The organism is Stenotrophomonas sp. MYb57 (genome assembly GCF_002966815.1).
GTDB classification, from domain to species: domain Bacteria; phylum Pseudomonadota; class Gammaproteobacteria; order Xanthomonadales; family Xanthomonadaceae; genus Stenotrophomonas; species Stenotrophomonas indicatrix.
On the sequence record NZ_CP023271.1, the window covers coordinates 171,498 to 226,699 of the forward strand.

The 55,202-nt window shown below is 66.4% G+C and carries 58 protein-coding genes and 1 riboswitch (1 of these 59 only partly in view); of the genes, 31 read left to right on the forward strand and 27 right to left on the reverse strand.

Annotated features, from left to right (window positions below):
* From CLM74_RS00710 to CLM74_RS00720, 3 genes are all read left to right on the forward strand, one after another.
* Positions 1–150, forward strand: partial view of a rhodanese-like domain-containing protein gene (locus CLM74_RS00710; RefSeq protein WP_025875933.1) — the 3' end only. The gene continues 288 nt to the left of window position 1, outside the view; only the last 150 of its 438 coding nucleotides appear in the window; the start codon falls outside the window, past its left edge; the stop codon is at positions 148–150.
* 99 nt (positions 151–249) lie between these two features.
* Complete coding sequence (gene secB / locus CLM74_RS00715) at positions 250–768, forward strand: protein-export chaperone SecB (RefSeq protein ID WP_025875931.1); 519 nt, start codon at positions 250–252, stop codon at positions 766–768.
* A 20-nt stretch (positions 769–788) separates the two neighbouring features.
* A complete protein-coding gene (locus CLM74_RS00720; RefSeq protein WP_025875929.1) occupies positions 789–1,814 on the forward strand; it encodes an NAD(P)H-dependent glycerol-3-phosphate dehydrogenase in 1,026 nt (341 codons plus the stop codon).
* A 94-nt stretch (positions 1,815–1,908) separates the two neighbouring features.
* On the opposite strand, the gene CLM74_RS00725 is transcribed toward CLM74_RS00720, so the two are convergent.
* Complete coding sequence (locus CLM74_RS00725) at positions 1,909–2,382, reverse strand: nuclear transport factor 2 family protein (RefSeq protein WP_105163233.1); 474 nt, start codon at positions 2,380–2,382, stop codon at positions 1,909–1,911.
* A 108-nt stretch (positions 2,383–2,490) separates the two neighbouring features.
* Between CLM74_RS00725 and CLM74_RS00730 the strand changes: the two genes are divergently transcribed.
* On the forward strand, positions 2,491–3,168 hold the full coding sequence (locus CLM74_RS00730; RefSeq protein ID WP_105163234.1) for a hypothetical protein: 678 nt from the start codon (positions 2,491–2,493) through the stop codon (positions 3,166–3,168).
* Between the two features lie 30 nt (positions 3,169–3,198).
* On the opposite strand, the gene CLM74_RS00735 is transcribed toward CLM74_RS00730, so the two are convergent.
* Positions 3,199–3,567: a hypothetical protein gene (locus CLM74_RS00735; protein ID WP_033832719.1), complete on the reverse strand. Its 369-nt coding sequence runs from the start codon at positions 3,565–3,567 to the stop codon at positions 3,199–3,201.
* A 467-nt stretch (positions 3,568–4,034) separates the two neighbouring features.
* The gene (locus CLM74_RS21610; RefSeq protein ID WP_199776064.1) at positions 4,035–4,247 is read right to left on the reverse strand and encodes a helix-turn-helix domain-containing protein; all 213 of its coding nucleotides are present in this window, start codon (positions 4,245–4,247) and stop codon (positions 4,035–4,037) included.
* A gap of 364 nt (positions 4,248–4,611) precedes the next feature.
* Between CLM74_RS21610 and CLM74_RS00745 the strand changes: the two genes are divergently transcribed.
* Complete coding sequence (locus CLM74_RS00745; RefSeq protein WP_025875920.1) at positions 4,612–5,055, forward strand: Rid family hydrolase; 444 nt, start codon at positions 4,612–4,614, stop codon at positions 5,053–5,055.
* Positions 5,056–5,148: 93 nt separating this feature from the next.
* On the opposite strand, the gene CLM74_RS00750 is transcribed toward CLM74_RS00745, so the two are convergent.
* The 3 genes from CLM74_RS00750 to CLM74_RS00760 all read right to left on the reverse strand — a co-directional run bounded on the left by CLM74_RS00750 (position 5,149) and on the right by CLM74_RS00760 (position 7,239).
* The gene (locus tag CLM74_RS00750) at positions 5,149–5,625 is read right to left on the reverse strand and encodes a nuclear transport factor 2 family protein (protein ID WP_025875918.1); all 477 of its coding nucleotides are present in this window, start codon (positions 5,623–5,625) and stop codon (positions 5,149–5,151) included.
* Positions 5,626–5,688: 63 nt separating this feature from the next.
* The gene (locus tag CLM74_RS00755) at positions 5,689–6,258 is read right to left on the reverse strand and encodes a TetR/AcrR family transcriptional regulator (RefSeq protein WP_099786282.1); all 570 of its coding nucleotides are present in this window, start codon (positions 6,256–6,258) and stop codon (positions 5,689–5,691) included.
* Between the two features lie 210 nt (positions 6,259–6,468).
* Positions 6,469–7,239 carry an SDR family oxidoreductase gene (locus CLM74_RS00760; protein ID WP_105163235.1) on the reverse strand — a complete coding sequence of 257 codons (771 nt, stop codon included), beginning with the start codon at positions 7,237–7,239 and terminating at the stop codon, positions 6,469–6,471.
* A gap of 79 nt (positions 7,240–7,318) precedes the next feature.
* Between CLM74_RS00760 and CLM74_RS00765 the strand changes: the two genes are divergently transcribed.
* The gene (locus CLM74_RS00765) at positions 7,319–8,242 is read left to right on the forward strand and encodes an AraC family transcriptional regulator (RefSeq protein WP_158684087.1); all 924 of its coding nucleotides are present in this window, start codon (positions 7,319–7,321) and stop codon (positions 8,240–8,242) included.
* A gap of 3 nt (positions 8,243–8,245) precedes the next feature.
* On the opposite strand, the gene CLM74_RS00770 is transcribed toward CLM74_RS00765, so the two are convergent.
* The 3 genes from CLM74_RS00770 to CLM74_RS00780 all read right to left on the reverse strand — a co-directional run bounded on the left by CLM74_RS00770 (position 8,246) and on the right by CLM74_RS00780 (position 10,063).
* Positions 8,246–9,190: an NAD-dependent epimerase/dehydratase family protein gene (locus tag CLM74_RS00770; RefSeq protein WP_199776065.1), complete on the reverse strand. Its 945-nt coding sequence runs from the start codon at positions 9,188–9,190 to the stop codon at positions 8,246–8,248.
* A gap of 70 nt (positions 9,191–9,260) precedes the next feature.
* Complete coding sequence (locus CLM74_RS00775; RefSeq protein ID WP_105163238.1) at positions 9,261–9,809, reverse strand: TetR/AcrR family transcriptional regulator; 549 nt, start codon at positions 9,807–9,809, stop codon at positions 9,261–9,263.
* Complete coding sequence (locus CLM74_RS00780) at positions 9,809–10,063, reverse strand: hypothetical protein (RefSeq protein WP_105163239.1); 255 nt, start codon at positions 10,061–10,063, stop codon at positions 9,809–9,811. The genes CLM74_RS00775 and CLM74_RS00780 overlap by 1 nt, the downstream gene beginning before the upstream one ends.
* Before the next feature lie 255 nt (positions 10,064–10,318).
* Between CLM74_RS00780 and CLM74_RS21420 the strand changes: the two genes are divergently transcribed.
* Positions 10,319–10,483: a hypothetical protein gene (locus CLM74_RS21420; RefSeq protein WP_158684088.1), complete on the forward strand. Its 165-nt coding sequence runs from the start codon at positions 10,319–10,321 to the stop codon at positions 10,481–10,483.
* Positions 10,484–10,687: 204 nt separating this feature from the next.
* Positions 10,688–11,884, forward strand: a complete 1,197-nt coding sequence (locus tag CLM74_RS00785; RefSeq protein ID WP_105163240.1) for an ATP-binding protein — start codon at positions 10,688–10,690, stop codon at positions 11,882–11,884.
* Positions 11,885–11,923: 39 nt separating this feature from the next.
* On the opposite strand, the gene CLM74_RS00790 is transcribed toward CLM74_RS00785, so the two are convergent.
* Both CLM74_RS00790 and CLM74_RS00795 read right to left on the reverse strand, forming a co-directional pair.
* Positions 11,924–12,622, reverse strand: a complete 699-nt coding sequence (locus CLM74_RS00790) for a hypothetical protein (RefSeq protein WP_025875899.1) — start codon at positions 12,620–12,622, stop codon at positions 11,924–11,926.
* Positions 12,623–12,778: 156 nt separating this feature from the next.
* A complete protein-coding gene (locus CLM74_RS00795; RefSeq protein ID WP_025875897.1) occupies positions 12,779–13,048 on the reverse strand; it encodes a hypothetical protein in 270 nt (89 codons plus the stop codon).
* 525 nt (positions 13,049–13,573) lie between these two features.
* Here CLM74_RS00795 and CLM74_RS00800 point away from each other — a divergent pair.
* From CLM74_RS00800 to CLM74_RS00830, 7 genes are all read left to right on the forward strand, one after another.
* The gene (locus CLM74_RS00800) at positions 13,574–14,146 is read left to right on the forward strand and encodes an Ax21 family protein (protein ID WP_025875896.1); all 573 of its coding nucleotides are present in this window, start codon (positions 13,574–13,576) and stop codon (positions 14,144–14,146) included.
* A 115-nt stretch (positions 14,147–14,261) separates the two neighbouring features.
* On the forward strand, positions 14,262–15,029 hold the full coding sequence (locus tag CLM74_RS00805; RefSeq protein WP_105163241.1) for a helix-turn-helix domain-containing protein: 768 nt from the start codon (positions 14,262–14,264) through the stop codon (positions 15,027–15,029).
* A gap of 69 nt (positions 15,030–15,098) precedes the next feature.
* Positions 15,099–15,467, forward strand: a complete 369-nt coding sequence (locus tag CLM74_RS00810) for a VOC family protein (RefSeq protein WP_105163242.1) — start codon at positions 15,099–15,101, stop codon at positions 15,465–15,467.
* A 24-nt stretch (positions 15,468–15,491) separates the two neighbouring features.
* Positions 15,492–15,818, forward strand: coding sequence for a hypothetical protein (locus CLM74_RS00815; protein ID WP_105163243.1), 327 nt, complete (start codon positions 15,492–15,494; stop codon positions 15,816–15,818).
* Between the two features lie 7 nt (positions 15,819–15,825).
* Positions 15,826–16,095: a hypothetical protein gene (locus CLM74_RS00820; protein WP_080150305.1), complete on the forward strand. Its 270-nt coding sequence runs from the start codon at positions 15,826–15,828 to the stop codon at positions 16,093–16,095.
* A 105-nt stretch (positions 16,096–16,200) separates the two neighbouring features.
* Positions 16,201–17,175: a Dyp-type peroxidase gene (locus CLM74_RS00825; RefSeq protein WP_105163244.1), complete on the forward strand. Its 975-nt coding sequence runs from the start codon at positions 16,201–16,203 to the stop codon at positions 17,173–17,175.
* A 160-nt stretch (positions 17,176–17,335) separates the two neighbouring features.
* Positions 17,336–17,752 carry a TonB C-terminal domain-containing protein gene (locus tag CLM74_RS00830; protein ID WP_105164912.1) on the forward strand — a complete coding sequence of 139 codons (417 nt, stop codon included), beginning with the start codon at positions 17,336–17,338 and terminating at the stop codon, positions 17,750–17,752.
* 108 nt (positions 17,753–17,860) lie between these two features.
* Here CLM74_RS00830 and pnuC read toward each other — a convergent pair whose 3' ends face one another.
* The 7 genes from pnuC to CLM74_RS00865 form a co-directional block, all read right to left on the reverse strand.
* Complete coding sequence (pnuC, locus tag CLM74_RS00835; RefSeq protein ID WP_051562400.1) at positions 17,861–18,385, reverse strand: nicotinamide riboside transporter PnuC; 525 nt, start codon at positions 18,383–18,385, stop codon at positions 17,861–17,863.
* A 56-nt stretch (positions 18,386–18,441) separates the two neighbouring features.
* Complete coding sequence (locus CLM74_RS00840) at positions 18,442–20,619, reverse strand: TonB-dependent siderophore receptor (RefSeq protein ID WP_105163245.1); 2,178 nt, start codon at positions 20,617–20,619, stop codon at positions 18,442–18,444.
* 70 nt (positions 20,620–20,689) lie between these two features.
* Positions 20,690–20,785, reverse strand: a riboswitch (TPP riboswitch).
* A 155-nt stretch (positions 20,786–20,940) separates the two neighbouring features.
* On the reverse strand, positions 20,941–22,068 hold the full coding sequence (locus CLM74_RS00845; RefSeq protein ID WP_105163246.1) for a phosphotransferase: 1,128 nt from the start codon (positions 22,066–22,068) through the stop codon (positions 20,941–20,943).
* A gap of 129 nt (positions 22,069–22,197) precedes the next feature.
* Positions 22,198–22,596, reverse strand: coding sequence for a glycine zipper 2TM domain-containing protein (locus CLM74_RS00850; protein WP_025875877.1), 399 nt, complete (start codon positions 22,594–22,596; stop codon positions 22,198–22,200).
* A 248-nt stretch (positions 22,597–22,844) separates the two neighbouring features.
* Positions 22,845–24,872, reverse strand: a complete 2,028-nt coding sequence (locus CLM74_RS00855; protein ID WP_105163247.1) for a peptidoglycan-binding protein — start codon at positions 24,870–24,872, stop codon at positions 22,845–22,847.
* A 107-nt stretch (positions 24,873–24,979) separates the two neighbouring features.
* Positions 24,980–25,915 (reverse strand): hypothetical protein, encoded by a 936-nt coding sequence (locus CLM74_RS00860; protein WP_189487045.1) that lies wholly within the window; start codon positions 25,913–25,915, stop codon positions 24,980–24,982.
* A 204-nt stretch (positions 25,916–26,119) separates the two neighbouring features.
* The gene (locus CLM74_RS00865) at positions 26,120–26,758 is read right to left on the reverse strand and encodes a response regulator transcription factor (RefSeq protein ID WP_025875871.1); all 639 of its coding nucleotides are present in this window, start codon (positions 26,756–26,758) and stop codon (positions 26,120–26,122) included.
* 75 nt (positions 26,759–26,833) lie between these two features.
* Here CLM74_RS00865 and CLM74_RS00870 point away from each other — a divergent pair, with 75 nt between their 5' ends.
* Entirely contained in the window at positions 26,834–30,442 is a 3,609-nt protein-coding gene (locus CLM74_RS00870) for a transporter substrate-binding domain-containing protein (RefSeq protein ID WP_105163248.1), read from the forward strand.
* Here the strand turns inward: CLM74_RS00870 and CLM74_RS00875 are convergent.
* A complete protein-coding gene (locus CLM74_RS00875) occupies positions 30,436–30,837 on the reverse strand; it encodes a c-type cytochrome (RefSeq protein WP_105163249.1) in 402 nt (133 codons plus the stop codon). The two genes, CLM74_RS00870 and CLM74_RS00875, sit on opposite strands and share 7 nt — an antisense overlap.
* A gap of 66 nt (positions 30,838–30,903) precedes the next feature.
* Entirely contained in the window at positions 30,904–32,580 is a 1,677-nt protein-coding gene (locus CLM74_RS00880; protein ID WP_025875865.1) for an electron transfer flavoprotein-ubiquinone oxidoreductase, read from the reverse strand.
* 307 nt (positions 32,581–32,887) lie between these two features.
* On the opposite strand from CLM74_RS00880, the gene CLM74_RS00885 reads away from it, so the two are divergent.
* Positions 32,888–34,051, forward strand: a complete 1,164-nt coding sequence (locus CLM74_RS00885; RefSeq protein ID WP_093820839.1) for an acyl-CoA dehydrogenase family protein — start codon at positions 32,888–32,890, stop codon at positions 34,049–34,051.
* A 242-nt stretch (positions 34,052–34,293) separates the two neighbouring features.
* Here CLM74_RS00885 and CLM74_RS00890 read toward each other — a convergent pair whose 3' ends face one another.
* The gene (locus CLM74_RS00890) at positions 34,294–34,773 is read right to left on the reverse strand and encodes a tRNA (cytidine(34)-2'-O)-methyltransferase (RefSeq protein ID WP_032978095.1); all 480 of its coding nucleotides are present in this window, start codon (positions 34,771–34,773) and stop codon (positions 34,294–34,296) included.
* A gap of 70 nt (positions 34,774–34,843) precedes the next feature.
* Positions 34,844–35,320 (reverse strand): hypothetical protein, encoded by a 477-nt coding sequence (locus CLM74_RS00895; protein WP_025875859.1) that lies wholly within the window; start codon positions 35,318–35,320, stop codon positions 34,844–34,846.
* Positions 35,321–35,725: 405 nt separating this feature from the next.
* Between CLM74_RS00895 and CLM74_RS00900 the strand changes: the two genes are divergently transcribed.
* The 4 genes from CLM74_RS00900 (at position 35,726) to CLM74_RS00915 (ending at position 41,223) form a co-directional block, all read left to right on the forward strand.
* Positions 35,726–38,575, forward strand: coding sequence for a pitrilysin family protein (locus CLM74_RS00900; protein WP_059063196.1), 2,850 nt, complete (start codon positions 35,726–35,728; stop codon positions 38,573–38,575).
* A gap of 195 nt (positions 38,576–38,770) precedes the next feature.
* Positions 38,771–39,088, forward strand: a complete 318-nt coding sequence (locus tag CLM74_RS00905; protein WP_105163250.1) for a DUF4156 domain-containing protein — start codon at positions 38,771–38,773, stop codon at positions 39,086–39,088.
* 102 nt (positions 39,089–39,190) lie between these two features.
* The gene (locus tag CLM74_RS00910; protein WP_025875853.1) at positions 39,191–40,207 is read left to right on the forward strand and encodes a 3-oxoacyl-ACP synthase III; all 1,017 of its coding nucleotides are present in this window, start codon (positions 39,191–39,193) and stop codon (positions 40,205–40,207) included.
* Positions 40,208–40,332: 125 nt separating this feature from the next.
* Positions 40,333–41,223, forward strand: a complete 891-nt coding sequence (locus CLM74_RS00915) for an alpha/beta fold hydrolase (protein WP_033832736.1) — start codon at positions 40,333–40,335, stop codon at positions 41,221–41,223.
* A 117-nt stretch (positions 41,224–41,340) separates the two neighbouring features.
* On the opposite strand, the gene CLM74_RS00920 is transcribed toward CLM74_RS00915, so the two are convergent.
* Entirely contained in the window at positions 41,341–41,766 is a 426-nt protein-coding gene (locus CLM74_RS00920; RefSeq protein WP_025875849.1) for a YkgJ family cysteine cluster protein, read from the reverse strand.
* Positions 41,767–41,868: 102 nt separating this feature from the next.
* On the opposite strand from CLM74_RS00920, the gene oleC reads away from it, so the two are divergent.
* The 3 genes from oleC (at position 41,869) to CLM74_RS00935 (ending at position 44,787) form a co-directional block, all read left to right on the forward strand.
* Entirely contained in the window at positions 41,869–43,527 is a 1,659-nt protein-coding gene (oleC, locus tag CLM74_RS00925; RefSeq protein ID WP_105163251.1) for an olefin beta-lactone synthetase, read from the forward strand.
* Complete coding sequence (oleD, locus tag CLM74_RS00930) at positions 43,524–44,510, forward strand: 2-alkyl-3-oxoalkanoate reductase (RefSeq protein ID WP_105163252.1); 987 nt, start codon at positions 43,524–43,526, stop codon at positions 44,508–44,510. Before oleC ends, oleD begins: the two co-directional genes overlap by 4 nt.
* Positions 44,511–44,631: 121 nt before the next feature.
* On the forward strand, positions 44,632–44,787 hold the full coding sequence (locus tag CLM74_RS00935; protein ID WP_025875842.1) for a DUF1328 domain-containing protein: 156 nt from the start codon (positions 44,632–44,634) through the stop codon (positions 44,785–44,787).
* An 85-nt stretch (positions 44,788–44,872) separates the two neighbouring features.
* On the opposite strand, the gene ddlA is transcribed toward CLM74_RS00935, so the two are convergent.
* The gene (gene ddlA / locus CLM74_RS00940; protein ID WP_105163253.1) at positions 44,873–45,970 is read right to left on the reverse strand and encodes a D-alanine--D-alanine ligase; all 1,098 of its coding nucleotides are present in this window, start codon (positions 45,968–45,970) and stop codon (positions 44,873–44,875) included.
* Positions 45,971–46,347: 377 nt separating this feature from the next.
* Here ddlA and CLM74_RS00950 point away from each other — a divergent pair, with 377 nt between their 5' ends.
* The 4 genes from CLM74_RS00950 (at position 46,348) to CLM74_RS00965 (ending at position 50,109) form a co-directional block, all read left to right on the forward strand.
* Positions 46,348–46,983: an SCP2 sterol-binding domain-containing protein gene (locus CLM74_RS00950; protein WP_025875838.1), complete on the forward strand. Its 636-nt coding sequence runs from the start codon at positions 46,348–46,350 to the stop codon at positions 46,981–46,983.
* Entirely contained in the window at positions 46,980–48,635 is a 1,656-nt protein-coding gene (ubiB, locus tag CLM74_RS00955; protein WP_105163254.1) for a ubiquinone biosynthesis regulatory protein kinase UbiB, read from the forward strand. The genes CLM74_RS00950 and ubiB overlap by 4 nt, the downstream gene beginning before the upstream one ends.
* Positions 48,635–49,219 carry a class I SAM-dependent methyltransferase gene (locus tag CLM74_RS00960; protein ID WP_189487047.1) on the forward strand — a complete coding sequence of 195 codons (585 nt, stop codon included), beginning with the start codon at positions 48,635–48,637 and terminating at the stop codon, positions 49,217–49,219. The genes ubiB and CLM74_RS00960 overlap by 1 nt, the downstream gene beginning before the upstream one ends.
* Before the next feature lie 146 nt (positions 49,220–49,365).
* Positions 49,366–50,109: a pseudouridine synthase gene (locus tag CLM74_RS00965; RefSeq protein ID WP_105163255.1), complete on the forward strand. Its 744-nt coding sequence runs from the start codon at positions 49,366–49,368 to the stop codon at positions 50,107–50,109.
* A 76-nt stretch (positions 50,110–50,185) separates the two neighbouring features.
* Here the strand turns inward: CLM74_RS00965 and CLM74_RS00970 are convergent, their stop codons facing one another.
* On the reverse strand, positions 50,186–50,704 hold the full coding sequence (locus CLM74_RS00970) for a DUF2059 domain-containing protein (protein ID WP_032978115.1): 519 nt from the start codon (positions 50,702–50,704) through the stop codon (positions 50,186–50,188).
* Positions 50,705–50,838: 134 nt separating this feature from the next.
* Between CLM74_RS00970 and arfB the strand changes: the two genes are divergently transcribed.
* From arfB to dcp, 3 genes are all read left to right on the forward strand, one after another.
* Positions 50,839–51,270, forward strand: a complete 432-nt coding sequence (arfB, locus tag CLM74_RS00975) for an alternative ribosome rescue aminoacyl-tRNA hydrolase ArfB (protein ID WP_025875829.1) — start codon at positions 50,839–50,841, stop codon at positions 51,268–51,270.
* Positions 51,271–51,274: 4 nt separating this feature from the next.
* Positions 51,275–51,877 (forward strand): lysophospholipid acyltransferase family protein, encoded by a 603-nt coding sequence (locus tag CLM74_RS00980; protein ID WP_025875827.1) that lies wholly within the window; start codon positions 51,275–51,277, stop codon positions 51,875–51,877.
* Positions 51,878–51,988: 111 nt separating this feature from the next.
* Entirely contained in the window at positions 51,989–54,145 is a 2,157-nt protein-coding gene (dcp, locus tag CLM74_RS00985; protein ID WP_025875824.1) for a peptidyl-dipeptidase Dcp, read from the forward strand.
* 125 nt (positions 54,146–54,270) lie between these two features.
* Here the strand turns inward: dcp and CLM74_RS00990 are convergent, their stop codons facing one another.
* Together CLM74_RS00990 and CLM74_RS00995 are read right to left on the reverse strand one after the other, a co-directional pair.
* Positions 54,271–54,717, reverse strand: a complete 447-nt coding sequence (locus tag CLM74_RS00990) for a hypothetical protein (protein ID WP_025875822.1) — start codon at positions 54,715–54,717, stop codon at positions 54,271–54,273.
* A 3-nt stretch (positions 54,718–54,720) separates the two neighbouring features.
* Complete coding sequence (locus CLM74_RS00995; RefSeq protein ID WP_032978120.1) at positions 54,721–55,122, reverse strand: hypothetical protein; 402 nt, start codon at positions 55,120–55,122, stop codon at positions 54,721–54,723.
* Positions 55,123–55,202 lie beyond the last annotated feature (80 nt).

Here is a 55,202-nt window from a genome sequence, read left to right on the forward strand (position 1 = left end):
CCGGTGGTGCTGGTGTGCCGCAGCGGCAACGCGTCCGAGACCGCCGCCAAGGCGCTGAAGAAGGCCGGCTTCGAGAAGGTCTTCGTGCTCGACGGCGGCATCCCCGCGTGGCAGCAGGCAGAACTGCCGCTGGTCAAGGGCCGCAACTGATAGCAGGCGGTGGCGGATGTGGCCTTGTTTGCGCCCTCCGCCGCCCCCATCGCAGTAATTCGACCATCGTTTTCATTGCATTCACTGGAGTTACTGGAAATGTCCGAAGAGACCACCAACGGCGCTGTCGCGCCGGTCGATGCCGCCACCGGCCCCGCGTTCACCGTCGAGAAGATCTACGTCAAGGACGTTTCCTTCGAGTCGCCGAATGCCCCGTCGATCTTCAACGACCAGGTGCAGCCGGAACTGCAGCTCAACCTGAACCAGCAGGTCCAGCGTCTGGGCGAGAATGCCTTTGAAGTCGTGCTGGCCGTGACCCTGACCTGCCAGGCCGGCGAGCGCACCGCGTACGTGGCCGAAGTGAAGCAGGCTGGCGTGTTCGGCCTGGTCGGCCTGGACCCGCAGTCGATCGACGTGCTGCTCGGCACCCAGTGCCCGAACATCCTGTTCCCGTACGTGCGTCAGCTGGTCAGCGACCTGATCCAGGCCGGCGGCTTCCCGCCGTTCTTCCTGCAGCCGATCAACTTCGAAGGCCTGTACGCAGAAACCCTGCGCCAGCGCCAGGAGCAGGGCGACGCACCGTCGCTGGCTGACTCCGAGCCGGCCGGCAACGCCTGATCCCGGCCGCGACGTCACGGATGAGCACTACCGCTGACAAGATTGCCGTACTCGGCGCCGGTTCCTGGGGAACCGCGCTGGCGACGCTGCTCGCCCGCCACGGTCGCCAGACCGTGCTGTGGGGGCGCGATGCCGCCGTGGTTGAGGCCATCGACCAGCGCCACGAGAATCCGCGTTACCTGCCGGGCATTCCGTTGCCGGAATCGCTGCGCGCCACCACCGACCTCGCGTCGGCGGTGGAAGGTGCCGCCTGGATCCTGGTGGTGACCCCGTCGCATGCATTCGGTGAAACCGTGCGCGCGCTGGCACCGCTGCGTCCGGCCGGTGCCGGTGTGGCCTGGGCCACCAAGGGCTTCGAGCCCGGCTCTGGCCGCTTCCTGCATGAAGTAGCGCGCGAAGTGCTGGGCGAGGACGTGCCGCTGGCCGTTGTCACCGGGCCGTCGTTCGCCAAGGAAGTCACCCTGGGCCTGCCGACCGCGATCACCGTGCACGGCGACGTGCCCGAGTTCGCGCAGACGGTGGCCGAGGCGATGCACGGTCCGGCGTTCCGCGCCTACACCGGCGACGACATGGTCGGTGCCGAGCTGGGCGGTGCGATGAAGAACGTGCTGGCCGTGGCCACCGGCGTCGCCGATGGCATGCAGCTGGGCCTGAACGCCCGTGCCGGCCTGATCACCCGTGGCCTCAACGAGATGCTGCGCCTGGCGGCAGCGATCGGCGCCAAGCCGGAAACGCTGATGGGCCTGGCGGGGCTGGGCGACCTGGTGCTGACCTGCACCGGCGACCTGTCGCGCAACCGCCGCCTGGGCCTGGCCCTGGGCCGCGGGCAGACGCTGCAGGACGCCATCCGCGAAATCGGTCAGGTGGTCGAGTCGGTGCAGACCGCAGACGAAGTGATGCGACAGGCGCGCCGTCATGGTATCGACCTGCCCATCTCCGACCGCGTGCGCGCCGTGCTGCATGGCGAGCAGACCCCGGAAGAAGGATTGCGTGCGCTGTTGGCACGCGAACAGAAGCCGGAGTATCCGGATACGCTGTTCAAGTGAATCGAAAACCCCGGCCCAGTGCCGGGGTTTTTTTTTGCGTGCGCGAAAGCCATCCACGCATGGCGTGGATCTACTGTGGAACCCGCAGCGCCCATCACCGCGACCGCGGCGGCGTGTTGGTGTTGTCCATGTCCGAAAAAATCATCCACGGCCCACCCGCCACGCGCTTCAACGTCAGCGTGAACTTCCCGGTATCGCCTGCGTTGCTGCCGTAGGTGTAGGCACCAATGATGTAACCGGTGGATTCCTCTGCGGCATAGGCCAGCGCACGCAGCCGCAACGGGCTGCTTCCCTGGCCGGCATACGCCGCCTCGATCGCCGCGCGCCCGCGCACGGGCGGCTGGTTGCTCTGCAGGATGAAACCGTCCTCGGCGAACAATCCCGCCAACGCCTTCGCATCACCGGCGCGCCACGCCTGTTCGTAATCGCGCAGCACGCGATCCAGCGCGGCGGGCAGGGGGACATCGGGTAGCGAGATGGATAAGGGCGCAGCGGGCTGTTGCGCAATCACAGGCACGGCCAGCAACAGGCCACTGAGAAGCATCGAGGCAAGTAGTGAACGGCGCATGCGTCTGCATCCTGGCAGTGATGGAAGGCGTGATTGCCAGAGTATCCACCTTGGCTGGCGGGTAGAATCACGCGGTCGCCGGCTGGGCGAATGGACACAGGACAGGGAATGACGTCTCGAATGATGGGAATGGCAGGGCTGGTCGCGTTGCTGGCTGCGTGCACGCAGGCACCGGCACCGGAAGCAGGCACCGCAGCTGCACCCGCCACTACTGCTGCGCCGACGGAAGCCCCAGCCGCCACGGCCACGGTGGTCGAGAACGCGCCTTCCGTCGAAGACGGCGTGGACCCGTCGGTGTGGGACAACGAAGGCGAGCCGGAAGGTGAGACCCCCGGCGCCGAACTCACCTGCGCAGACAATCCGCTGGCGACTTATTTCTTCACCCTGGTCGGCGGCAACACCGTGGACGACTGCGGCCGCAAGGACCCGAAGGTGCTGGCCGCGTTCGACGCCCTGATGAAGAACACTGCGGCGGCCGAATCGCCCGACAAGAACATCCCCTCCCTGCGCGAACGCCTGCTGAGCGGTCCCAGCGGGCTTGGCGAATTGATGGTGCTGCAGGGCGAGCCGTGGTGGCTCTACACGGCCTGTCAGGCGCACCAGTGCTCGACCACCGCGCTGGCGATGCTGTATTCGCCGACGCACTCGAAGATGGTCGGCCGCCTTACCACTCGCTGCAACGTGTGGTGGCTGGGCGAGCCGAACGCGGAGCAGCGCGCGCTGATCGAGCGCGAGCGGCCGGTGGACGAGGCGATGCTGAAGGAAGAAGGCGATTCCTGCGAATGACCGGCGGTAACGCCGGAAGATTCTCCGGCGTTACGCCTCAGGCCGCATCCGCGCGCTGACCTGCGCGGTCAGCGCCAGGCACGCCATCATCAAACCCTCCATCACCCGATCGCCCACGTATTCGTCGTCCGGTCCGTTCTGGCGGACGCGCTCGGCCGCCAGCAGCATTTCCAGCGCGATGCGCAGGCCAGCCAGTGCGCAGTCCGCATCGGCCAGCGCCATGCGGCGGCCGGGCATCTGATGACGCTCCGGCCACGGCTGGCCGTCGGCGGCTGCGCCTTTTCCAATCCGCGTCAGCGTGGCGATGAAAGCTCTGGGATCGATCGCAGATGCTTGTTCTGATGACGCATCGCCAGCTGCGCGATAGGGATGGGGGCGGGGGAATTCCGGTGCAGTCATGGCTGGGGCTCCGTGCAGGACAGACGGTAACCGCCACACAAAGGTGGCGGGCGGAGACGTGGCTCGAAAACCGGGCGCTTGTTGAAGCCGGCAGGCACAGGGCCTCCACGCTCCGCCCGCCATAGCCGGCAGACGGATTGCCAGCCGGCGTCACGCGGGGTGACGCCGGCTGGCAAGCGTAATCAAACAAGCGCACGGGTCTTCGAGGCCCGGCCATCCTTTTTCGATGGCCCGCCATCTGTACCTCTGTGGCTGCGCAACGCCAATCAGACAAGTTGCATTCAACGCTTGATGCAAGACGCTTTCGGCATTCTCCCACGCTGTTAAGCCACCCCAGACGCCGATGGCGCAAGGGCCTTAAGCGATAGAGGAATATGCGACATGGGTCGTGATTGCCAGCGTAGTGGGCTGACACCTCAGCGAGGCAATAACGACAGAACTCCGCGACGCGGCGATACAGCGTGGGGCTAGTCGAGCTCTATGAGAAAGCGCGTGGCCATGGCAGATGGCACCACAGACGCCCCGACCCGCTTCAGTTCAACCAGCCCATAGCCTTCCATCATCCGAAGGGTACGAGAAAGGCTTGGAACCTTGCGCCCGCAGTGCTCGGACAGTTCGGTGAGCGACCTGGGTTGAAGTTCGCGCAGCAGCCGCAACAGCCGGCGGTTCTCATCGCTCAATACTGCGGCCAGGGAAGACAGGGTGGAGAAGGCTATCGCCCCCTCCGTAACCTGCGGCGGTGCCGATCTGTCCTTTCGTTCTCCGCCGATGACACAACGTCGGAAGGTACTTTGGACTGGCGAACGGCACGTATCGGAATCTGTCATCGGTGCGGGATTGCATTGGGACCGATAGATCATGTCTGGCCGAGCACGCGCTGGATTGAACAAACGGCGCATGGATGGTGCAACCGAAGGCTGTGTCTGCTTCCGGCCAGCAGCCGCCGCACGAGGCTCACGATCACGCTTGCCTCACCCGTTCGGGGCAGGCGGGGACCCGAGCCTGCCGGCAGACTGGCGACCTTATCCTTGGAAGGACAACGCAATGAGCACCTCCAACCGGAAGACGGCCAGCTTCGGCGTGCCGTGGGAATCGGCCTATGGGTATGTACAGGCCGTGCGCGTGAACAATTCGATCTTCGTATCGGGCCAGCTCTCGCACACGCCGGAGGGACAGCTGGTGGCGCCGGCCGCTCTGGGCGCTGATGGAAAGCCTGCCAACTTCGACACCATGGAAGCGCAGATGAAGCGCACCTACGAGAACGCGCAGGTGTTGTTGGCCGAGCTGGGTGGATCGTTGGCGGATGTGGTTGAGGAAACCCTGTTTGTCATTGATGTGCCTGCGGCGTTCGCCGCCAGCAGCAAGGTCAGGCCTGCCGTCTATGGCCAGCCTGTTCCCCAGGTGGCCAGCAACCTCATCGGGGTTTCCGCGCTCGCCTTCCCCGAACAGTTGATCGAGATCGCGTTCCGCGCTGAAGTGCAGCCGTAGCCGGACCCTGAAGCGAAGGAGCACCCCGTGCTGACATGGAAAGCCCGCGGGCGCATTCACGCCCGCAGGCCTTCCTCACGTTGGCTCCGCAACTTACATGCCCAGGTCGGACAGCCCCGGGTGATCATCCGGGCGGCGCCCCAGTGGCCAGTGGAACTTGCGTTCGCTGTCCTTGATGGGCATATCGTTGATGCATGAGAAGCGGCGCTCCATCAGACCATCCGCGCCGAATTCCCAGTTCTCGTTTCCATAGGAGCGGAACCAGTTTCCAGAGTCGTCGCGCCATTCATAGGCGTAGCGCACGGCGATGCGGTTGCCGGTGAATGCCCACAACTCCTTGATCAGGCGGTACTCAAGCTCTTTCTTCCACTTTCGGGCAAGGAACTGCCGGGCTTCCTCGCGGCCGTTGGTGAACTCGGCGCGGTTTCGCCACTGGGTGTCGAGCGAATAGGCAAGCGCCACTTTGTCGGCATCGCGGGAATTCCAGCCATCTTCTGCCAAGCGAACCTTCTGGATCGCCGATTCGAGAGTGAACGGGGGAAGAGGGGGACGGGGTGCTTCTGCGGACACGGTGGGGCCTCCAATGGAAATGGATGAACGGGGTACTGCGGCGGGATTTCGGTTACTGCGGCGTTAGCGCGTGGCTTGCTTCAACAACACCTGCGCAACTTCCCTTGCGGTGTCTGCGGCGTCGTAGTCACCCATCACGCGCGATACGGTGATGGCGCCTTCCATCAGAAGCAGCAGCTGCTGCGCCAGAACGGCCGGCTGCGCGATGTTTAGTTGCCCGGTGAGCTCCAGCGTGTAATCGAGCAGTTTCTGCTTGTGATGCTTGGCGATCCTGCGGATCGGGTCGTGCGAATCGCCGACCTCACCTGCCGTGTTGATGAAGGCACAGCCGCGATAGCCCTCGGACTTGAACCAACCTTTGAGCACCGTGAACATGCCCAGGATGCGCGCTTCCGGGCTGCCGGCCTTGTCGCATTCCTGCCTGAACCAGTTGAGCCAGCGCACGTCCCGCGCGTTCAATGCGGCTGCGGCAACCTGGTCCTTGTTTTCAAAGTGTCGGTAAATGCTCTTGCGCGCAACGCCAGAGGTCTTCACCAGCAGATCCATGCCGGTCGCATGTATCCCGTTCTGGTAAATCAGCGCCTCCGCCGTGTCCAGGATCTTCAGTCGGGTGTCGGTCGTTGTCTTATCCATGGCGCCAAGGTAGAACGATCGTTCTACCTTGTCAACCAGCGATTACACATCAGCTCGGCGGCACAGTTGCCGAAGGCGACCTGCCAGGTAATCCGGACATTTCCAGAACCTGTAGCGCCCGGCCGGGTTGACGAATATCTGCTCGGATTGCATGCACACGCCAGCTTCCGCTTTCGGCCAGAAGCTGACATCGCGAGGCCCTCTAGTCGCTTACAGAAGCATTCCCCCTGAGGCCTCAATGCGCTGACCGGTAATCCAATGACTGCTTCCCGCCAGCAGGTTTGCCACGGCCATGCCGATGTCGTCGGGGCGACCCGTACGTCCCATCGCCGTGTGCTGTGCCACGTAGTGGTTCACGGCGGCATCGTCGCGCACTGCACCGCCGAAGAAGTCGGTCTCGGTGGCGCCAGGGGCTACGGCGTTGACCGCGATGCCCCTCGGTCCCAGCTCGAGCGCGAGATAGCGGGTGGCGGTTTCCAGTGCGCTCTTCATTGCTGCGTACACCAGGCTGCCCGCAGCCACGTGGCGGGTCAGGCTGGTGGAGATCTTGATGATGGCGCCGCCATCGGCCAGCTGCGGCGCCAGCAACTGGGTCAGCAGCAGTGGCGCTTTGAAATGCACGCGGTACAGCAGGTCGATGTCATCGCCGCGGATCTCACCGAACGCCGATGGTGCGTGCAGCCCTGCATTGTTCACCAGCTGTTGGAAGTGCGATGCACCCCAGCGCTGCAATTGTGCCCGCACAGCCGATGCGAAGGTCTCCAGTGATCCAACCGCATCCAGATCCAGCGGCAGCATCGCGGCGCGTACGCCATAGGCTTCGATCTGGCGCAGGGTTTCGGCGGCCTGAACCTGCTGATGCTGGTAGGTAATCATCACGTCGCTACCCTGCCTGGCCAAGTGGAGGGCAATGCTGCGGCCAATGCCGCGGCTGCCCCCGGTAACCAGGGCGATGGTGCGCGGGGTGTGTACGCTGTTCATGGTGGCTTTGTCTCGTGAAACGGAGCGTGACATGCTGCGCCCACGGTGCCGTCCGCACTTGCCCAATTGCACACGATCCTTGCCCGATTCCCCTGCTACCTGTGATCGCCAAGCCCCGCTGCGTGCATTAGCGCTGCAGGCGCAGGCGGTGCTGCGCGCACGCAGCCTGGACGCGGAGCCGCTGCTGGAACTTCTGCCCGGCGCTTGGCTGGCGCGTACAGGATCAACGCGCGCTCCGGCCCCGGCTCTGTACCGTCCCGCGGTGGCGGCGGTGCTACAGGGGGCCAAACAGGTATGGGTGGGCGATGCGGTGCTGGAATATCGCGCCGGCGATGCACTACTCACCCGTCAGCCCGTTCCCGCTCGCGGGATGGTGGCCCGGGGCAACCACCAGACGTATTTTCTGGGGCTGGTGGTGGAGTTGGACACCGTCTTGTTGCGACAGTTGCTGAGCCAGTTGGGCAACCCACCTACAGGCCAAGCGCCTCATCCTGCGCCATTCAGTGTGGTAGCGCTGGATTCACCCGTATTGAGCTGTCTGCTGCGTCTGCTGGAGCTGGCCCTCGACACGCCCGACGCACAGCGGCTGCTGTGGCCTGCCCTGCAGCGTGAGCTGCTGTTTCGTCTGTTGCAGGGTGAAGCAGGGCCAGCACTGCTGGCGATGGCCCAGCCATCTCCCTTGGCACGGCGCATGGCGGGCGCGATTCGCACCCTGCAACGCAGCTTCCGGCAACCGCTTGATGCGGCGGCGCTGGCCAGCCGTGCAGGCATGGGCAGCGCGCTGTTCTATCGGCATTTCCGTGCGGCAACGGGCCTGTCACCGCTGCAGTACCAGAAGCAGCTGCGCCTGATCGAGGCACGTCGCCTGCTGCAGCGGGGCGGCACCAGCATCTCCGCCACCGCGTTCGCCGTGGGCTACGAGAGCCCTTCTCAATTCAGCCGCGAGTTCAGTCGGCTGTTCGGCCACGCACCGCGCGAGGCTCTCCCACTGATCGCTCGATGAGTATCAGTCTTGCTCGGCCACTTGGCGCTGCAGCATCGCGATTCCGGCTTCCAGCGTAACCGCCGGACGATAGCGAAGCTCGCTGCGTGCACGGCTGTCATCCAGCGTGACCTCCACCGCTGAAGATGCGAACTCCTGGCGGGTCATTGGCGCACGCAGAGGCAGCCGCAGTCTGCGGAACAGGTCATCCAGTCCGATGAAAACGCGCAGCAGCGCACGCGGCACCTGTTTTTCAGGCGGTTGTACGCCATAAGCCAGCAACTGAGCGCCAATCAGACGGCGGAACGGCACGGGCGCACCATCGCAGATGTGGTAGACACGGCCGCCCGCACCACGCGTCAAGGCGCAGCAGACCGCTTCAGCCAAGTTGTCCACGTGGGTGGACGAGGTGAGGTAGTGCCCGCCGTCGATCCAGGCGAAGCGGCCGCTGCGTACGGCCTGCAGCAAGTAGGGCATAGCGGTCGTGTTGTCGCGGCCCCAGACAAATCTTGGTCGCAGCACCTTCACTGCGAAATGCGGTGTGGATAGCGCGATCGCCACCCGTTCTGCTTCAGCCTTGCTCGCGCCGTAGATGCCTGCTGCGCGCGCCGGATACTGATGGTCCTCGCGCGCCTGATGCAAAGGCGCACCGGTGGTCAGTGCCGATTCGCTGCTCAGCACGACGGCCACCGACACACCTGCAGTACGGGCGGCCGTCAGCACGTTGCGGGTGCCTTCCACGTTGGTCTGCCACTGGCTGGGTGAAGCATTTCGGTGGTCGGTGTCGGCGGCCGCGTGGATCAGCGCGGCGCAGCCCTCCATCGCCGCAGCGATGCCGGGGTCCAGCAGATCGCCGTGTACCGGCTGGGCGCCCAGCGCCTGTACCACCGCCGCCGCCTGGGGGCTGCGCACCAGCGCACGCACGTGGTGACCGTCTGCACACAGGCGGCGAATCAGATTGCGGCCCACGTAGCCGCTTCCTCCGGTCAGGAAGAGGGTGGAAGAACTCATCAGGGTTACCTCGGGGGAGAGAACGGGTTCAGCGCGGCGGCGTGTCGATCAACGCGCCAATGTCCTGCAGCAGCTGCTGCCGCTGCGTGGCCGGCCACTGCACGTAGTCCAGCGACTCCAGCAGCTTCATACCCTCCAGCGCGAGGTATGCCAGCAACGCGCTGCGTGGGTGCGTGGCCTGCTGCTGGATCTCGGCCAGGATCTGCGCCTGGTTGTGCTGGATGGGCGCGCGCAGCTGTGGATCCTGGGCCATGGCCGCGCACAGCGCCAAGGCCACCGGCTGGAATGCCTCGGGAAAGGGCTGGGCCGCTGCGGCAATACGACCGCGCAGCAGCGCATCCTGATTGAACCCCTTGGCCGCCTCGCGGTTGAAGGCGTTGTCGCGGGCCACCGCACGTTCGACCACGGCCTGGATGAGACCGGCCTTGGACTGGAAGTCGTAGACCACCGAGGCCTTGCTGACCCCGGCTTCGGCGGCCACCGCATCCAACGTCAGGCGCGCCGCGCCCATCTGGGCGACCACGCGCTCGGCAGCATCAAGGAGCTGCTGCGGATCAATACTTTTGCGACGGCCCATCACCGGATTCCATATTTAACCATCCGGTCGATTATAAATATGGGTGCGTTGATGTAAAGCCCTCTGGGCGGCCTACAGCGCGTCGTAGAGTGCGCCAGCGCCTGCTGCATCCACTGCTGGATGTTCGCTTCGCGCTGCCGGTGACGCGCTCGACCGGCGGCCGTCAGCTTCACCCGCACCTTGCGCCGGTCGTCGGCAGCCTGCCGCTTGTCCCCGTAGCCAGCACCTACAAGACCTTTCAGCAGCTGGGTCACGGCCGCAGTGGAGGTTTCGGTGCCCTCTGTCTTCAACCTGACGTGCGACTAGTCGCGGGTTGACGGCGTACCCGGGCCCGCCAACCGTCTGCAGGACCAGGCAAAGCTCAGCTCTACGCTTGCTGCCGATTACGAGCGGAACACTGATTTGACCCTCGGCGGAAGCTTCATCTACCAAGACGGGGGTTACATCCGCAATACGTTGAACCAAGCCAGGTTCAGCGCCGCTCGCCGGGAGTTCGGCGTCTATGGTCTATGCAGCATCAGCAGGAAGAGCAAGCTCCGCGTGAGCGTGGGCAACTGCTGCAGCAGGCGATCATTTCGGGGAACGCCTACTTCGACGAGAACGGCTCGACGGATATCGAGCGGCGCCGCAAGACGGCGCTGTTGTATCGGGCAACGCTGGAAATCAAGTTCTGAACGGTCATCGACGATCGGCGCGACCACGAGACTAAGGAGATGGCCTGACCTGCGCAATGTCTGCATTCGGACAGATCGGTCGTTCACCTCCCGCAGGGGGCCCGGGTGTCCGCCACGACCAAGCCTGAAAAGGCCGCAATCACCCTCGCATCAACCTACACAACGGTTCCATGGGATGATGCGGTGCCCACCGGACGAGCGACCATGCAGAAGCTGACGGACCCCAATCTGCTGGACGACATCGCCGAGATTGGTCGAATCCAGGCCGTGCCGCGAATCCTGGAGACCGTCGCCCACATCACGGGCTCACGATTCACGGCTATTGCCCGCGTGACCCAGACAACCTGGACCGCGTGCGCCACCTTCGACACCCTGGGGTTCGGGCTGGTTCCTGGCGGCCAACTGGTGCTTGAGACCACCATCTGTGACGAGATCAGGCAGTCGGAGACGTCAGTTGTATTTGCGCATGCAAGCGAGCACCCGATTTACTCCCAGCATCACACGCCACGGATCTACGGGCTTGAGAGCTATGCGTCCGTTCCCATCCATCGGCCAGACGGCAGCTTCTTCGGCACGCTCTGCGCGATTGATTCGACACCGGCCAATTTCGACGTAGCCCACGTCCAACGCTCCATGGAACTGCTGGCCGACCTGGTAGGAAGTTACCTCGACAAGGAAGATCGCCTTGTGCGAGCGGAATCTGCGCTCTCCGACGCGCATCGTGTCGCCGACCTGCGCGACCAGTTCATTGCCGTGCTGGGTCATGACCTGCGCAGTCCGCTGCAGGCCATCAGCATCGCCGCAGATTCGCTGGCATGTGAGGCGGGCACTGAGCGCCAGCAACGGATGCTCGCGCACATCACCTCCGGCGTTGCCAGAATGGACGGACTGATCAACGACGTGCTTGATTTCGCCAGGGGACGTCTGGGCGGCGGCATTCCCATCGCGCTGCAGCTGACAAGCACGCTGGAAGAAGACCTGAAACGGGTTGTGGAAGAGGTGGCAATCGCCACTGGTCGCCAGGACATCAAGGTCCACATAAAGATAGACGACGACGTGGTCTGCGACCCGAGCAGATTGGCACAGCTCCTGGCCAACCTGCTCACCAATGCAGCGGTACACGGAGAGCGCTCGTCCCCGATTACGCTGACCGTCCACTCCGAGCCGGAAATGCTCACGCTCGACGTACACAACGAGGGACACATTCCATCAGCGAGGTTGGACGCGATTTTCAGCCCATTCTCACGTGAAAAGAGTGAGCGTCCGCGGCCGGGTCTCGGCCTCGGCATCTACATTGCGTCGGAGATCGCGCGGTCCCATGGCGGCACGTTGGAGGTGGAGTCCAGTGCGGCCGCCGGCACCTTGTTCACGTTCAAGATGCCCAGGCTCGAGCTTCCGTAGCGGTCTGCCGCGACCACGTCCGCAGCCTTCAACCGGGTTTCATTTGCGGGCGTGTCGCGCGTCTTTTTCATCCACGTCCTTCGCAGACGCGCGACTCTGCGCGAACTCCGGGAACGTTTCTTCGATCGAGTCCTTGTCCGGCAGCACGTAGAACACGCCGCCCTTCTCGAACGTGGGATGCACGATCTGCTCGTAGAACCCGGGCGAGACATTGATGCAGCCGTGGGTGACACGGTTGTCGTCCGGCGTGGCCGATGCCAGTCGTTCGCTGCGCTTCTCTTTCGGGGTGCCCGGGGGAAGCGGGTGCATTGAAACGGCGGAATCGTAGTCCACCCACAGCACGCGTCCGGCGTCCTCGGACGGGCCATAGGCGCCAATGAAACGACCCGCCGGGGTGGTGCGGTCGTGGCCGGGAATCGCGCTCAGTGCGAGCTTGGCGACGCCGGGTGCCGAGTGATCGCCGATGGCCGAACCAAACAGCGCTGGCGCTGCGCCGCGCAGCTTGCCGTCACCGCCGAAGACCAGGACCTGCGCAGCCGCCTTGTCCATGATCGCGAACGGATAGCCCTGGTTGTCCTTGCTGGCCACGACCCAGCCGGCCAGTTCAATCACCGTATCGGACACTTCCTGGCCCTGCGGAAGTTCATCGGCGGCGGTCGCCGTTTCCGTGGGTGCGTCCTTGGCTTCCTTGGCGTTCCTGGCGCTGGCTGCGCCGGTTCCTGCCAGTGCCAGCGCGATGGCCAGCGTGGCCGATACGGCCCGGCGTGCAGGGAGTGAGTACGTACGAATGGGAAGGCTCCTTCGGATGACGACCGAGAGGCTGAAAGACACCAGTGGCCGGTGAAGGCCACTGGTGTCTGGTTCAAGCGTTCATCAAAGTAGGTGGGAGAGCGGTTACCCGCGCGGCTTGCGGCCGGGGACCCTTTCGAGCTGCTGCACGCGGCCTTCGATCTGATCCAGACGCTGGTTGGCCTGCTGTGCAGACTGGTTGGCCGATTCGGCGCTCTGTGCCGCGCCCTGCACCTTCACGTCGAGCTGGTCGAGACGCGAGTTGATCGTTGCAAATTCGTCTTTGTAGGTGGCGCAAGCACCGAGGCTTACGGTAGCAACGATGGCTACGGTGACGGCACGTGCCGCGTTGATTTGCTGCTTGGTCAGGAACATTCCACTCCCTCCTTCGTCTGGGGAGTCTGGAATATAGCGGCGTTTGTTCCCGCCGCTGCGAAGTGCTTTCAGCTGCAGTTGGAAGACGTGGATGGCCTGTGAAGGTCGCGCAATGAGCAATCCTTAACAAGCGGGAACAAGCGAGCTCTGCTGCATCGGTTGATGTCCTTGTGCCACTTCGATCTCTCCAATTCATCAGCCTGAAGCCGACTCATGTTGTTCCTCTCAATGGGCGCAGATGAGCGTGGCGCACAACATCGACGCGCGCACCGCGCTTCCGTGAGTGCAGTCCTCCCGTGCGATCAGTGACCGAAGCGGCTTGGCAGGTCGGCGTGCATCCAGCGAGCTACTACACGGCGCATCGAGAGTTCCCTGAACAGGAACCTCATTCATGTACCGGTCAGTTCAATATTCAGGGCCGATTTCATCAACAAACGGATAATTCACACCTGTCGAACGCCTCTCCTCCCTCCCCTCCCGAGGGGCGTTCGACGAAACCAAAATAATGAAAGGTGTATCCCGATGATCAAGAATTCGCTGCTTGCCCTGGGTCTGTTGGCCGCGCTGCCGTTCGCCGCATCGGCTGCCGATGGCCTGTCGTACAACTACGTTGAAGGCGGCTACGTGAACACCGATGCCAAGGGCGGCGACGCTGATGGCTGGGGCGTGAAGGGCTCGGTTGCCGTGCACCCGAACTTCCACATCTTCGGTGATTACAGCAAGCAGGAAACCGACACCTTCAAGAACGATGTCGACCAGTGGCGCATCGGTGCCGGCTACAACTACGGCATCGCACCGAACACCGACCTGGTGGCTCGTGTTGCATACCAGAAGTTCGACATGAAGCACGGCCTGGACTTCAACGGCTACTCCACTGAAGTGGGCGTGCGCACCGCGTTCAACCCGTACCTGGAAGGCTATGCGCTGGCCGGTTACGAGGATTACAGCAAGAAGCACGGCATCAACCCGGACGGCGAGTTCTACGGCCGTGTCGGCGCCACCGCCAAGTTCAACCAGAACTGGGGCCTGAGTGGCGAAGTGAAGCTGGCCAAGGCCGGCGACCGCGAGTGGTTCGTGGGCCCGCGCTTCAGCTGGTAACAAACGCCTGTCGTTAGTGCGTGTAACTGGCGTGTGATCTCTCTCCCACACGCCAGCGAAGCCCGGCCTCGTGCCGGGCTTCTCTTTTTCCGGCATCGCTTTGCCACAATGAAGCATGGGCGATCCCTCCACTCCCGCTGGCACCGGCTCGGCCTACCAGGAACGCCTGGCGCCTGCGCCGCTGCGTGGCCAGTTCGGCCAGCTCTGGCAGAGCCAGTTGCCCGCTGATGCCAGTGGCAACATCACCGTGCTGCCCGATGGATGCGTGGACATTCTCTGGCGTGATGGTGCGCTGTTCGTGGTGGGGCCGGACCGTACCGCCGCACACCCGCAACTGGCCCCCGGGGCACAGGTGCTGGGCGCGCGGTTCCGGCCAGGCCAGGCATCGGCTGCGCTCGGCATCGACTTGTCCGGCATCGTCGGCCAAGCCGTGCCCCTGATCGAATTCAATGCCCGCTGGGCGACTCAGGCTGCGGCCTGGATCGGTCACGCCGCGCCCGACCAGCGCCTGCAGCGCCTGGCTGACAGCCTGCAGAGGAACATGCCGGCGGCCGTGCTGGACGAACACACACGCCGCGCGCATGCGCTGTTCGCGCACGCTGCCAGAGGCGATGCCAGCATCGACGCACTCGCCGCACAACTGGCCATGAGCCCGCGCACCCTGCGTCGCTTCAGCCAGACGCAGTTCGGTTACGGAGCAAAGTCGCTGGAGCGGATCCTGCGTCTGCAGCGGTTCCTGCGCTGCAGCCAGACCCAACCCGCGCACAGTCTGGCGATGCTGGCCGTGGAGGCCGGCTATGCCGACCAGGCCCACCTCAGCCGCGACGCCCGCGAGCTTGCCGGCCTGACGGCAAGCGCGCTGCGCCAGCAGTGGGGACGTTGATGGCCGTTTCGTTCAAGACCCGGGCCCGACCCTGACCGATGCTGGGCGCTTCAACCACGGAGCCGCACCATGAGCCACGCAGACACCACCTCTGCCGAACGCCGCATCGACAACATCGAATTCAACGTCGCCGACATCGCCCGCAGCAAGCAGTTCTATGGGCAGGTCTTCGGCTGGTCCTTCACCGACTACGGCCCGTCCTATGCCGAGTTCGATGACGGCCGCCTCAAAGGTGGCTTTGTCGCCGACCAGGCAGTGACGCCCTCAGGAGGCGCGCTGGTCATCGTGTACTGCGTGGACCTTGCCGACGCGCAGCAGCGCATCCTCGCAGCGGGCGGCGAGATCGTGCAGGCCGTGTTTGCCTTTCCCGGCGGCCGTCGCTTCCATTTCCGCGATCTGGACGGGTACGTGCTGGCGGTGTGGAGCGACGCCAGCTGATCCGTCTGCCTCTACAATCCGCCAATGGAAACGCACATCGATGCCTATGTGAGGCAGGCCGACGGCAACTGCATCAAGGTGATGCTGTTCAATGGCCGCTCGCGGGCCTCGCTGCAGGCGCTGGGCTTCACCGCTGGCGATGAAAACACCCTCACCCTGCCGGTCCCCGACGATGCAGCCAAGGCCGCCGTCTTCCTCCGCCTGCGTGATCTCGGCGTCGCCTTCTCGGCGGGCAGGGAGTGGTGCCCGGCCGACGTGTTCGAGCATCTCCGCGATGGCGGTGTGCTGGAGGGACCCTACCTCCGGGTTGCGTGGCGCACGCCTCGACAGTTCACCGTGACCACGGCGTAGCCACAGCATGGACGTGATCGAGATCGATGGAGCGAATCTGCTGCGCGATGCTGCGGACGGCTGGCAGCTGCAGGTGTCCGTGGTCTCGCAGGACCGCACGCGGCTGGCCTGCATCCTTCGTGTCGGGCAGCGCTTTCGCGTCGAGCGGTTCCTGCGCGGACACATGCGGCCGCAGTGGCACGGGGAGTGGTGGGTGCAGCAGCCACAGCACTCAATCACCGACAGCGGGCAGCAGGCACAGGTGCTTGCCGACGAGTGGCTGGCGCCCGTCGGCTGACCACCGCGAACTGAGAACCGCTCCGTCGCCGGCAAGGTCGTTCCGCTATGATCGCCCGCACATCGCCGCAGGCGATGTGCCCGCCTCAAGCCAGCAGGAACCATCGTGAACGCCCAGCCCGCACCCATCACCGCCCTCAACCACACGCTCGACAACGAGCCGCAGCAGATCACCGCGCCGCTGACCCATTCGGCTGCGTTCCTGGTGCTGACGGTGAAGGACGATGCGGCGTCGCTGGCGAAAGTACGCGAGGTGCTGGCCAGCACCGATGACCTGATCAAGAACACCGCCATCCGCGAGATCGAGCGCACCTTCACCTGCAACGTGGCCATCGGCCACCGCGTGTGGGCGCCGCTGGTGGGCAGTACGCCGCCGCGCGAGTTGAAGCCGTTCCAGGAAGTGAAGGGTGCGACCCACACGGCGGTCTCCACGCCGGGCGACCTGCTGTACCACATCCGTGCACGCACGATGGATCTGATCGTGGCCTTCGAGCGCAACCTGATGATGGCCTTCGGCGATGCGGTGGACGCGGTGGATGACGTGGCCGGTTTCCGCTACTTCGACGGCCGCGACCTGCTCGATTTCGTCGACGGCACGGCCAACCCCGAAGGCCTGTCACTGCCGGAGGCGACTATCGTCGGCGACGAGGACCCCGACCATGCCGGTGGCAGCTACGTGGTGGTGCAGAAGTACCTGCACAACCTCGATGCCTGGCGCGCGCAGAAGACCGAAGCGCAGGAAGCGATCATCGGCCGCACCAAGCACGACAACATCGAGCTGGACGACGCGCCGGCCGACGCGCAGAAGTCGCACAAGACGCTGTGCACCATCGAGGATGGCGACGGCGAGCACGAGATCCTGCGCGACAACATGCCCTTCGCCAATCCGGGGCGTGGCGAGTACGGCACCTACTTCATCGGCTACACGCGCCGGCTGTGGGTGATCGAGAAGATGCTGGAGCGGATGTTCATCGGCAATCCCGCGCCGCTGCACGACCGCATCCTCGATTTCTCCACCGCGACCACCGGCGTCACCTTCTTTGCGCCCTCGCGCAAGGTGCTGTCCGACCTGGGCGACTGATCACGCCGGGTGGGGCAGCCAGGTAGATCCACGCCATGCGTGGATGGATCAACCGGTTGCCCGGAACAGCCACGCATGGCGTGGCTCTACTGCGCCGCCATCTGCCTGTCATCTACGGCGCCGACCATGACGCGTTGGGATGGACGTGGAGACGTGGGTGATGGCTTCTGCAGGCAACAAGCGCACCTCGCGCCGTGGCTGGCGCCCGTTGGCATGGTTGCTGGGCCTGTTGGCGCTGGGGAGCGCCAGCGTGTCCGCACAGGACGCGCCTGCGCATTGGATGGCCTATGCCGCCTCCGTCAGCGGCGAGTTGCAGCAGCGTCTGCAGCAGGAGCAGGATCCGCACGCGCAGCGCCTGCTGGCCTGGCTGCAGGAGCATCCCGATGCGCCGGCGCCGTTGGTGGTGAGCGTGTGGGTCGCCGGCGATGGCGCCATCTCGAAACTGGAATTCGACAGCCTGGGTGATGCACAGGTCGATGCCGATCTGCGTGCGGCGCTGCAGGCCACGCCGTTGCCGGCGGCGCCGCCGAAGGACATGCGACAGCCACTGCGATTGGGGCTGACCCTTACCCAGTAGATCCACGCCATGCGTGGATGCCGGGCATCGGTAGACGCCAACCTTGGTTGGCGCTCACCTGCCGACCAAGGTCGGCATCTACCAAACGCAGCCACGCATGGCGTGGCTCTACTGCGCAGGTACTGCCTGCGGCTCGCGCGCGGCGGCGCGCCACGCCCGCAGCCCGAACAATGCCAGGCCCAGGAAGAACACGTACAACGCAGCAGTCACGTGCAGCGATTTGAACAGATACGCGCCCACGTAGACCACGTCCACCACGATCCACACCCACCAGCAGGCCGTGTGCCGGCGTGCCTGCCACCATTGCCCGACCAGGCTCAGTGCAGTCAGCATCGCGTCCAGCCACGGCAACGCTGCATCGGTGAAGGTGTGCATGCCGGCGCCAAGCGCCACGCCGCCACACAGGCCGATGGCCAGGTCGCGCAGCAGCTTGCCGCGCGCCAACGGCACGATGCGGATGCTGCCTTCATCGGCGGCGTGCTGGCGCCAGTTGATCCAGCCGTAGACCAGGAAACCACCAAAGGCAACCTGCAGCAGCGTGTCCGAGTACAGCTTGGCTTCGGCGAACACTGCGCCGTACAGCGCGACCGACAGCAGGCCGACCGGCCACGCGGCCAGCCGTCGCTTTGCCATCAACCACACCCCGAGGATGCTGAAGAGCGCGGCAGTCCACTCGAGCGCGACGCCGCTCACAGCGCGAACGTCACCGACAGGCGCGCCTGTCGCGGCGCACCCGGGAACAGGTAGTAGTCACCGCCGCTGCTGCCGGTGTCGCGCCAGTAGAAGCGGTTGAACAGGTTGTCCACCGACAGGTTCCAGCTGACCGCACGGTCGTGCAGGCGGTGCTGGAAGCGCAGGCCGGCGTCGAACACCGAGTAGTCCGGTGCGCGCACACCGCCGTCGGCGCGGGCCACGTTGGAGGAGGCATAGCGCCAGCCACCGGTCACATCCAGGCCTTCAACGAACGGCAGCGCGTAGGCCAGGTGCACGCTGGCGCGCACCTTGGGCACGTTCACCAGCTGATGGCCTTCATAGGCCGGGGTGCCGGTGTCGCGTGCGCGCGCCTGCAGCACGCTGGCGCTGGCGACGATCTGCAGCGCGTCGGTCAGCTGGCCGTTGGCGGTCAGTTCCAGGCCGGTATGGGTCTGCTGACCCTCTTCGACGAAGGTGTAGCCGACATCGCTGCCGTCGGGCTTTGCGTACTGGTAGGGCTGGGAGGTGCGGAACACGGCCGCGCCCAGGGTGAGGGCGTCCACCGGCACGTACTTCACGCCCACTTCCAGCTGCCGCGACTGCATCGACGGCAGGAAGGTATCGGCGTTGGACGTCCAGAACGGTGCTTCCTGGCCCAGCGAAATGCCGCGCACGTAGCTGGCGTAGGCGTTGAGCTGGTCGGTGGCCTTCCACACCAGCGCGGTCTGCGGCAGGAAGCGCGACAGGCGGCTGTGGCGCTGCGGCGTGCCGCGCTTGTCGTAGGCGCGCTCGTCCAGGCGCACGAAGCGGCCGCCGGCCAGCCACTGCCAGTCATCGCCGAAGCTCATCCGGTCCAGCGCGAAGAACGCGGTCTGCCGGCTGTCCAGGCGCCGTGCCGATGCACCCGGCATCTTCGGCGAGGGCTCGAACACCGGCACCTGCACGTCGTGGATGTTGCTGGTGCCGACGTACTCGTTGACGCTCGGGCGCTTGTCGATGGTGCGGCGGAAGTAGTCGGCGCCGATGCTCAGCTGGTGGCCGACGCTGCCGGTCTCGAAACTGCCGCGCAGTTCGGCACGGGCCTGCTGGTTGCGGCGGGTGTCATCCGGGCTGCGGTAGTCGTAGATGTCGTAGTCGCCGTTGGGGGCGAAATAGTTGCCCGGCACGCTGCCGTCTGCGCACCCTGCGGTGTAGTAGCAGCCGTAGGCGAAGGCGACGTTGTCATCGATCACCGAGCGGCTGTGGCCGACCGAGACGCGCGACTGCCACGCATCGTTGAAGTCATAGGTGTGCAGCGCGGTGATGTTGGTGCTGGCAATGTCCACCGGCCGCTGCCACGGCTGGTAGCCGAGCAGGCGTTCGCGGTCGACGCCGCGCGGCAGGTCGCGCGCGCCCAGCAGCTGGAAGCCGGACACCGAGCGCTGCGCGCTGGTCTGGTAGTTGGCATCCACTTCCAGCTTGCCGCGTTCGCCGATCAGCCAGTCGGTGGCCAGCGAATAGAAGTTGCGGCGACCGTCGGCATGCTCGACGTAGGAATCACTGGCATCCCAGGCCGCGTTCAGACGCACGCCGAAGCGCGGGGTCAGCCAGTGGCCGACATCCACGGCGGCATAGCGCGAGCCTTCCGAATCGGTGCCCAGGGTGACCGTGCGCACTTCCGCCGGGCGCTTGCCCACGTAGTTGATGATGCCGCCGGGCGCCATCACGCCAGCCGCCAGGCCGGCTTCGCCCTTGAGGATCTGCACTTCCTGGATGTTCTCCAGTGCCAGGCGCTGCTCGCCGGCGATGGACATGCCGTTGAAGCGGTAGCCGGTGGCCGCATCCAGCGCGAAGCCGCGGATGGCGATGTTCTGGTAGTAGCCCACCGGCGCATAGGCATCGCCCAGCGAGGCATCATTGCTGGCCAGCTCGGACAGCGAACGCACCTGGCGGCGGTCGAGGTAGTCGCGCTCCAGCACATTCACCGAGGCGGGGGTGTCCTTCCACGAGCCGCCGCCGAAGGCGTTGACGCGCGAGGTGTCGGCCTTCGGTTTACCGGCCTGCACGCGCACCGCCGCCAGTTCGGTGGGCGAGGAGGGCGCATCAGCAGCGTCGGTGCCTGCCTCGCTGGCGTACAGCGGCAGGGCGGCGCAGAGGGCGAGGGCGAGCAGGGTGGGGCGCAGGCAGCGGTTCATTCGATTCGTCTTCAGACAACAAGGGAGACGAAGCGACGGCGCGCAGGTGCACCGGCCCATGACGGGGGTGTGGCTGCGGCTCAAAGCTCCCTACGCCGGTGCAAACCGGATCAGGTTCCAAGGGACTCTCTCAGCCTGGCAGATCCAGGCACCCCCGCTTCAGGTGACCATTTCACTACAAATGGTACGGATTTGCGAGCTACCGCCCTTCAGCCGGGGTCAGATTCCTTTCCAGCGGAAAGGGATCTGACCCCGGCCGAGTGCATCATCGACGCATGGCGTCGGTCTACTGAGTACCCCGGGTGTTTGGTGGCTCGCGGCTCACGCGGCGGCGTGCAGGGCCGCCAGCAGGGCCTGGCCGGGGGCCGTGGCGAACCACGCCGGATGCCCGAGCATGAACGGCTGCCAGGCCACATCGGCGTTCGCGGTCGATCCGGTGACGCCCTCGAAATACTCCACTTCGGACAGAGCGAAGTCGAAATGCACCATCGGCAGCAGGTCGGCCAGCAGGTGCACGCGGGTGGGCGACAGCGGCAGTTCCTGGCGATAGCCGTCCAGCAGGGCCAGGGCGATGTCGATGCGAACAGCATCGGTGCCGCGCTCCAGCTGCAGCCAGGCCACCGCGTTGCGTTCGATCGCGGTGGCCAGGTCGAACAGCGCGCTGGTGGGCGAGGCCAGGCCGAAATCGAGCACCGTGGCAATCGTGCCGTCGTCGTTCCACAGCAGGTTGGAGACGTGCCAGTCGTTGTGCGCCCACAGCCGCGGTTCGTCCTGCAGGCGCGCGGCCAGGCCGTGGTGCCACGGCAGCACATCGCGGCGCAGCTGTTCTTCCCAGGGAATGCGCGCCAGGTAGCGGGCCAACCCGGGGCGGTTGCCGAGGTCGGCCTTCAGCGCGGCGATCGGGTCATCGGCGCGGATCAGGTCGTCGCGTGCCACCAGCAGATGGGTACTGCGCTGCGGGGCGTGGTAGCTGGCGGCCGCGCGGTGCAGCGTGGCCAGCACGCGCCCTGCCTCGTGGGCCTGGGCAATGTCGGTCAGTGGTGACCATGACGGCAGTTCGCGATACAGGTCCTTGCCGGCGCCCACCGCATGCAGTTCGTAGGTCCACGGGCCGTGTTCGAGTGCGGTGCGGCCGTCGTTGCTGGCCAGCACCTGCACCACCGGCATGCCGGCAGTTGCCAGATGCGCGATGAAACGGTGTTCTTCTTCCAGGCGTCCAGCGCTGCGCACACTGTGGTGGTGGCGCTTGATGAAGACCGGACCGCCGGTGCCGTCGACGATGGCCGCGGCCGACAACGGGCGCGGGCTGTGCCAGCGCAGCGTGCTGTCCGCGCCCAGCTGCGGAAAGTGGCCACGCAGCCAGGTGATCTCCTGCGCGTCGATCGCCGGCCAGTCGGCGACGACCTCGTCGTTGTTGAGGCCCTGCACGCGATGGGGGGAAGAAGTCATGCCACGGCCGCTGGTGAGTAGAGGAACATCCAAGGCTGCGCATTCAACGCCATGGACGCCGCAGACGCAAACGGGCGGGTCATCGACCCGCCCGTCAGGGACGCCACGTGCGGCCTGTGGCCGGCGCGCTTACCAGCCGCGATGACGGCCGCGGTCGTGGTAGTAGCGGTTGTCATGGCGCTCGCGCTGCCAGCGACGGTCATCGCGGCGGTCGTAGCCATAGCCGCGGTTGTAGCCACGGTCATAACGGCGATCGTAGCGACGGTCATAGCGCCCGTCGTAGCGTCGATCATGGCGGTCGGAGGTGGTCAGGTTGCCGATGGCGCCGCCGGCAACCGCGCCGCCGACGGTGGCAGCCGGGTCGCCGTTGGAGATCAGGTGACCCGCCACGCCGCCGACGACGGCACCGACCACGGTGCGCTTGTCCTTCCTCGACATCGCGCTGGCATCACTGACCACGGCCACGCCGGCAAGAAGTGCCAGGGCCATCGCCAGACCACGGAAGCTGAGTGCGGAAGTGCTGAGCATGTTGGGTTCTCCTGTGAGGTGCATGCCACGGTGGGCAGGGAGGGCGCTGGGCGCCCCGGCTGCCGTAGGGACCACGCTGGTGCCCGGACATTGCCGGAACATTGCGCGCGATCCCCGTGCGGCTTGCGCATTCATCTAGCGTCAGGCGGCATGAAGCGAGGCTGAAAGCGCGGCGGCCGCTCAGCTGCCAGAAAGGAAAAGGGCCGCAGTACGCGGCCCTTCCCCTGGCTTCCCCTGCCTGGCCTGGCTCAGTGGCCCATGGCGCGCTGGGCCTGCTTCACCTGCTCCTGCTGGGCGTCCTGCTGCTGCAGGACATTCGGTGCACCGTGCACCGCACCACTGCTGAGTGCCATGCTCTGCTCGCTGGCCGCACGGGTGTCCACCGCCGCGCGGCAGGCAGCCGGGTCACCGGCGGTGCCCTGTACGGCAAACATGCGCTCGCCGTTGGTGCTGGGCACCACCGAATCGATGCGCTGCATGCCGCTGGCCTGCGCTTCCTTGGTCAGTGCAGCGGCGGCGGCCTCCAGTGCATGGCGGTCCTTGAAGGTGCCTGCCGGCAGGCCTTCCATGCCCTTCACGGCCTGGTTGTACATCGGGTTCTGCGGATGGCGCTCGTCATTGAGCAGCGGGCGCTCGCGCGCGTCCTTGATCGCAGCCAGCGTCTTCGGGCCGATGATGCCGTCCACTGCCAGACCGTTGTCCTTCTGCAGCTGGCGCACGGCAGCCTCGGTGTTGCGACCGAACTTCCCATCTTCGACCAGCGGCTTGCCGTCGGCACCCACATACCCCAGGTGGCCCAGCTGTTCCTGCGCCCTGCGCACATCCTCGCCGTGCGCACCCTGCTTATGTACTTCGTTGCTGGCCTGCGGCTTTTCCTGCGGGGACGGCTTCGGCTCGGCTGCGCCCTTGGCCTGCGCCTGCTCATGCGCCTGGCTGCGGTTTTCCAGCAGGTCGCGTGCCTGGTGCAGCGGATCGGAGGCGAACAGCTTCCAGTTGGGGTGGTCCTTTACCTGCTTGAGGTAATCCTCCACCGGCATGGTATGCACGCCCAGCTTGCCGGTGGACTGGCTGATCAGCAGCTTGTCGGTGTTCGGGTCTCGCACCACCATCACGATGTGGTCGATGCCGTTCCAGTGCTCGTGCTTGGTCTTGGCCGTATCCAGGCCGATCACCATGCCTTCCTTCAGCGCACCCGGCTTGAGGATGTCGTCGCGCTTGAGCAGCACGCCGGAGTCCTTGTAGGCGTCATGCACGATACCGCCGGAGCCGGCGAAGCCCAGCTTGATCTTGTCGGCGTCGGCGAACACCGCATGGCCGGCCTTCTGGTTGATCTCATCCTGGGTCTTGTTGAGCATCGTGCCGACCCAGCCGGAGCAGTCGATGTAGCCTTGCTCGACGTTCTTGCCGGTGACACCCTTGCCACGGTAGTACTGGCTGGATTCGATGTTGATCGCGTACTTGACGTTGTCGTACTTCACGCCGGCGTTGTAGGCCGCATCCAGCGAAATGCCGGGAGCATCGGGCTTGGCGGCAGCAGCCGTGGCGGTGGCGCCGATGGCTGCGGCACCGGCGGCGACGGCGGCCTGCGCGGCGGGGGTCACGGTCTGCGTCGGTGCGGCCTGCACCGGCGCCGGACGCGCCTGGGCCTCGGTGATCGGCGTGATGTTCTTTTCCGGGATGCTGATCGCGTCGTACTTGCGGTCGTAGTACTGGGCGAAGGTGCTGGCCAGGTCACGATCATTCATCGTGCGCATCTCCGCGCGCGTATGCCCGGTCAGCGCTTCGACGTCACTGCCGATCTGGCCCATGATGCGCGGGCGCATGTTGATCGGATCGCCGTGGCCGTCGCGCACCACGCCGAACGTGCCGGTGGCGATCGCGGTCTGGATCGAACCGTAGCCGGCGGCACCCTGCTGGTGTGCCAGATACAGGTCAAGGCCGCTCGGCTTGTCATCACCGGACAGGTAGGGATGGCCGGTGCGGTCATGGCGCTTTTCCATGTCCACCAGGTTGCGTTTGAACATCTCCGCTGCCGCTTCGGTATTGCGGGTCGGGTCGTACTCGTGGCCGGTCAGGCCGTACTGCTTGGCCGACGACGGCAGGAACTGGAACAGGCCCTTGGCATCGGTCTTGTCGTTGTGCGCGCGCTCGTTGAAGCGGCCACCGGTCTCGATGTGGGCAAAGCGCAGGAAGTCCTCGCTGGCGATGCCCTTGCGCTGTGCAACCTGCTCGATGATGTCGAGAACTTCCTTTTTGCTGTAGTCACGTTGTGCCATGACACTTCCTCTGGGGTTGATGGAGCGGCCTTTGCCGCGATACGCCAACCGGACTCATCCGTGAGTCTTCAACATGTCGGTCAACAGGTGCTGCGGGGTGGTGCGTCTTACTTTTCGACGTAGGCCTTGCGGGCGGCGTCGTAGTGGTACTGGCGCGCGTCGGCCGCACCCAGCGCACGGGTCTGGCCCGGGCCGGAAATGGTGGTGCCGGTGGCGGTGACGGTGATGGTGGGCAGGTCGCTGCCGGCGACGGCGCTGAAGGCCAGTGCGCCCCGGTTGCTGACGCACGGCATCACCTGGCCCTCGTCGCAGGCGGCTGAATTGTCTTCGCCGGTGATCACCGTGCCCGCGCTGGCCCAGACCTGGCCGTCTTCGGACTTCTCATAGTCCGGGTTGAATACCAGCACGGTGTAGCTTTCGATGCTGGTACCGGTAGCGAAGGTGCTGGTCGGCACCGCCAGCACCAGCTTGCCGGCCGGAGTGCGGTATTCCAGCGGCTTGCGCTTGCTGTCGATGTCCGGCGCGGTGCCATAGGCGCCGACGGTACCGATCCACGGTTCGGCGCCCTTGAACACCCAGGGACGATCCGGCTTGTCGCCGGTCAGGGTGAAGGTGGCCTCGGTCAGGGTGACCTGGCTGTCCGGACCGGCTTCGTCTTCGCCGGGCTTGCCGTACTTCTGCGGTGTGTTCCAGGCAAAGCCGGTGTAATAGCGGGTGCCGGCCAGTTCGAAGGCATGGCCGAACCAGAAGGTGGCGACACTGCCATTGGCTACTTCATACGAAACGGCGCCATCGCCGTCGACGTCGTAGATGAAATACAGCACGCTGCCGGCATCGGGGGGCGTGGCGGTGGCCTTGGTGGCGGGTGTGGCGGAGCTCTGCATCGGGGCAACATCCTGTCGTGGCGCGGTGGCGCCCTGTGGTGACGCGGTCGAAGGCGAGGGGGTGCAGGCACTGGCAAGCAGCGCAACGAGCAGGCCGGCGAACGTCGCACACAGGCGTGGGCGGACACGGGCCAAGCGGGATTCCGGAAGGATCTTCATGCACCTCTCCATGGTTTGCGGGCGTCGGGCAGGAAGGCCAACGCAGAACACGCCCCGCCCTCGATGAGGGGGAACGTCGTGATGAGCCGGTCGATTCCTTCGACCTCGCATAGGAAAACCCATCGACGCGGATGATGGCACAGATGCGACGGCGATCACAGGGGGCAGGGAGGAGCCTCCCGCCAGAGAACTGCGAACGGTGTCTCAGATCCTGCCGTCGCGCAGGTAGTCGAACAGCTCCGCGTCGCCCTTCAGCCCGAGCTTGAGCATGGCGTCACCCTTCTGGCGGCTGATGGTGCTGACGCTCTTGTGCAGCTGCAGCGAGATTTCCTTGACCGTCATGCCGGTGCCGAGCAGCCGCAGCACCTCCACTTCGCGCGGCGACAACGGCTTGCCGTCACCCTCGCGCATGCGCCAGCTGCCGGCTTCCTCCACCCGCTCGCGCAGGCTGCGGCTGATGTAGGACTGGCCGCGATAGACCGCCTGGATCGCCTGCGGCAGTTCATCCATCGACGAACTCTTGTCGACCAGACCGAGCACGCCGCTGTCGAGCACCATGCGCAGGATCGCCAGGTTGTTGGAGACGCTGAGCATGAGCACCGGCAGGTCGGGATGGCGGCGGCGGATCATGCCGATCATGGCGAAGCCATCGGCCTGCGGGCTGCCAGGCATCGAGTAGTCGGTGACCAGCAGGTCGCAGGGCTGGGTCGTCAGCAGGGTCATCAGCGCCTGGGCGTTGTCGGCCTCGCCAACGACGCGGCCAACGCCGCTGGATTCGATGACGGCGCGGGTACCGATGCGGACCACGGGGTGATCGTCTGCGATGATGATGCGCAAGGTCATGCTCTAGTATGGCCACCGGCACGCCGGACCGCGACCGTCGCGGTCCCTGGCAGGACTTCCAGGAGATCGTTGCAGATGCGCAGCTGGGCGGCTCGTGGACTGATCCTGTTGACGACCCTGCTGGCGCTGCCGGCGCTGGCCCAGCCTGCGTCCACGCCGGGGCCGTTGCCGCTCAGCCCCCTGCAGCGCGAGTACCTGGCCGCACATCCTGTTGTCGTTGTTGGACAGTATGACAGTGGCTGGCCTCCTTTTGAGTCGATCCAGGACGGGAAGCAGGTGGGCCTCGGCCCGGACTACCTGACGCTTTCGGCCCGGCAGCTTGGCCTGAAGGTGGAGACGCGCCGTTTTGCGGACTGGCCCTCCGTGCTGGATGCGGCATGTCGCGGCGAAATCGACGTGGTGATGAACATCGCGCTCAGCGCCGAGCGTACCCGTTGCATGGTCTATACCGCCGCCTATGCCGAAGCACCGCTGGCCATGGTCGGACGTCCTCAGGACCTGCGTGCTTCGGAGGCACCTGATCTGGATGGCCTGCGCGTTGTGGTCGAGCAGGACTTCATGACCGGACCGCAGGTGCGTGCGCGGTTCCCAAGGGCACGACAACTTGTCGCAGACAACACGCTGACGGCCTTGCGTATGGTCAGAGACGACAAAGCCGACATTTTCATCGGCAATGCCTACGTGGCGACGGAACTGATCGCCGCCAACGGGTTGAAGGGTGTGGCGTTGCTGCGGCCCAGCGATCTGCCCCCGGAGCAGTTGCATTTCGGTGTGCCCAACAGCAAACAGCCGTTGTCCGAAGCACTGGACCTGGCGCTTGCCGCCGTCAGCGAAGCGCAGCGTGACGCCCTCGCGCAGCGCTGGCTGCCACCGCCGCAGTGGTCGGCGTCGGCGCAGCTGGCATTGAGCCAGGCCGAGAAACGCGTGCTGCAGCAACCCTTGAAGATCGGCTTTGCGCCCAACGCCGCGCCGCTGTCGTTTGCCGACAGGACTGGCAAGCCCAGTGGCCTGACCAACGAATACCTGCAGCGCCTGCTGCAGGCCGGCGCCAACCTGCAGGTTGAAAACAGCCATGACTGGTATGAGGTGCGCGAGAAGGCGCGTCGCGGAGAACTGCAGGCGGTGATCGGCATTCCTGCCGATTCGAACTATCTCGGGCCGGAATGGGTGTTCAGCCAGCCCTTCATCACCGTTCCCAATGTGATTGTCACCCGCACTGACAGTCCGTCGATGCTGGGTTTGTCGGACCTGGACGGCAAGCGCGTGCTGTTGTCCGATCCCGAGCGCATCCGTGGCTACGTGCAGCATCAGGCACCGTCGGTGAAGATCGTCGCCGCGCGCAGCGCCGAGCAGGCCCTGCAACGCTTGGCCGATGGCGAGGCCGATGCCTACGTGGGCAACCTGGCGCTGGTCGACCAGCTGCTGCGCAACCGCTTCCCGGGGCGCCTGCAACTGGCCGCGCCAGCCGGGTTCAACGACCAGCTGGCGCTGGCGGTGGAGCGTCGCCATGCGGCATTGGCCACCACCTTCGACCGCCTGCTGCTGCAGATGGGGCCGCGCCGGCGCGAGGCCCTGCGCGGCGATTGGTTGTCGGTGGAATACCGCGATGGAGTGGACTGGCGCACCCTGCTGCGCTGGGGCCTTCCCCTGCTGCTGGTGCTGACCACTGCTGTGGCAATGCATGGGCTGGGGCACTGGCGGTTGCGCCGCGAAGTGGCTGGCCGTCGCGAGCTGGAGCAGCGCCTGGCCGAGGTGACCGACAACCTGCCTGCCATCGTCTACCAGGCCCGCCGCGAAGCGGACGGCACCCTGAGCTTCCCCTTCATTGCCGGCGATGTGCAGTCGATGTTCGGCATCAGCCGGCAGCAGGCGGAGTCGGACGGGCAGGCGCTGCTGGCATGCATCGATGCCGACGACCGCGAAAAGGTGCTGCGTGCGATGGAGCTGGCGGCGCGCAATTTCGCCCCGCTGTCCTTCGAGTTCCGTATCCACCGCGACGGAAGCGCGCCCTGCTGGGTGCGCAGCCAGGCGCACCCGTATTCAACCGAAGCGGGTGCGGTGACCTGGAGTGGTTACTGGGTGGACGTGAGCCAGGCGCGCGCGCAGGCCGACGCGCTGGCCGCGGCGATGGTCGAAGCCGAGCAGGCTGCAGCAGCGAAATCGCGCTTCCTGGCCACCATGAGCCATGAAATCCGCACACCGATGAGCGGTGTGCTGGGCATGCTGGAAGTGCTGGCGCATTCGCCGCTGGACGCCGAACAGCAACGCATCCTCGGCGTGATCGAAGACTCGGCGCAGATGCTGCGGCAGATCCTGGACGACATCCTCGACTATTCGCGGATGGAAGCGGGCGCGCTGCGCCTGGAGCCGGTGCCGCTGCCGGTGCGGCCACTGCTGGAGGGTGTGCATCGACTGTTGTTGCCGCAGGCCACGGCGCGTGGCCTGGATCTGCAGCTGGACATCGACGAACAGCTGGCACAGGCCCATGAGGTGGACGGCGTGCGCCTGCGCCAGATCGTGTTCAACCTGCTCAGCAATGCCATCAAGTTCACCGTGAAGGGCTCGGTGCGACTGCAGCTGGAAGTGTTGGGGCCTACTGCCGAGGATGGCAGCCAGCAGCTGCGCCTGAGCGTCACCGACACCGGCATCGGCATCGCGCCGGAGCAGCTGCCGACCCTGTTCGAACCCTTCACCCAGGCCGGCGCGTACATCCAGCGCGACCATGGGGGCACCGGGCTGGGCCTGAGCATCTGCCGGCGCCTGGTGCAGAAGATGGACGGCGAACTGAAGCTGGAAAGCACGCTGGGCGAAGGAACGCGGGTTGACGTGCTGCTGTCGCTGGTGGAGGCGCGCAGCGAGGATGTGATCGCGCTGCAGGCCGAGCACCAGCAGATCGCGCTGCTGCCCCCTGATCTGCGCCAGGCACGGGTGATGATCATTGAAGACCATCCCACCAACCAGGCGATGATGGCCTGGCGCCTGCAGCAGCTGGGCGTGCCGCATGTGCTGGTCGATGACGGGCAGCAGGCATTGGACCGGCTGGCGGAGGAATCCTTCGATCTGGTCATCACCGACTGCCGCATGCCGGTGCTGGATGGATTTGGTTTCACCCGCCTGCTGCGCGAGCGCGAGGGGCGCAACGGCCAGCCGCGGATGCCGGTGCTGGCGCTGACCGCCAGCGTGCTTGACGATGACGCACGCCGCTGCCGCGAAGCCGGCATGGACGACGTGCTGGCCAAGCCGTTGTCGCTGGCGACGCTGCGGCAGGCACTGCTGCGCTGGTTGCCGCGCGCCGAGGGTGCTGAAGATGACCAGGCCGCGGTGGACAGCGACGATGAGCCCGAGGGCGACGAGGGGCTACCCGACCTGGCGACCCTGCAACGGCGCTTCGGTTCGCGCGAGATCGCCCGGCAGCTGCACGACAGCCTGGTCAAGGCCAGCAACGAGGACATCGCGGCCCTGCAGCGCGCGCTGCACGAAGGCGATCGGGTGACGGCCGCGCTGCACCTGCATCGGCAGGCCGGTGCGCTGGGGGCGGTGGGTGCACGCGGCCTGGCCGATCGCGCCAACGCGCTGGTGGAACGGTTGCAGGCCGCGGGCGATGCAGAGGTCGCATCGGCGGTTGCCGACGCCGGGCAGTTCGTGGCGCATCTGCAGCACCAGCTGCAGCGCCTGGCTCACTGAGCCGCGTGCTCCTGCAGGTAAGCGATCACCAGCGCGCGACGCTCGGCGCTCGGGAAGGCGTTGTACATGCGCGTGCCGGGTACCAGATGGGTGGGCGACTGCAGGAAGGTGTCCAGGGTCTGCGCACTCCACACGAAGTCGGCATGGCGCATGCCCTGCGAGTATCCGTAGTCGGGCAGGCTGCCCGCACGACGGCCGATCACCCCATGCAGGTTGGGACCGAAGCGGTGGATGCCGCCGGCATTGACGGTATGGCAGCCCGCGCACAGTTCGAACGCGCGCTGCATCGCCTGCTGGCGCGCCTGTTCGGGCGTGCTGGGCGCAGCGGGCGGGCGCTGGCACGCACTGGCGAGCAGGATCGTGGCAACAGCGGGAAGCAGGCGAAGGGCACGCATGGGCGAGCAGGATAACGGGCGCACGCGCCGTGGGGCTGCGACCGGCCGTCGCAGCCCCATCGCCGGTCACATGCCGGAGTAGTTCGGTCCGCCGCCGCCCTGCGGGGTCACCCAGACGATGTTCTGGGTCGGATCCTTGATGTCGCAGGTCTTGCAGTGCACGCAGTTCTGCGCGTTGATCTGCAGCCGCGCATCGTTGCCGTCGCCGACGAACTCGTACACGCCCGCCGGGCAGTAGCGCGCTTCCGGACCGGCGTACTCGGCCAGGTTCACCTTCACCGGGATGCTCGCATCCTTCAGCGTCAGGTGGCTGGGCTGGTTCTCGTCGTGGTTGGTGCTGCTGAGGAACACCGAGCTGAGGCGGTCGAAGGTCAGCACGCCATCGGGCTTGGGATAGGCAATGCGCGTGTGCTTGGATGCCGGCTCCAGGCAGGCGTGGTCCGGGATGCTGTGGCGCAGGGTCCACGGCGGGTTGCGCACGCCCAGCTTCGGCAGCAGCCACTGCTCGATGCCGGTCATCAGCGTGGCCACGGTCTGGCCCTTCTTGAACCACTGCTTGAAGTTCTTGGACAGCTTCAGTTCGTCGTGCAGCCAGCTGGTTTCAAAGGCGGCCGGGTAGGCGCTGAGCTCATCGTGCTGGCGATCGGCCACCAGCGCATCGAAGGCGGCATCGGCGCACAGCATGCCGGTCTTGATCGCAGCGTGGCTGCCCTTGATGCGGCTGACGTTGAGGTAGCCGGCTTCGCAGCCGACCAGGGCGCCGCCGGGGAACACGGTCTTGGGCAGCGACATCAGGCCGCCCGCAGTGATCGCACGCGCGCCGTAGCCGATGCGGGTGCCGCCTTCCAGATGCTTGCGGATCGACGGATGGGTCTTGAAGCGCTGGAATTCCTCGAACGGGCTCAGCCAGGGGTTCTTGTAGTCCAGGCCGACCACGTAGCCGATGGCGACCTTGCCGCCGTCGGCGTGGTACAGGAAGGCACCGCCGTAGGTGTCGGTATCCAGCGGCCAGCCGGCGGCGTGCACCACCAGGCCCGGCTCATGCTTGGCCGGGTCGATCTGCCACAGTTCCTTGATGCCGATGCCGTAGGCCTGCGGATCCTTGCCTTCGTCCAGCTTGAAACGGCTGATCAGCTGACGGCCGAGGTGGCCGCGCGCGCCTTCGGCGAACACCGTGTACTTCGCATGCAGGGCCATGCCGCGCTCGAAGGCCGGACCGATCGTGCCGTCCTTTTCGATGCCCATGTCGCCGGTAGCCACGCCGATCACCGCGCCGTCATCGCCGTACAGCACTTCGGCGGCGGCGAAGCCGGGGAAGATCGCCACTTCCAGCGCCTCGGCCTGCTGCGCCAGCCAGCGGGTGACCTCGCCCAGGCTGATGATGTAGTTGCCTTCGTTGTGGAAGCACTCGGGCAACAGCGCGTGCGGGGTGGTGCGCGCGCCGGTCTCGCTGAGGAACAGGAACTCGTCGCGGGTGACCTTCTGCTTCAGCGGTGCGCCGCGCTCGGCCCAGTCCGGGAACAGTTCGGTCAGCGCGCGCGGGTCCATCACCGCGCCGGACAGCACGTGCGCGCCGGGTTCGGAGCCCTTCTCCAGCACGCATACCGACAGTTCGCGGCCGGCGTCGATCGCACGTTGGCGCAGGCGGATCGCGGTGGCCAGGCCGGCCGGGCCGGCACCGACGACGACCACGTCGAATTCCATGACTTCACGCGGGGGCAGGGCGTTGGCTTCAGCACTCATCGATTGCATGACTCGTGGGTAGTGCCGGCATCGGGGCCACCGGCGGTTGCCTGGGAATCGCGCGTGCAGCCACGGGCGAAACGGTTGTTTGAATGTGTCAGGGTACCGGGACGGGCGTGATCGAGCTAGATCGCCGATGTTCACATCGCAATTGCTGCAATGCAGCGTAATGCGCGTGGTCTGGCAGGTGCCAACCTTGGTGGGCGTGAGCGGAAACACCAGCGCCGACCAGGGTCGGCCTCTACCCGCACACCAACTCCGCCCGGATGGCCGACAATGGCGGCAGTCCCGACTGCGTGTGAGTGCCATGGCTTTGGATCCGTACGACCTGTTCGATGTCCGTTCCCTGCTCAGCGAGGAAGAGCGCGCGGTACAGGAGAGCGTGGCCCGCTTCACCAACGAGCGCGTGCTGCCGATCATCGGTGATGCCTTCGACCAGGCACGGTTCCCGTCGGAACTGGTGCCGGAGATCGCCGCGCTTGGGCTGCTCGGCGCCACGCTGCCGGCCGAGTACGGCGGCGGCGACCTTGGCGCGGTCAGTTACGGGCTGATCTGTCAGGAGCTGGAGCGGGGTGATTCGGGCCTGCGCAGCTTCGTGTCGGTGCAGAGCTCGCTGTGCATGTACCCGATCTTTGCTTACGGCAGCGAAGAACAGCGCCGGCAATGGTTGCCGGCGATGGCGCGCGGCGAATTGATCGGCTGTTTCGGCCTGACCGAGGCACATGGTGGTTCCGACCCGGCCAGCATGAAGACCCGCGCGGTGCGCGATGGCAGCGACTGGCGCATCAACGGCAGCAAGATGTGGATCACCAGCGGGCCGGTGGCCGACCTGGCCATCGTCTGGGCACAGACCGAAGACGGCATCCAGGGCTTCGTGCTGGAGAAGGGCATGCCCGGCTTCACCACGCAGGAGATCAAGCACAAGATGAGCCTGCGCGCGTCGCTGACCGGCGCGCTGTTCTTCGACGACGTGCGCGTACCCGACAGCCACCGACTGCCGAACGTGAAGGGGCTGAAGGGGCCGCTGGGCTGCTTGACCCAGGCGCGTTTCGGCATCAGCTGGGGCCCGATCGGCTCGGCCATCGCCTGCCTGGATGAAGCGCTGGGGTATGCCAAGGAGCGCGTGCTGTTCGGCCGTCCGTTGGCGGCCACGCAGAGCGCGCAGATCAAGCTGGCCGACATGGCCCGGCGCATCACCATGGCGCAGCTGCTGGCGTTGCAGCTCGGCCGACTGAAGGAAGCCGGGCAGGTGCAACCGCAGCAGGTCAGCCTGGCCAAGTGGAACAACTGCCGCATGGCGATCGACATCGCCCGCGAATGCCGCGACCTGCTGGGCGGCGCCGGCATCACCACCGAGCACGTGGCGATCCGCCATGCGCTGAACCTGGAATCGGTGATCACCTATGAAGGCACCGAGACCGTGCACCAGCTGGTGATCGGACGTGAGCTGACCGGGATCAACGCGTTCTGAGCGGGGCGGGGAACAGCCATCCACGCATGGCGTGGATCTACTGAGCGGCTGTTGGGGCCGCCTTGAAGCGAGCCGAGGGGCGCAGGGTACCGGTGCGCAGCACCGGCTCGCGGATGGCGGCGCGTTTCTTTGGTTACTTTCTTGATGGCGCACATCCATGTGCGCCACCCTACGGGCCGGCTACGCCGTTCCGCGCTGCTCCTGCAGCGCGGTGCGCGAGCAAAGAAAGTGACAAACGCGAACTACGCCCCGCCGGCAAACCCATGCTGGCGCCACGCCTCGTACATCACCACCGCAACGGTGTTGGACAGGTTGAGGCTACGGTTGTCCGGCCGCATCGGCAGGCGCAGCCGGCGACCATCGGGCAGGGCATCAAGCACGTCCTGCGGCAGGCCACGACTTTCCGGGCCGAACAGGAAGGCATCACCGTCGTCGAACGCCACGCTGTCATAGCGGACGCTGGCACGCGTACTCAGGGCGAACAACCGCTTCGGTGCGATCCGCGCCAGCGCAGTGTCCAGGTCCGGATGCACCTGCAGGCGCGAGTACTCGTGGTAGTCCAGGCCGGCGCGCTTGAGCTGCTTGTCTTCCAGTGCGAAGCCGAGCGGCTCGACCAGGTGCAGCTGCGCGCCGGTGTTGGCGCAGAGCCGGATCACATTGCCCGTGTTGGGCGGGATTTCCGGTTGGAACAGGATCACGTGGAACTGGGGCGCGGCATTCATCGGCGCAGTGTACCTGCGACGGCGGCCGCCTTTACGACGCACGCCCCGCGCGGGGCAGGGCGGACGTCGCTTACGGGCGCAGCAGGACCTGGGCGGTTTCGGCAGCGAAGGCCTGCAGCTGGGCGGCGCTCGGACGCACCTGCAGGGCCGGCAGGTTGACGATCACCTGGTTGGCGACGCTGGTGGCGGCCGCTGCCAGGGTGGCGGCGTAGCGCTGGGCTTCCTGCTCGGCAGCCAGGGCGACCCGCTGCTCCAGGCTCGGGCGCACTTCAACCGAGGCCAGGGTGGTGATCGGCAGCGCGGCGGCGACCGGGCTGGCGATGAAGCCGTCGCGCTCGGCCAGCTGGTCGACGCTGGGGCGCACTTCGACAGTGGCCAGGGTCGGGATGCCGCTGGCCTGTTCCCAGGCCTGCTGGACCAGCTGGTCGGCGGCCGGGCGGACCTGCACGGTGGACAGGGTCTTGATGGATTCGGAGGCCTGCACCGACGAAACAACCGCGGTGCCGGCGATCAGGGCGATGGCGATGGCAATGGTCTTGGCGTTCATGACGGGGCCTGTTTAGTGTTGGTGATCAGTGGTGTGGTAGTAAGGTAGAACACCAGTTCTGGGGATGCAAGCGGAATTTTCGATTTCCTGCTTTTGTTCAGTCTTCAGTCAGCTTTCGTCTGAAGCCCTTCCTGGCGCAGGAAGTACAAAGCAATCCCCGTGCCAACTTTTAGTCGTTGATTCATAAGGGTTTTATGACTCACCGAAAGTGTCCGCAGGGCGGACACCTGTCCATTCGGGGGGCTGCGGACACTGTCCGGACGTGAATCACCGCCGTTCGTGACCCGGGAACGGCCAATCACAAAGGCCGAGGGGGCCGATCACCCCCAGTGACTGGTGGCCGATACCGGTGGCCGCACGCCCGCGCTAGGATCGGGATTCACCTTCGTGACCAAGGACCCGGATATGTCGCTCACCCTGCGCCCGCGCGCCGCGCTGCTCGCTGTTGCTCTCAGTACTGCTCTCGGCACGCTCGCGCCGACCTACGCGCTGGCGGCCAAGCCGGCCGCGACCAGCAAGGTCGATATCCCGTTCGAGCAGTTCACCCTGCCCAACGGCCTGCGCGTGGTGGTGCATACCGATCGCAAGGCACCAATCGTCGCGGTCAACATCTGGTACCACGTCGGCAGCAAGGACGAGCCCGCCGGTCGCACCGGCTTCGCGCATCTGTTTGAACACCTGATGTTCCAGAGCAGCGAGAACCACGACGGCGAGTACTTCGAACCCTTCAAGCAGGTGGGTGCGACCGGCCAGAACGGCACCACCAATACCGACCGCACCAACTATTTCGAGAACGTGCCGACCACCGCGCTGGACATGGCGCTGTGGATGGAATCGGACCGCATGGGCCATCTGGTTGGCGCGATCGACCAGGCTGCGCTCGACGAACAGCGTGGCGTGGTGCAGAACGAGAAGCGCCAGGGCGAGAACCAGCCCTATGGCCAGGTGTGGGAACAGCTCAACCGCGCGCTGTATCCGGTGGGCCACCCGTACCACCACAGCGTGATCGGCTCGATGAACGATCTCAACGCCGCCTCGCTGGACGACGTCAAGACCTGGTTCCGCACCTGGTACGGCCCGAACAACGCGGTACTGGTGCTGGCCGGTGACATCGACCTGGCCACCGCCAAGGAAAAGGCCGCCAAGTACTTCGGCAGCATCCCGGCCGGCCCGACCATGGCGCAGCCGAAGGTGGATGTGGCCAAGCGGCCGGCCGACACCCGCGAGGTGATGACCGACAAGGTGCCGCAGGCACGCATCTACCGCGCCTGGAACGTGGCGCAGGTAGGCACCACCGACGTCGACCAGCTGCAGCTGCTGGCCTATGTGCTCGGCGGCGCCAAGTCCTCGCGCCTGAGCCAGCGCCTGCAGCACCAGGACAAGCTGGTGGACAACATCAGCGCCGGCGCCTATGCCTCGCAGCTCGGTTCCAACTTCATGGTGATGGCGACGGTGAAGCAGGGCCAGGATCCGGCCAAGGTCGAAAAGATCATCGATGAGGAAATCGAGCGCCTGCTCAAGGATGGCCCGACCGCCGAAGAACTGGCACGCGCCAAGACCGGCTCGCGCGCGGCGTTCATCCGCGGCATCGAGCGCATCGGCGGCTTCGGTGGCAAGGCCGATGCGCTGGCCGAGTGCACGGTCTACACCGGCGACCCGGGCTGCTTCCGCACCTCGCTGGCCAACATCGACAAGGCCACCGCTGCCGACCTCAAGCGCCTGGGCGCGCAGTGGCTGGACAAGGGCAGCCACACCCTGGTGGTCGAGCCGGGTGAACGCGTGGCGCTGAAGGAAGACCCCTCGCAGGCGCCGAAGCCGTTCAACGTGCCGGCGGTCGACAGCAGGTACAGCACCCTGCCCGAGCAGGTGGACCGCAAGGCGGGCGTGCCGCAGACCCGCGAGTTCCCGCAGCTGAAGTTCCCGGCCCTGCAGCGCGCCACGCTGAAGAACGGCACCCAGGTGGTGCTGGCCGAGCGCCACGAGATTCCGGTGGTGCAGTTCAGCTACCAGTTCCCGGGCGGCTTCACCGCTGACCAGGGCCGCAAGCCGGGCACCGCCAACTTCACCATGAGCCTGATGACCGAAGGCGCCGGCAAGCTCGGCTCGCTGGCCTTCGCCGATGCAGCCGATGCGCTGGGTGCGGATCTCGATGCGTCCGCAGGCCTGGATTCGGTGGATGTGGAACTGTCCGCGCTGAAGGAGAACCTGGTGCCGTCGCTGGCGCTGTATGCCAGCCTGCTGCGCGAGCCGCGCTTCGAGCAGAGCGAGATCGACCGGGTCAAGGCGACCTGGATCGCCGGCATCCAGCAGGAGAAGGTCAACCCGGGTGCGGTAGCGATGCGCGTGCTGCCGCCGCTGCTGTACGGCAAGGGCCACCCGTACGCGATCCCGTTCACCGGCAGCGGTGACGAAGCGGCGATCAGCAGCCTGGGCCGCGAGGACCTGGTCGACTTCCACCGCGACTGGCTGCGCCCGCAGGACGGCACCCTGATCGTGGTGGGCGATACCACCCTGGCCGAGATCGTGCCGCTGCTGGACAAGCAGCTGGGCGACTGGAAGGCCACCGGTGATGCGCCGACGATCAAGGCCACCACCGCCGTGGCGCTGCCGAAGAGCCCGCGCGTGTTCCTGATCGACCAGCCGGGCGCGGTGCAGGCCAACCTGTTCGCCGGCCAGGTCGTGCCGCCGTCCAGCGACGCCAGCTCGACCCGCTTCGACATCGCCAACGGCGTGATCGGTGGTGACTTCACTTCGCGCCTGAACATGAACCTGCGCGAGGACAAGCACTGGTCCTACGGTGCCCGCACCAGCGCCAGCAACACCGTGGGCCAGCGCCCGTGGATGGCGATGGCACCGGTGCAGATCGACAAGACCGGCCCGGCCATGGCGGAAATGCGCAAGGAGATCGCCGAGTTCGCCAACGGCAGCAAGCCGGCGACCGACGCGGAAGTGGCGCGCATCCGCAACATCCAGACCCTGAGCCTGCCTGGCGCCTACGAGACCGCCAGCGCGGTGGCCGCGACCATCGGCACGATCGTGCAGTTCAAGCGTCCGGACGACTACGTGCTGCGCCGCAAGGCCGAGATCGAAGCGATGACCCCGGCACAGGTGCAGCAGGCGGCAGCGGAGATCAAGCCGCAGGCGCTGACCTGGGTGGTGGTGGGTGACCTCAAGCAGACCGAAGCGGCCGTGCGCGCCTTGAACCTGGGCGAAGTGACCGTGATCGATGCCGAAGGCAACCCGGTCAAGAAGTAAGGGATGTGCCTGCCCGCTCCGGCGGGCAGGCACCTGCGGGTAGCGCCGGGCCGTGCCCGGCGAGCCCGCAGCGCGGCATCTGGACGCCTTCGAAGAACCGCCGGGCATGGCCCGGCGCTACCGCAGCCTTCTTCGGCTATCCCTGATTCAGACGGTTCAGGCACACTCCTGACATTCCCTTCCAGGATCCTGCCCATGCGCGTTCTGCTGCTGTCGTCCCTGTTGCTCACCGTCACCGCCTGCACCTGGGTGCCGATCGAACCGGCCGGCAAGGCGACCCGCGTGCTGCCGGCAGGCTCGGTACCGGCCGGCTGCATCTCCAAGGGCGAAGTAGTGGTGACCGTGAAGAGCAAGGTCGGCTTCTACAACCGCAACCCGCTGCGCGTGCAGGAAGAGCTGGAAACCCTGGCCCGCAACGAGGCCCCGACCACCGGCGCCAACGCCGTGCAGGCCGCTGCGGCCCCTGCCGATGGCAGCCAGCGCTTTGCCGCCTTCCAGTGCCCGCCGCGCTGAATCCTTCACCATACGGCCAAGGCTGAATTCGTAAAGATGCGGTGAAGGCCCGGGGGGTTATAGAATAGCGCCCCCTTTGCCTGAGCCTTGGCGCTAACCTCGATGCTCTTCAAGAATGTCTCGATTGCCGGCCTGGCTCACGTTGATGCGCCGCACACGCTGACGACCAAGGAAATCAACGAACGCCTGCAGCCGACGCTGGATCGCCTTGGTATCCGTACCGACGTCCTCGGCGACATCGCCGGCATCCACGCGCGCCGCCTGTGGGACAACGGTGTCCTGGCGTCCGATGCGGCCACCATGGCTGGCCGCAAGGCGCTGGAAGACGCAGGCATCGATGCGACGCAGGTGGGCCTGTTGATCAACACCTCGGTCAGCCGTGACTACCTGGAGCCGTCCACCGCTTCCATCGTGTCCGGCAACCTCGGTGTCAGCGACGAGTGCATGACCTTCGACGTCGCCAATGCCTGCCTGGCCTTCATCAACGGCATGGACATCGCTGCGCGCATGCTTGAGCGCGGTGAGATCGACTATGCGCTGGTGGTCGATGGCGAGACCGCCAACCTGGTGTACGAAAAGACCCTGGAGCGGATGACCGCGCCGGACGTCACCGCCGACGACTTCCGCAACGAGCTGGCGGCGCTGACCACCGGTTCCGGTGCAGCCGCGATGGTGATGGCCCGTTCGGAGCTGGTGCCCGACGCGCCGCGCTACAAGGGTGGCGTGACCCGCTCGGCCACCGAGTGGAACCAGCTGTGCCTGGGCAACCTGGACCGCATGGTCACCGACACCCGCATGCTGCTGATCGAGGGCATCAAGCTGGCCCAGAAGACCTTCACCGCCGCCAAGATCGCACTGGGCTGGGCCGTGGAAGAGCTGGACCAGTTCGTCATCCACCAGGTCAGCCAGCCGCACACCGCGGCGTTCATCAAGAATTTCGGCATCGACCCGAAGAAGGTCATGACCATCTTCGGCGAGCACGGCAACATCGGTCCGGCCTCGGTGCCGATCGTGCTGAGCAAGCTCAAGCAGCTGGGCAAGCTGAAGAAGGGCGACCGCATCGCGCTTCTGGGCATCGGCTCGGGCCTGAACTGCTCGATGGCTGAAGTGGTCTGGTAAAAAAGTCACCGCTGACCTGCTGCGCGCCGTCCGCACCTGCCAGCCAATCGCTCGCGACGGACAGCGATGAGTTTTCCAAGTGTCCAAGGGCCGGTTCTACCGGCCCTTTCTACAGGTGCGATCCGATGTCCCAGCTTCCCGGTTACCCCGCCCACCCGCAGCGTTTCGAGGTCCGCCCCGGCCTGTCGATGAACTATCTCGACGAAGGCCCGCGCGATGGCGAAGTGGTGGTGATGGTGCACGGCAACCCGTCGTGGAGCTATTACTGGCGCACGCTGGTGGCCGGCCTGTCGGACAGGTACCGCTGCATCGTGCCGGACCATATCGGCATGGGCCTGTCGGACAAGCCTGACGACAGCCGCTACGAGTACACGCTGCAGTCGCGGGTGGATGATCTGGATGCGCTGCTGAAGCATCTGGGCATCACCGGCCCGGTGACGCTGGCCGTGCACGACTGGGGCGGCATGATCGGTTTCGGCTGGGCGCTGTCGCACCACGACCAGGTCAAGCGCCTGGTGGTGCTCAACACCGCCGCGTTCCCGATGCCGGCGGCCAAGAAGATGCCGTGGCAGATCGCGCTGGGCCGGCACTGGAAGATCGGCGAGTGGATCATCCGCACCTTCAATGCGTTCTCCTCCGGTGCCTCGTGGCTGGGCGTGGAGCGGAAGATGCCGGCCGATGTGCGCCGCGCCTACGTGTCGCCGTACAACAGCTACGCCAACCGAATCAGCACCATCCGCTTCATGCAGGACATTCCGCTGTCGCCGGCCGACAAGGCGTGGTCACTGCTGGAGCGCGCCGGCAAGGCGCTGCCGTCGTTCGCCGATCGTCCGGCCTTCCTCGGCTGGGGCCTGCGTGATTTCGTGTTCGACCACCACTTCCTGAAGGGCTTCCAGGCGGCGTTGCCGAAGGCGCAGGTGCATGCCTTCGAGGATGCCGGCCACTACGTGCTGGAAGACAAGCATGAAGTGCTGGTGCCGGAGATCCGGGCGTTCCTGGACGCGAACCCGATCTGAAGAGTGTGCCGACCAACGGTCGGCACCCACCGGGAGAGTGAACGGGTGGGTGCCGACCGTTGGTCGGCACGCCTGGGGAAGGGATGGGTGGGTGCCGACCGTTGGTCGGCACGCCCGTCACGCGGCAATCGGCGCCTGTGGCGAGGGGCTGTTGCCGTTGTCGTCCGGGTGGTCGTCGTCGTTGTCCGCACCGTCGCGCCAGCGCCAGTCGGCCAGGGTCAGAGGATCCAGCCCATAGGCGATGCGGGCCTTGTCGCACTGCGGGCTGGCCTTGCCGTACTCCCACGATGCATCCACCTCGCGGCACACGCTGGGGCGGTTGGGGTGGATCGTGCAGCGGGAATAGACGCCGATCTGCGCGTCCAGCGCCACGCAGCGCACCGGCTTGGAATGGGTGCCGCGCATGCACAGGCGGTGCGGGTCGAGCACCTCGGTGAGCTGGTGCGGCACGCCGCCGGGGGTGACCTCGTCCGATTCCATCCAGTGGAAGGCCACGCGGTACTGGGTGCAGCAGGCGCCGCAGGTCATGCAGGGATGTTGCATGGGCAAGCCGCCTCGGGCGGCATCGGGAAAGGGACGAGGATGCGGATTTTCCACGCTGGCGGCCGCCGCGCAAGAAATTCCGTAAGCGGCGACAATGAACGGATGAACCGATCCTGCAACATCGCCGCGCGGCTGCCCGAGCTGGCGCGTGAACGCCCCGACCAGATCGCCATCCGCTGCCCCGGGCGCCGCGGCGCCGGCAACGGCATGGCGGCCTACGACGTGACCCTGGATTACCGCCAGCTGGACGCCCGCAGCGATGCGATGGCGGCCGGCCTGGCCGGTTACGGCATCGGCCGCGGGGTTCGCACGGTGGTGATGGTGCGGCCGTCGCCGGAGTTCTTCCTGTTGATGTTCGCCCTGTTCAAGCTGGGCGCGGTGCCGGTGCTGGTCGATCCGGGCATCGACAAGCGCGCGCTGAAGCAGTGCCTGGACGAGGCACAGCCGCAGGCCTTCATCGGCATCCCGCTGGCCCACGTGGCGCGGCTGGCGCTGCGCTGGGCGCCTTCGGCGACCCGTCTGGTCACGGTCGGCCGCCGCCTGGGCTGGGGCGGTACCACGCTGGCCGCGCTGGAGCGTGCCGGCGCCAACAGCGGCCCGATGCTGGCCGACACCGATGGCGAGGACACGGCGGCGATCCTGTTCACCAGCGGCTCCACCGGCGTGCCCAAGGGCGTGGTCTACCGCCACCGCCACTTCGTCGGCCAGATCGAGCTGCTGGGCAGCGCCTTCGGCATGGAGGCGGGCGGGGTGGACCTGCCGACCTTCCCGCCGTTTGCGCTGTTCGATCCGGCACTGGGCCTGACCTCGGTGATTCCGGACATGGACCCGACCCGGCCGGCCCAGGCCGACCCGGCGCGCCTGCATGACGCCATCCAGCGTTTCGGCGTGACCCAGCTGTTCGGCTCGCCCGCGCTGATGCGGGTGCTGGCGCGGCACGGGCGGCCGTTGCCGACGGTGACCCGGGTGACCTCGGCCGGTGCGCCGGTGCCGCCGGACGTGGTTGCCACCATCCGCAACCTGCTGCCGGCCGATGCCCAGTTCTGGACACCGTATGGCGCCACCGAGTGCCTGCCGGTGGCGGTGGTCGAGGGGCGCGAGCTGGAGCGTACGCGCGCGGCCACCGAGGGCGGTGCCGGCACCTGCGTCGGCAGCGTGGTCGCACCGAACGAGGTGCGCATCATCGCCATCGACGATGCGCCGCTGCCGGACTGGTCGCAGGCGCGCGTACTGGCCGTGGGCGAGATCGGTGAGATCACCGTGGCCGGGCCGACCGCCACCGACAGTTATTTCAACCGTCCGCAGGCGACGGCGGCGGCGAAGATCAGCGAAACCCTGGCCGATGGCAGCGTCCGCATCGTGCATCGCATGGGCGATGTCGGCTACTTCGATGCGCAGGGACGGCTGTGGTTCTGTGGCCGCAAGACCCATCGCGTGGAAACCGCCCACGGACCGCTGTACACCGAACAGGTCGAGCCGGTGTTCAACACCGTACCCGGCGTGGCACGCACTGCGCTGGTGGGTGTCGGCGCGGCCGGTGCGCAGGTGCCGGTGCTGTGCGTGGAGCTGCAGCGTGGCCAGTCCGACAGCCCTGCTCTGCGCGAGGCGCTGCATGCCACGGCCGCTGCGCGTCTGCCCGAGATGAAGCTGGAACACGTGCTGATGCATCCGGCGTTCCCCGTCGATATCCGTCACAACGCCAAGATCGGCCGCGAGAAGCTCGCCGTCTGGGCACGCGCCGAACTGGAGAAGCGCGCATGAAGATCCTGGTCACCGGTGGTGGTGGTTTCCTTGGCCAGGCGCTGTGCCGTGGCCTGGTCGAACGTGGCCACCAGGTGCTGGCATTCAACCGCAGCCACTACCCGGAACTGCAGGCGCTGGGCGTGGGCCAGATCCGCGGTGACCTGGCCGATCCGCAGGCGGTGCTGCATGCGGTGGCCGGCGTCGATGCGGTGTTCCACAACGGTGCCAAGGCGGGTGCGTGGGGCAGCTATGACAGCTACCACCAGGCCAACGTGGTCGGCACCGACAACGTCATCGCCGCCTGCCGTGCGCATGGCATCGGCAGGCTGGTCTACACCTCCACGCCCAGCGTGACCCACCGCGCCACGCACCCGGTGGAAGGACTGGGTGCGGACGAAGTGCCGTATGGCGAGGATTTCCAGGCGCCGTACGCGGCGACCAAGGCGATTGCCGAACAGCGCGTGCTGGCGGCCAATGACGCGACCCTGGCTACTGTGGCGTTGCGTCCGCGGTTGATCTGGGGCCCGGGCGACCAGCAGCTGGTGCCACGCCTGGCCGATCGTGCACGTGCTGGCCGTTTGCGCCTGGTGGGTGATGGCAACAACAAGGTCGATACCACTTACATCGACAACGCCGCGCTCGCGCATTTTCTCGCCTTCGAGGCGCTGGCACCGGGCGCGGCCTGCGCCGGCAAGGCGTACTTCATTTCCAATGGCGAGCCGCTGCCGATGCGCGAGCTGGTCAACAAGCTGCTGCAGGCGGTGGGCGCTCCAACCGTGGACAAGGCGATCAGCTTCAAGACGGCGTATCGGATCGGCGCGATCTGCGAGCGGCTGTGGCCGCTGCTGCGCCTGCGTGGCGAGCCGCCGCTGACGCGCTTCCTGGCCGAGCAGCTGTGCACGCCGCACTGGTACAGCATGGAGCCAGCGCGCCGTGATTTCGGCTACGTGCCGCAGGTCAGCATCGAAGAAGGGCTGCGACGACTGAAGGCCGCATCATGACGGCGGCATCACCGCGCTGAAGCCTTCATTACGCGCAGAGATCGCCATCACCGGTTGCACACCGGCAGATGCGCAGGATGGACACAACGCCACCCACGGCCGACCACCTGCGAGGAGCACCATGCTGCATTACGCCGTCATCTTCTTTGTCATTGCCATCATCGCCGCCGTGCTCGGTTTCTCCGGCATCGCCGGTGCCGCCAGCAACATCGCCTGGATCCTGTTCGTGGTGTTCCTGGTGCTGGCGGTGATCTCGATGTTCCGCAAGCGCACATGACCGCTTGAGCAGTAGTGCCGGCCGCTGGCCGGCAACCTCGATTACCCGGGGTTGCCGAACGGCGGCCGGCACTGCCGAAGCGCGGTCAGCGCACCGCGCTGTGCAATCGGCGATCGGCGTCGTGCCGTTCCATCGCCAGTTCGATCAGGCGCGTGATCAACGCCGTGTAGCCCACGCCACTGGCGCCCCACAGCTTCGGATACATGCTGATGCGGGTGAAGCCGGGCAGCGTGTTGACCTCGTTGATGACGATCCGACCATCCGCGGTCAGGAACACATCCACGCGCGCCATGCCGGCGCATTCCAGTACCTGGTACGCCTGAAGCGCGATGTCCTGGATACGCGCCTGCGTCGCCGCGTCGATCGCGGCCGGCACCACCACTTCGGCGCCATCTTCGTTGATGTACTTGGTGTCGTAGGCGTAGAACTCGTCGTGCAGCACCACCTCGCCACAGATGCTGGCCTGCGGCCGCTCGTTGCCGAGCACCGCGCATTCGATCTCGCGGCCGACCACGGCCGATTCCACCAGAACCTTGTGGTCGTAGCGCAGCGCAGTCTGCAATGCCTCGGCGAAACCGTCGGCGTCCTTGACCTTGCTCACGCCCACCGATGAGCCCTGGTTGGCCGGCTTCACGAACAGTGGCAGGCCGAGTGCCGCGATCAGGGCATCGACATCGACCGTCTCGGCTTCATGGCGGCGGATGCAGACCCACGGCGCCACCTGCAGGCCGGCATCGCGCAGCAGGCGCTTGGTTACATCCTTGTCCATGGCTACCGCCGAACCCAGTACCGGCGAGCCGACGAAGGGCAGGTTGGCCATGCGCAGCAGGCCCTGCAGCGCACCGTCCTCGCCCAGCGGACCGTGCACGATCGGCAGCACCACATCGATCTGCCCCAGCGCGCTGCCCGCATCGGTCGGTTGCAGCTGGGCCTGCTCGGTGCCGGGCAGAACCGCCAGCGCGGTACCGGAAGGATGCAGGGCGATGCGCGCCGGATCCTCGGCATTGAGCAGGAAGGTGTCCGGCTGGCTCAGGTGCCACTGGCCCTGCTTGTCGATGCCGATCAGCACCGGTTCGAAGCGCTCGCGGTCGAGCGCGTCGAGAATGTTCTTCGCCGACTGCAGCGAAACTTCGTGTTCGGAAGACCTGCCACCGAAGATGATGCCAACCCGTGTCCGTGCCATGGAAATGCGATGTCCTGTGCGTTGCGTGGTTCCATAGCATGAACCTTCATCGGCCTTCCGCGTGAGGCACAGATGAACCAGAAATCCATCCACGCATGGCGTGGATCTACCGTGTCGACCAAGGTCGACACCCACCAACAGCGGCAGGAACCTGTCGAAGGCGGGGTGGGTCCGGTTGCGGGGGCGTGAGCCGCATGGATGCGGCGACCGAGCTTACAGGGACGTACTTGCAGCGGCCCCCGCAACCGGACCCACCCCGCCTCCCCACGGAATGCCCGCTGTTGCTGTTGCTTCGGCTTTTGATGTTGCCGTTGCTTCTGCGGGTGCCGGGCGGCAGCCCGGCCCAAGCCCCCCACCCACGCAGGTAGAATGCGCACATGGCTCTTTCCCTGCTCAAGTCCCTCAAGCCGGTCGCTGGCCGTGCCCTGCAGATCGCCCTGAACCGCGCGCTGGCGCTGGATCCGGATACCCGCCACGCACTGGCCAGCCTCGACGGTCGCCATATCGACCTGACCCTGGACGCGCCGCCGCTGGCAATGCGCATCAGCGTCGACGGTGACCAGTTGCGTGTCGGCCCGGTGGATGCGCAGGAAGCCGACCTGGCCGTGCGCAGCAGCCTGGCCGGCGTGCTGGCACAGCTGCCGCTGCTGGCGCGTGCCCGCCAGGGCGCTGACAACGGCAAGGGGCGCGTGCGCGTGGCCGGCGATGCCGAGCTGGCGCGCCGCCTGCAGCAGCTGGCCAAGGGCTTCGATCCGGACTGGCAGCAGCCGTTCGTCAGCGTGTTCGGTGACGTGCTGGGCGTGCAGGTGGCCAACACCCTGCGCAGCGCCCTGCAGCATGCCCGCCAGGGGGCGATCGACCTTGCCCACAGCGCCGCTGAATTCATCACCGAGGAATCGCGCGACGTGGTGCCACGTGCCGAGCTGGATGCCTTCCACGATGACGTGGACGTGCTGCGCGACGATGTCGAGCGCCTCGGCGCACGCGTGCAGCGCCTGCGGGGTGCCGCATGAAGGCGCTGCTGCGGGCCAGCCGCATCGGCCGGGTGATCCTGCGTTACCGCCTCGACGACCTGCTGCAGGGCACCCCGGCCGAGCGCTGGCTGCGCCTGGCCAAGCCGTTCGTTCCGCGCGCATCGGCCGCCATCGCGGTACAGTCGCGGGGTGCACGCCTGCGCCTGGCGCTGCAGGACCTGGGGCCGATCTTCGTGAAGTTCGGTCAGATCCTGTCCACCCGCCGCGACCTGGTGCCGCCGGACGTGGCCAATGAGCTGACCCTGCTGCAGGATCGGGTCAAGCCCTTCGACGGCGAGACCGCACGCCGCATCGTCGAGGAAGCGCTGGGCCTGCCGGTCAGCGAAGCCTTCGCCAGTTTCGATACCGAGCCACTGGCCTCGGCGTCGATCGCGCAGGTGCACGCGGCCACCCTGGCCGACGGCCGCCAGGTGGTGGTCAAGGTGCTGCGCCCGGGCATCGAAAAACAGATCGACGCTGACATCGCCCTGCTCAACTCGCTGGCGACGCTGGTCGAGCGCACCCATCCGCGCGCCGACAAGATCCGCCCGCGCGAAGTGGTGGCCGAGGTGGAGAACACCCTGGCCGCCGAGCTGGACCTGCAGCGCGAAGGCGCCAATGCCAGCGTGCTGCGCCGCTTCTGGGAGAACTCCGACGACCTGTACGTACCGGAAGTGATCTGGAGCCATACCGCCGAGCGCGCGCTGACCCTGGAGCGCGTGTGGGGCATCCCCTCCGATGACATCGCCGCGCTGGACAAGGCCGGCATCGACCGCAAGGCGCTGGCCGCCAAAGGCGTGCGGGTGTTCTACACCCAGGTGTTCCGCGACAACTTCTTCCATGCCGACGCGCACGCCGGCAACATCTGGGTCGACATCGATCCGGCACGCCGCGACAACCCGCGCTTCATCGCGCTGGACTTCGGCATCATGGGCCAGCTCTCGCAGGAAGATCAGTACTACCTGGCCGAGAATTTCATGGCCATCTTCAACCGCGACTACCGCCGCATCGCCGAACTGCACGTGCAGGCGCGCTGGATGCCCGACAACGTGCGCATCGATGATCTGGAAGCGGCAGTGCGTTCGGTGTGCGAGCCGTACTTCACCCGCCCGCTGTCGCAGATCTCGCTGGCCGAAGTGCTGATGAAGCTGTTCCGCGTGGCCCAGCGCTACCAGCTGACCCTGCAGCCGCAGTTGATCCTGCTGCAGAAGACCCTGCTCAACATCGAGGGCGTCGGCCGCCAGCTGGACCCGCAGATCGATATCTGGGCCGTGGCCAAACCGGTGCTGGCGAAGATCCTGCGCGAGCGCTACAGCCCGCGTCGCGTGGTGCGCGAGATCGGCAAGCGCCTGCCGGAAATCATGACCCATGCGCCGGACATGCCGCGCCTGGTGCACGCCTGGCTGACCCAGCAGGTGGAAGGTCGCCATGAACTGGCGATGCGCTCGCGCGATCTGGTTGCGCTGGATGCCAGTGTGCAGCGCCTGCAGAAGCATGCGGTCGGTGCGATCACCGGCGTCGGCCTGCTGGCGATCGCCGCATTGATGTACGTGCTGCAGCCACCGGGCTGGTACTGGGGCGACGTGCCGGCGTGGAGCTGGGTGTCCGGTGCGGTTGGAGCGTTCGCACTGGTGCGTGCGTGGTGGCGATGATGGATTCGCTGAGCGCGCTCAAACAGGAGCTCGCGCAGTTCGGCAGCGACAACGATGCGTGCGAAACCGAGCGCGGTCGGCGCATGCTCAACATCACCGCCGACACCGGTGAACTGCTGTCGGTGCTGGTGCGTTTCGGCAACGCCCGCCGCGTGCTGGAGATCGGTACGTCCAACGGTTATTCCACGCTGTGGCTGGCCGAAGCGGCGGCCGCGATCGATGGCCAGGTGACCACGCTGGAGTTCGCTGCCGACAAGGTGGCGATGGCCCGCGCGAATTTCGCCCGCAGTGGATTGGGCGAGCGCATCAACCTGGTCCACGGTGATGCCGGTCAGTGGCTGGCGCAGGCCGAGCAGGGCTGCATCGACCTGCTGTTCCTGGATTCGGATCGCGGGCAGTACGCAGGTTGGTGGCCGCAGCTGCGTCGGGTACTGTGCCCCGGCGGCCTGCTGGTGGTCGACAACGCCACCTCGCATGCCGGTGAGATGGCGCCGCTGCGCGCCCTGCTGGCCGCCGATGCGGCGTTTACCACCAGCTTGGTGCCGGTGGGCAATGGCGAACTGCTGGCGCTGCGCAACACCTGACCGGGCGTCACCCCGGTAGCGCGGGTCGCTGGCCTGGTGCGGTAGTGCCGGCCGCTGGCCGGCAACCGCAGTCATCGGGCGACCTCGACGTTGCCGGCCAGCGGCCGGCACTACCCTGTTCAGCGCGTCATCCGGATAATCGCGCGGTGAGTACCGAACCTGACACCCTCGCCGCGGTCGAGACTGAAACCGCGCCCCTGCAGCTGCTGCACCTGGATGAACGACTGGCCGTGGTCAACAAGCCGGCCGGGCTGATGGTCCATGACAGCAAGCTGGCCCGTGGCGAAGATGATTTCCTCGCCGATCGCCTGCGCGAGCAGCTGGGCCGGCCGATCTTCCTGGTCCATCGCCTGGATCGCGCCACCAGCGGCTGCCTGTTGCTGGCCTTCGACCGTGATACGGCCAGTGCGCTGGGCAAGTCGTTGATGGGCGGCGAGGTGAGCAAGGATTACCTGGCCATCTGCCGCGGCTGGCCGGCCGAGGAGGCCTGGCAGGTCGACCACGATCTGGATGGCGGTCCCGGCAAGCCGGTGAAGAAGCCGGCGGTCACCGACTTCCAGCGCCTGGCTACCGGCGAACTGTCGGTACCGGTGGGCGAGTTCACCAGCTCGCGCTATGCACTGCTGCGCTGCCAGCCGCTGACCGGGCGCTTCCGGCAGATCCGCCGGCATCTGAAGCACCTGTCACATCACCTGATCGGCGATACCAGCCATGGTGATGGCCGGCACAACCGCAACTTCCGCATGCAGGGTGTGCACCGCATGCTGCTGCACGCCGAGCGCCTGCGCTTTCCGCATCCGGATGGTGGCACGGTGGATGTGCGCGCGCCGGTCGACGGTGAATTCCAGAAGGCGCTGGACCTGTTCGGTTGGCAGGTCGTCGACGCCTGAGGGTGGTGCCGGCCGCTGGCCGGCAACTGCGCGATTCCAGAAGTCCAGAGGTTGCCGGCCAGCGGCCGGCACTACCTCACTTCTTTTCCGGCTCGTTGACGATCGCTTCCAGATCCTTCTGCAGATCGGCGAACAGCGGCTGCATGCGCGTCTGGATCGCCACCATCACGTTCTGCATCAGCGCCGGGGTCTTGTCGAGCAGGCTCTGGCCGGCCGGGCTCTCGTAGAACTCGGCCATGGCCAGCACGTCTTCCTTGCTGAAGGTCTTCTTGTACAGGTCCACGTACATCGGCCGCAGCTGCTGCCACGACAGTGCCTGGCGCAGGGTCTGGCTGGTACGGGCCTGGATGCGCTGCAGCTGTTCCTGCTGTTGGGCGTTGAGCTTGCGCTGTGCGGCGACCTGCTGGAACTGCTGCTGCTGCATCGCTTCGATCTGCGGCAGCATGGTGTCGATCATGCTCTGCGCACGCGAGGCCGACAGCAGGCGGTTGATGTCGCCATCGGTGGGGGCTGCGGCCAGCACCGGCGCGCTTGCTGCGGCCAGCACCAGCAGCAGGGTCGCGCGGCGCAACAGGGAGGGAACGAAGCGGATCATGCGGAGCGTCCTGCAGTACACGGGATGGCAAGCATACCCCCGGCAAAGGCGAAGGCGGCGTGTTCGGTGCCTGATCGGCGGCATACGGGGCGTGATGGCAGCCACGGCAACGCGGCTGCCGCTACAATGCGCGGATGGGCAGTGGACCGGTCATCATCAGCGCGCAGCTTGAAATCCCCGACGGCGAGATCGTCGAGCGTTTCGTGCGTGCCAGTGGTGCCGGCGGCCAGAACGTCAACAAGGTCTCCACCGCGGTGGAACTGCGTTTCGACGTGGCCGGCTCGCCCTCGTTGCCCGAGCCGCTGCGCGAGCGCCTGTTGGCGCGGCGCGACCGGCGCATGACCGGCGAAGGCGTGCTGGTCATCGACGCGCAACGTTTCCGCACCCAGGATCGCAATCGCGAGGATGCGCGCGAGCGGCTGGCGGCCTTCATCCAGGCCGGGCTGAGCGTGCCCAAACCACGCAAGGCCACCAAGCCGACCTTCGGGTCGAAACTGCGTCGTCTGGACGCCAAACGCGGGCGCGCGCAGATCAAGCGCGGGCGCTCATCACGTGACTGGGAGTGATTGCTTGAACAACCCGACGCCGTTGCTGCCGGCCATTCCGCCGAACATGCCGCAGGTCAAGCCCAACCGTTTCCTGCGCTGGCTGGCGCGCTGCACGCTGCGCATGGGCGGCTGGAAAGTGACCGGTACGCTGCCGAACGTTCCCAGGCTGGTCTTCATCATCGCTCCGCATTCGTCCAACTGGGACGGGCTGTGGGGCATGGCCGCCAAGATCGCACTGGGCATGAAAGTGAAAGTGCTGGGCAAGGCCTCGCTGTTCTGGTGGCCACTGGGCCCGCTGCTGCACAAGCTGGGCGTGATCCCGCTGGATCGCAGCTCGCCGCAGGGCACTGTCGGCCAGGCCGTGGACCTGCTGCGCAACAACGAGAAGATGTGGTTCGCCATCACCCCCGAGGGCACCCGCAAGGCCGTGAAGGACTGGAAGGCCGGCTTCCTGAAGATTGCGCGGATGGCCGACGTGCCGATCCTGGCCGCGTATTTCCACTACCCGGAAAAGACCATCGGCATCGGCCCGCTGTTCACGCCGACCGGCGATGATGCCGCAGACATGGCGACCATCCGCGAGTTCTACCGGCCCTGGATCGGCAAGACCCGCGGCACGGTCTGAGCCAGCCGCCGCCGGCAGCGTAGACGCCACGTCCGGCACATGCCGGGCGCCCGTGACAGGAGTAGGGTGGACGGCTGCCATCCCGTACCGTCTGCCCAAGGAGCGTTTTACATGTCGCGTACCGTAGTCCTGGCCGCCGCCATCAGCCTGGCGCTGGCGGCCTGTTCCGGCAAGGAGTCCACCCCCGTGTCCGAAGCCCAGAATGCACCGGCCCAGCAGCCGGCCGAAGCCTCCACCAATCCGCTGCTGACCGCCAGCAGCCTGCCGTTCCAAGCACCGCCGTTCGACAAGATCAAGGACAGCGATTACCTGCCGGCCTTCGAAGAAGGCATGCGCCAGCATCTGGCCGACGTGCGCAAGATCGCCGACAGCGCCGAGCCGGCCACCTTCGACAACACCATCGTGGCGATGGAGCGCAGCGGCGAGACCCTGACCCGCGTGTCGCGCATCTTCTTCGGCCTGGTCCAGGCCGACACCAACGATGCCCGCCAGAAGATCCAGGAAGAAGTGGCGCCGAAGCTGGCCGCGCACCAGGACGAGATCAACCTCGATCCGAAGCTGTTCGCGCGCGTGAAGTCGCTGTACGACCAGCGCGAGACGCTGGGCCTGGATCCGGTGCAGAAGCGCCTGGTCGAGCACTACTACGACGGCCTGGTGCGCGCCGGCGCGCAGCTGTCCGACGCCGACAAGGCGAGCCTGCGCAAGCTCAACGTGGAAGAAACCACGCTGTCCACCCAGTTCCACACCCGTCTGGTGGCTGCAACCGCCGCTGCTGCGGTCGTGGTGGACGACAAGGCCAAGCTGGCCGGCCTGGACGAGGGCGCGGTCAACAATGCCGCCGCCGCCGCCAAGGACCGCAAGCTGGATGGCAAGTTCCTGCTGCCGCTGCAGAACACCACCCAGCAGCCGGTGCTCGGTTCGCTGACCGACCGCGACCAGCGCGCCGCCGTGCTGAAGGCTTCGGAAACCCGTGCCGAGCGTGGCGATGCCAACGACACCCGGCAGACCGTGCAGCGCCTGGCCCAGCTGCGTGCGCAGAAGGCCAAGCTGCTCGGCTTCGACACCTTCGCCGACTACCAGCTGGGCGACCAGATGGCCAAGACCCCGGCGGCCGCACTGAAGCTGCTGACCGACACCGTGCCTGCCGCCACCGCCAAGGCGCGTGCCGAAGCCGGTGAGATCCAGAAGGTGATCGACGCCCAGAAGGGTGGTTTCCAGGTGGCCGCCTCGGATTGGGATTTCTACGCCGAGCAGGTGCGCAAGGCCAAGTACGATCTGGACGAGTCGCAGATCAAGCCGTACTTCGAGCTGGACAACGTGCTGCAGAACGGCGTCTTCTACGCCGCCACCCAGCTGTACGGCATCACCTTCAAGCCGCGCACCGACATTCCGACCTACAACCCGGACATGAAGGTGTACGAAGTGTTCGACAAGGACGGCACCTCGCTGGCCCTGTTCTACACCGACTACTTCAAGCGTGACAGCAAGTCCGGTGGCGCCTGGATGGACGTGTTCGTCGAACAGGACGGCCTCACCGGTGCCAAGCCGGTGGTCTACAACGTCTGCAACTTCACCAAACCGGCCGCCGGCCAGCCTGCGCTGATCAGCTTCGACGACGTCACCACGATGTTCCATGAGTTCGGCCATGCACTGCATGGCATGTTCTCGAACGTGAAGTACCCGTCGATCGCCGGTACCGCCACCTCGCGCGATTTCGTCGAGTTCCCGTCGCAGTTCAACGAGCACTGGGCGCTGGACCCGAAGGTGTTCGCCAACTACGCCAAGCACTACAAGACCGGCGAAGCGATGCCGCAGGAACTGGTCGACAAGATCCTCAAGGCGCGCAGCTTCAACCAGGGTTATGCGACCACCGAGTACCTGTCGGCGGCACTGCTCGACCTGGCCTGGCACACGCAGAAGGCCGATGCCCCGCTGCAGGACGTCGGCGCCTTCGAAGCGAGCGCGCTGAAGAAGTTCAAGGTCGACCTGCCGCAGGTGCCGCCGCGTTACCGCACCACCTACTTCGACCACATCTGGGGTGGCGGTTACTCGGCCGGCTACTACGCCTACTTCTGGGCGGAAGTGCTGGACCATGACGCCTACCAGTGGTTCACCGAACACGGTGGCCTGACCGCCGCCAACGGCCAGGAATTCCGCGACAAGATCCTCTCGCGCGGCAACAGCGTGGAGCTGTCGACCCTGTACCGCGATTTCCGCGGCAAGGACCCGTCGGTGGAGCCGCTGCTGAAGTTCCGCGGCCTGAAGTAAGCGCGGCCTGAAGTACGAAAAACAAAACGGCGGGGGCAACCCCGCCGTTTTTCGTTGTGTCGCTCATCCACGCATGGCGTGGATCCATGTGTCGACCAAGGTCGACACCCACCAAGAGCAGGCCATCACGTCCCTACATGCACCCGGTTCGCCTGCTCGGCCAACCCCAGGTGATCCAGCGCGATATCCAGCGCCAGTACATAGCTCTGCGCGCCGTACCCGGCGGCGATGCCCAGGCGCTGGCCAACACCGGCCGGCAGGCACGGCTCGGCCACGGCGCCATCGTCATGCACTTCCACGTACGCGTTGTGCAGGTAGGGCAGCAGCCGCTGCAGGCGCAGGCTGTCGGCACATGCGCCCGGATCCAGCAGCGTCACCTCGCCACGGCTGTGGTCGGCCACGCGCAGCGCGTCCAGCAGTTCCTGCTCCGAACCGCAGGCGCGGATCGCCACGCTGGTGCCCGCATCGATCGCACGGTGCACCAGTGATTTCAGTACCGGCGCCGGCAGCGGCGCGGCGGTGCGGATCAACGCGCCCGCCGCTTCCGGGCCACGGATGATGAAGATCGACATGGCTCAGCCCTCCCGTGCCAGGCGACGGCTGACGATGGCCAATGACAGCGGATAACCCGCCTGCTGGCTGCGCTGGTCGACCACCACGGCGGCCGGGCCGTGCTGCAGGCGCAGGCGCGCCTCCAGACCGGGCTGGTGCGGCGACTGCAGTTCGATGTACTCCGCCGGCAGACCGTCCAGCGCTGCCTGCAGCGCACCGCCCTCGGCACACCATTGCGCCTCGTCGGCGACGCCGACATCAAGCAGCACCCAGTCCGCGGTGCGCGCCTGCGGCTGGCACAGACACTGGCGCACATCGGCCAGGCTGGCGCAGTCGGTGCACAGCACCGGATGGCCGGACAACTCGGCCGGCAGCAGCGGACGCGGCACCGACGGCGACGCATGCCGGATCACCAGGAGGGTCATACAACACCTTGCGCAAAGCGCCCTGCGGCGCGGTAGGCACACGATGCGCGTGGGGGCCGTAAAGGTGCGATGCCCAGTTC

Bases quoted from the DNA above. Each gene is read 5' to 3' on its own strand.
- secB (WP_025875931.1), top strand. From the start codon at position 250: ATGTCCGAAGAGACCACCAACGGCGCTGTCGCGCCGGTCGATGCCGCC.
- CLM74_RS00720 (WP_025875929.1), top strand. From the start codon at position 789: ATGAGCACTACCGCTGACAAGATTGCCGTACTCGGCGCCGGTTCCTGG.
- CLM74_RS00725 (WP_105163233.1), bottom strand. From the start codon at position 2,382: ATGCGCCGTTCACTACTTGCCTCGATGCTTCTCAGTGGCCTGTTGCTG.
- CLM74_RS00730 (WP_105163234.1), top strand. From the start codon at position 2,491: ATGACGTCTCGAATGATGGGAATGGCAGGGCTGGTCGCGTTGCTGGCT.
- CLM74_RS00735 (WP_033832719.1), bottom strand. From the start codon at position 3,567: ATGACTGCACCGGAATTCCCCCGCCCCCATCCCTATCGCGCAGCTGGC.
- CLM74_RS00745 (WP_025875920.1), top strand. From the start codon at position 4,612: ATGAGCACCTCCAACCGGAAGACGGCCAGCTTCGGCGTGCCGTGGGAA.
- CLM74_RS00755 (WP_099786282.1), bottom strand. From the start codon at position 6,258: ATGGATAAGACAACGACCGACACCCGACTGAAGATCCTGGACACGGCG.
- CLM74_RS00760 (WP_105163235.1), bottom strand. From the start codon at position 7,239: ATGAACAGCGTACACACCCCGCGCACCATCGCCCTGGTTACCGGGGGC.
- CLM74_RS00775 (WP_105163238.1), bottom strand. From the start codon at position 9,809: ATGGGCCGTCGCAAAAGTATTGATCCGCAGCAGCTCCTTGATGCTGCC.
- CLM74_RS21420 (WP_158684088.1), top strand. From the start codon at position 10,319: ATGCAGCATCAGCAGGAAGAGCAAGCTCCGCGTGAGCGTGGGCAACTG.
- CLM74_RS00785 (WP_105163240.1), top strand. From the start codon at position 10,688: ATGCAGAAGCTGACGGACCCCAATCTGCTGGACGACATCGCCGAGATT.
- CLM74_RS00795 (WP_025875897.1), bottom strand. From the start codon at position 13,048: ATGTTCCTGACCAAGCAGCAAATCAACGCGGCACGTGCCGTCACCGTA.
- CLM74_RS00805 (WP_105163241.1), top strand. From the start codon at position 14,262: ATGGGCGATCCCTCCACTCCCGCTGGCACCGGCTCGGCCTACCAGGAA.
- CLM74_RS00810 (WP_105163242.1), top strand. From the start codon at position 15,099: ATGAGCCACGCAGACACCACCTCTGCCGAACGCCGCATCGACAACATC.
- CLM74_RS00815 (WP_105163243.1), top strand. From the start codon at position 15,492: ATGGAAACGCACATCGATGCCTATGTGAGGCAGGCCGACGGCAACTGC.
- CLM74_RS00820 (WP_080150305.1), top strand. From the start codon at position 15,826: ATGGACGTGATCGAGATCGATGGAGCGAATCTGCTGCGCGATGCTGCG.
- CLM74_RS00830 (WP_105164912.1), top strand. From the start codon at position 17,336: ATGGCTTCTGCAGGCAACAAGCGCACCTCGCGCCGTGGCTGGCGCCCG.
- pnuC (WP_051562400.1), bottom strand. From the start codon at position 18,385: ATGGCAAAGCGACGGCTGGCCGCGTGGCCGGTCGGCCTGCTGTCGGTC.
- CLM74_RS00840 (WP_105163245.1), bottom strand. From the start codon at position 20,619: ATGAACCGCTGCCTGCGCCCCACCCTGCTCGCCCTCGCCCTCTGCGCC.
- CLM74_RS00845 (WP_105163246.1), bottom strand. From the start codon at position 22,068: ATGACTTCTTCCCCCCATCGCGTGCAGGGCCTCAACAACGACGAGGTC.
- CLM74_RS00850 (WP_025875877.1), bottom strand. From the start codon at position 22,596: ATGCTCAGCACTTCCGCACTCAGCTTCCGTGGTCTGGCGATGGCCCTG.
- CLM74_RS00855 (WP_105163247.1), bottom strand. From the start codon at position 24,872: ATGGCACAACGTGACTACAGCAAAAAGGAAGTTCTCGACATCATCGAG.
- CLM74_RS00860 (WP_189487045.1), bottom strand. From the start codon at position 25,915: ATGAAGATCCTTCCGGAATCCCGCTTGGCCCGTGTCCGCCCACGCCTG.
- CLM74_RS00865 (WP_025875871.1), bottom strand. From the start codon at position 26,758: ATGACCTTGCGCATCATCATCGCAGACGATCACCCCGTGGTCCGCATC.
- CLM74_RS00870 (WP_105163248.1), top strand. From the start codon at position 26,834: ATGCGCAGCTGGGCGGCTCGTGGACTGATCCTGTTGACGACCCTGCTG.
- CLM74_RS00875 (WP_105163249.1), bottom strand. From the start codon at position 30,837: ATGCGTGCCCTTCGCCTGCTTCCCGCTGTTGCCACGATCCTGCTCGCC.
- CLM74_RS00880 (WP_025875865.1), bottom strand. From the start codon at position 32,580: ATGAGTGCTGAAGCCAACGCCCTGCCCCCGCGTGAAGTCATGGAATTC.
- CLM74_RS00885 (WP_093820839.1), top strand. From the start codon at position 32,888: ATGGCTTTGGATCCGTACGACCTGTTCGATGTCCGTTCCCTGCTCAGC.
- CLM74_RS00890 (WP_032978095.1), bottom strand. From the start codon at position 34,773: ATGAATGCCGCGCCCCAGTTCCACGTGATCCTGTTCCAACCGGAAATC.
- CLM74_RS00895 (WP_025875859.1), bottom strand. From the start codon at position 35,320: ATGAACGCCAAGACCATTGCCATCGCCATCGCCCTGATCGCCGGCACC.
- CLM74_RS00900 (WP_059063196.1), top strand. From the start codon at position 35,726: ATGTCGCTCACCCTGCGCCCGCGCGCCGCGCTGCTCGCTGTTGCTCTC.
- CLM74_RS00905 (WP_105163250.1), top strand. From the start codon at position 38,771: ATGCGCGTTCTGCTGCTGTCGTCCCTGTTGCTCACCGTCACCGCCTGC.
- CLM74_RS00910 (WP_025875853.1), top strand. From the start codon at position 39,191: ATGCTCTTCAAGAATGTCTCGATTGCCGGCCTGGCTCACGTTGATGCG.
- CLM74_RS00915 (WP_033832736.1), top strand. From the start codon at position 40,333: ATGTCCCAGCTTCCCGGTTACCCCGCCCACCCGCAGCGTTTCGAGGTC.
- CLM74_RS00920 (WP_025875849.1), bottom strand. From the start codon at position 41,766: ATGCAACATCCCTGCATGACCTGCGGCGCCTGCTGCACCCAGTACCGC.
- oleC (WP_105163251.1), top strand. From the start codon at position 41,869: ATGAACCGATCCTGCAACATCGCCGCGCGGCTGCCCGAGCTGGCGCGT.
- oleD (WP_105163252.1), top strand. From the start codon at position 43,524: ATGAAGATCCTGGTCACCGGTGGTGGTGGTTTCCTTGGCCAGGCGCTG.
- CLM74_RS00935 (WP_025875842.1), top strand. From the start codon at position 44,632: ATGCTGCATTACGCCGTCATCTTCTTTGTCATTGCCATCATCGCCGCC.
- ddlA (WP_105163253.1), bottom strand. From the start codon at position 45,970: ATGGCACGGACACGGGTTGGCATCATCTTCGGTGGCAGGTCTTCCGAA.
- CLM74_RS00950 (WP_025875838.1), top strand. From the start codon at position 46,348: ATGGCTCTTTCCCTGCTCAAGTCCCTCAAGCCGGTCGCTGGCCGTGCC.
- ubiB (WP_105163254.1), top strand. From the start codon at position 46,980: ATGAAGGCGCTGCTGCGGGCCAGCCGCATCGGCCGGGTGATCCTGCGT.
- CLM74_RS00960 (WP_189487047.1), top strand. From the start codon at position 48,635: ATGGATTCGCTGAGCGCGCTCAAACAGGAGCTCGCGCAGTTCGGCAGC.
- CLM74_RS00970 (WP_032978115.1), bottom strand. From the start codon at position 50,704: ATGATCCGCTTCGTTCCCTCCCTGTTGCGCCGCGCGACCCTGCTGCTG.
- arfB (WP_025875829.1), top strand. From the start codon at position 50,839: ATGGGCAGTGGACCGGTCATCATCAGCGCGCAGCTTGAAATCCCCGAC.
- dcp (WP_025875824.1), top strand. From the start codon at position 51,989: ATGTCGCGTACCGTAGTCCTGGCCGCCGCCATCAGCCTGGCGCTGGCG.
- CLM74_RS00990 (WP_025875822.1), bottom strand. From the start codon at position 54,717: ATGTCGATCTTCATCATCCGTGGCCCGGAAGCGGCGGGCGCGTTGATC.
- CLM74_RS00995 (WP_032978120.1), bottom strand. From the start codon at position 55,122: ATGACCCTCCTGGTGATCCGGCATGCGTCGCCGTCGGTGCCGCGTCCG.